This window comes from Bifidobacterium sp. ESL0775, from assembly GCF_029395475.1.
Classification (GTDB): Bacteria; Actinomycetota; Actinomycetes; order Actinomycetales; family Bifidobacteriaceae; genus Bifidobacterium.
Window position 1 is genome coordinate 1,440,933 of the sequence record NZ_CP113917.1, and the last position, 55,089, is coordinate 1,496,021.

At 58.7% G+C, this 55,089-nt stretch carries 59 protein-coding genes and 2 tRNA genes (2 of these 61 running past the window's edge); 14 read left to right on the forward strand and 47 right to left on the reverse strand.

Features of this window, described 5'->3' with window-relative positions:
* The 4 genes in view from OZX73_RS05375 to OZX73_RS05390 are tightly spaced (at most 22 nt apart) and all read right to left on the reverse strand, a layout consistent with a single transcriptional unit that may run on beyond the window.
* Positions 1 to 224: the 5' portion of a phage major capsid protein gene (locus tag OZX73_RS05375; protein WP_277148267.1), read on the reverse strand. It extends 1,015 nt beyond the left edge of the window; the window shows 224 of its 1,239 coding nt (coding positions 1–224); the start codon lies at positions 222 to 224; its stop codon lies beyond the left edge, outside the window.
* A 4-nt stretch (positions 225 to 228) separates the two neighbouring features.
* On the reverse strand, positions 229 to 1,032 hold the full coding sequence (locus OZX73_RS05380) for an HK97 family phage prohead protease (RefSeq protein ID WP_277148269.1): 804 nt from the start codon (positions 1,030 to 1,032) through the stop codon (positions 229 to 231).
* Complete coding sequence (locus tag OZX73_RS05385; protein ID WP_277148271.1) at positions 1,007 to 2,521, reverse strand: phage portal protein; 1,515 nt, start codon at positions 2,519 to 2,521, stop codon at positions 1,007 to 1,009. The genes OZX73_RS05380 and OZX73_RS05385 overlap by 26 nt, the downstream gene beginning before the upstream one ends.
* 22 nt (positions 2,522 to 2,543) lie before the next feature.
* On the reverse strand, positions 2,544 to 4,127 hold the full coding sequence (locus OZX73_RS05390; protein ID WP_277148273.1) for a terminase: 1,584 nt from the start codon (positions 4,125 to 4,127) through the stop codon (positions 2,544 to 2,546).
* 22 nt (positions 4,128 to 4,149) lie between these two features.
* On the opposite strand from OZX73_RS05390, the gene OZX73_RS05395 reads away from it, so the two are divergent.
* A complete protein-coding gene (locus OZX73_RS05395) occupies positions 4,150 to 4,437 on the forward strand; it encodes a hypothetical protein (protein WP_277148275.1) in 288 nt (95 codons plus the stop codon).
* 10 nt (positions 4,438 to 4,447) lie between these two features.
* On the opposite strand, the gene OZX73_RS05400 is transcribed toward OZX73_RS05395, so the two are convergent.
* The 19 genes from OZX73_RS05400 to OZX73_RS05490 form a co-directional block, all read right to left on the reverse strand.
* The gene (locus tag OZX73_RS05400; RefSeq protein WP_277148277.1) at positions 4,448 to 4,756 is read right to left on the reverse strand and encodes a hypothetical protein; all 309 of its coding nucleotides are present in this window, start codon (positions 4,754 to 4,756) and stop codon (positions 4,448 to 4,450) included.
* A 172-nt stretch (positions 4,757 to 4,928) separates the two neighbouring features.
* Entirely contained in the window at positions 4,929 to 5,225 is a 297-nt protein-coding gene (locus tag OZX73_RS05405) for an HNH endonuclease (RefSeq protein WP_277148279.1), read from the reverse strand.
* Positions 5,226 to 6,016: 791 nt separating this feature from the next.
* Positions 6,017 to 6,349: a hypothetical protein gene (locus OZX73_RS05410; RefSeq protein WP_277148281.1), complete on the reverse strand. Its 333-nt coding sequence runs from the start codon at positions 6,347 to 6,349 to the stop codon at positions 6,017 to 6,019.
* Positions 6,346 to 7,110, reverse strand: coding sequence for a hypothetical protein (locus OZX73_RS05415; RefSeq protein ID WP_277148283.1), 765 nt, complete (start codon positions 7,108 to 7,110; stop codon positions 6,346 to 6,348). The genes OZX73_RS05410 and OZX73_RS05415 overlap by 4 nt, the downstream gene beginning before the upstream one ends.
* A complete protein-coding gene (locus OZX73_RS05420) occupies positions 7,107 to 7,241 on the reverse strand; it encodes a hypothetical protein (RefSeq protein WP_277148285.1) in 135 nt (44 codons plus the stop codon). Before OZX73_RS05420 ends, OZX73_RS05415 begins: the two co-directional genes overlap by 4 nt.
* Entirely contained in the window at positions 7,238 to 7,711 is a 474-nt protein-coding gene (locus OZX73_RS05425) for a hypothetical protein (RefSeq protein WP_277148287.1), read from the reverse strand. The genes OZX73_RS05420 and OZX73_RS05425 overlap by 4 nt, the downstream gene beginning before the upstream one ends.
* Positions 7,701 to 8,084, reverse strand: coding sequence for a hypothetical protein (locus OZX73_RS05430; protein ID WP_277148289.1), 384 nt, complete (start codon positions 8,082 to 8,084; stop codon positions 7,701 to 7,703). Before OZX73_RS05430 ends, OZX73_RS05425 begins: the two co-directional genes overlap by 11 nt.
* Positions 8,085 to 8,093: 9 nt before the next feature.
* On the reverse strand, positions 8,094 to 10,409 hold the full coding sequence (locus OZX73_RS05435) for a bifunctional DNA primase/polymerase (RefSeq protein WP_277148291.1): 2,316 nt from the start codon (positions 10,407 to 10,409) through the stop codon (positions 8,094 to 8,096).
* 284 nt (positions 10,410 to 10,693) lie between these two features.
* Complete coding sequence (locus OZX73_RS05440; protein WP_277148293.1) at positions 10,694 to 11,620, reverse strand: hypothetical protein; 927 nt, start codon at positions 11,618 to 11,620, stop codon at positions 10,694 to 10,696.
* A 20-nt stretch (positions 11,621 to 11,640) separates the two neighbouring features.
* The gene (locus OZX73_RS05445; protein ID WP_277148295.1) at positions 11,641 to 12,624 is read right to left on the reverse strand and encodes a hypothetical protein; all 984 of its coding nucleotides are present in this window, start codon (positions 12,622 to 12,624) and stop codon (positions 11,641 to 11,643) included.
* Positions 12,605 to 12,805: a hypothetical protein gene (locus OZX73_RS05450; protein ID WP_277148297.1), complete on the reverse strand. Its 201-nt coding sequence runs from the start codon at positions 12,803 to 12,805 to the stop codon at positions 12,605 to 12,607. The genes OZX73_RS05445 and OZX73_RS05450 overlap by 20 nt, the downstream gene beginning before the upstream one ends.
* The gene (locus tag OZX73_RS05455; RefSeq protein WP_277148300.1) at positions 12,802 to 12,972 is read right to left on the reverse strand and encodes a hypothetical protein; all 171 of its coding nucleotides are present in this window, start codon (positions 12,970 to 12,972) and stop codon (positions 12,802 to 12,804) included. The genes OZX73_RS05450 and OZX73_RS05455 overlap by 4 nt, the downstream gene beginning before the upstream one ends.
* Positions 12,969 to 13,385, reverse strand: a complete 417-nt coding sequence (locus OZX73_RS05460; RefSeq protein ID WP_277148302.1) for a hypothetical protein — start codon at positions 13,383 to 13,385, stop codon at positions 12,969 to 12,971. Before OZX73_RS05460 ends, OZX73_RS05455 begins: the two co-directional genes overlap by 4 nt.
* A 172-nt stretch (positions 13,386 to 13,557) precedes the next feature.
* Entirely contained in the window at positions 13,558 to 14,151 is a 594-nt protein-coding gene (locus OZX73_RS05465; RefSeq protein WP_277148304.1) for a hypothetical protein, read from the reverse strand.
* Positions 14,142 to 14,615, reverse strand: a complete 474-nt coding sequence (locus tag OZX73_RS05470; protein WP_277148306.1) for a RusA family crossover junction endodeoxyribonuclease — start codon at positions 14,613 to 14,615, stop codon at positions 14,142 to 14,144. Before OZX73_RS05470 ends, OZX73_RS05465 begins: the two co-directional genes overlap by 10 nt.
* On the reverse strand, positions 14,605 to 15,141 hold the full coding sequence (locus OZX73_RS05475; RefSeq protein WP_277148308.1) for a hypothetical protein: 537 nt from the start codon (positions 15,139 to 15,141) through the stop codon (positions 14,605 to 14,607). The genes OZX73_RS05470 and OZX73_RS05475 overlap by 11 nt, the downstream gene beginning before the upstream one ends.
* Positions 15,138 to 15,446 (reverse strand): hypothetical protein, encoded by a 309-nt coding sequence (locus tag OZX73_RS05480; protein WP_277148310.1) that lies wholly within the window; start codon positions 15,444 to 15,446, stop codon positions 15,138 to 15,140. The genes OZX73_RS05475 and OZX73_RS05480 overlap by 4 nt, the downstream gene beginning before the upstream one ends.
* A 345-nt stretch (positions 15,447 to 15,791) precedes the next feature.
* Positions 15,792 to 16,616: a BRO family protein gene (locus OZX73_RS05485; RefSeq protein WP_277148312.1), complete on the reverse strand. Its 825-nt coding sequence runs from the start codon at positions 16,614 to 16,616 to the stop codon at positions 15,792 to 15,794.
* A 14-nt stretch (positions 16,617 to 16,630) separates the two neighbouring features.
* Complete coding sequence (locus tag OZX73_RS05490; RefSeq protein WP_277148313.1) at positions 16,631 to 16,864, reverse strand: helix-turn-helix domain-containing protein; 234 nt, start codon at positions 16,862 to 16,864, stop codon at positions 16,631 to 16,633.
* 117 nt (positions 16,865 to 16,981) lie between these two features.
* Here OZX73_RS05490 and OZX73_RS05495 point away from each other — a divergent pair, with 117 nt between their 5' ends.
* Positions 16,982 to 17,950 (forward strand): hypothetical protein, encoded by a 969-nt coding sequence (locus OZX73_RS05495; RefSeq protein WP_277148315.1) that lies wholly within the window; start codon positions 16,982 to 16,984, stop codon positions 17,948 to 17,950.
* Entirely contained in the window at positions 17,940 to 18,368 is a 429-nt protein-coding gene (locus tag OZX73_RS05500) for a DUF6782 family putative metallopeptidase (protein WP_277148317.1), read from the forward strand. Before OZX73_RS05495 ends, OZX73_RS05500 begins: the two co-directional genes overlap by 11 nt.
* 72 nt (positions 18,369 to 18,440) lie before the next feature.
* Here OZX73_RS05500 and OZX73_RS05505 read toward each other — a convergent pair whose 3' ends face one another.
* Positions 18,441 to 19,364, reverse strand: coding sequence for a hypothetical protein (locus OZX73_RS05505; protein WP_277148319.1), 924 nt, complete (start codon positions 19,362 to 19,364; stop codon positions 18,441 to 18,443).
* Between the two features lie 75 nt (positions 19,365 to 19,439).
* On the opposite strand from OZX73_RS05505, the gene OZX73_RS05510 reads away from it, so the two are divergent.
* Both OZX73_RS05510 and OZX73_RS05515 read left to right on the forward strand, forming a co-directional pair.
* Positions 19,440 to 19,640, forward strand: coding sequence for a hypothetical protein (locus tag OZX73_RS05510; protein ID WP_277148321.1), 201 nt, complete (start codon positions 19,440 to 19,442; stop codon positions 19,638 to 19,640).
* Positions 19,641 to 19,750: 110 nt separating this feature from the next.
* Positions 19,751 to 21,028, forward strand: a complete 1,278-nt coding sequence (locus OZX73_RS05515; RefSeq protein WP_277148323.1) for a site-specific integrase — start codon at positions 19,751 to 19,753, stop codon at positions 21,026 to 21,028.
* Between the two features lie 126 nt (positions 21,029 to 21,154).
* Here OZX73_RS05515 and OZX73_RS05520 read toward each other — a convergent pair.
* Positions 21,155 to 21,228, reverse strand: a tRNA-Pro gene (locus OZX73_RS05520).
* A gap of 314 nt (positions 21,229 to 21,542) precedes the next feature.
* Between OZX73_RS05520 and OZX73_RS05525 the strand changes: the two genes are divergently transcribed.
* Entirely contained in the window at positions 21,543 to 22,736 is a 1,194-nt protein-coding gene (locus OZX73_RS05525) for an ABC transporter permease (protein WP_277148325.1), read from the forward strand.
* Positions 22,737 to 23,003: 267 nt separating this feature from the next.
* Here OZX73_RS05525 and OZX73_RS05530 read toward each other — a convergent pair whose 3' ends face one another.
* From OZX73_RS05530 to OZX73_RS05610, 17 genes are all read right to left on the reverse strand, one after another.
* The gene (locus OZX73_RS05530; RefSeq protein ID WP_277148327.1) at positions 23,004 to 23,660 is read right to left on the reverse strand and encodes an NUDIX hydrolase; all 657 of its coding nucleotides are present in this window, start codon (positions 23,658 to 23,660) and stop codon (positions 23,004 to 23,006) included.
* A gap of 175 nt (positions 23,661 to 23,835) precedes the next feature.
* Complete coding sequence (locus OZX73_RS05535; protein WP_277148329.1) at positions 23,836 to 24,714, reverse strand: Nif3-like dinuclear metal center hexameric protein; 879 nt, start codon at positions 24,712 to 24,714, stop codon at positions 23,836 to 23,838.
* 267 nt (positions 24,715 to 24,981) lie between these two features.
* Complete coding sequence (polA, locus tag OZX73_RS05540; RefSeq protein ID WP_277148331.1) at positions 24,982 to 27,984, reverse strand: DNA polymerase I; 3,003 nt, start codon at positions 27,982 to 27,984, stop codon at positions 24,982 to 24,984.
* Positions 27,985 to 28,089: 105 nt separating this feature from the next.
* The gene (locus OZX73_RS05545) at positions 28,090 to 28,869 is read right to left on the reverse strand and encodes a response regulator (protein ID WP_277148339.1); all 780 of its coding nucleotides are present in this window, start codon (positions 28,867 to 28,869) and stop codon (positions 28,090 to 28,092) included.
* 124 nt (positions 28,870 to 28,993) lie between these two features.
* Positions 28,994 to 29,067 (reverse strand) — tRNA-Leu (locus OZX73_RS05550).
* Between the two features lie 248 nt (positions 29,068 to 29,315).
* Positions 29,316 to 30,764: a pyruvate kinase gene (pyk, locus tag OZX73_RS05555; RefSeq protein ID WP_277148341.1), complete on the reverse strand. Its 1,449-nt coding sequence runs from the start codon at positions 30,762 to 30,764 to the stop codon at positions 29,316 to 29,318.
* A 125-nt stretch (positions 30,765 to 30,889) separates the two neighbouring features.
* Positions 30,890 to 31,888, reverse strand: coding sequence for a TerC family protein (locus OZX73_RS05560; RefSeq protein WP_277148343.1), 999 nt, complete (start codon positions 31,886 to 31,888; stop codon positions 30,890 to 30,892).
* A gap of 181 nt (positions 31,889 to 32,069) precedes the next feature.
* Complete coding sequence (uvrB, locus tag OZX73_RS05565; RefSeq protein WP_277148345.1) at positions 32,070 to 34,184, reverse strand: excinuclease ABC subunit UvrB; 2,115 nt, start codon at positions 34,182 to 34,184, stop codon at positions 32,070 to 32,072.
* 146 nt (positions 34,185 to 34,330) lie between these two features.
* Positions 34,331 to 35,041, reverse strand: a complete 711-nt coding sequence (gene coaE, locus OZX73_RS05570; protein WP_277148347.1) for a dephospho-CoA kinase — start codon at positions 35,039 to 35,041, stop codon at positions 34,331 to 34,333.
* 229 nt (positions 35,042 to 35,270) lie between these two features.
* Positions 35,271 to 36,170: a phosphogluconate dehydrogenase (NAD(+)-dependent, decarboxylating) gene (gene gnd, locus OZX73_RS05575; protein ID WP_277150936.1), complete on the reverse strand. Its 900-nt coding sequence runs from the start codon at positions 36,168 to 36,170 to the stop codon at positions 35,271 to 35,273.
* A gap of 52 nt (positions 36,171 to 36,222) precedes the next feature.
* Complete coding sequence (ulaG, locus tag OZX73_RS05580; RefSeq protein ID WP_277148349.1) at positions 36,223 to 37,299, reverse strand: L-ascorbate 6-phosphate lactonase; 1,077 nt, start codon at positions 37,297 to 37,299, stop codon at positions 36,223 to 36,225.
* 45 nt (positions 37,300 to 37,344) lie between these two features.
* Positions 37,345 to 37,629 (reverse strand): PTS sugar transporter subunit IIB, encoded by a 285-nt coding sequence (locus tag OZX73_RS05585; RefSeq protein WP_277148351.1) that lies wholly within the window; start codon positions 37,627 to 37,629, stop codon positions 37,345 to 37,347.
* A 59-nt stretch (positions 37,630 to 37,688) separates the two neighbouring features.
* Complete coding sequence (locus tag OZX73_RS05590) at positions 37,689 to 39,005, reverse strand: PTS transporter subunit IIC (protein ID WP_277148353.1); 1,317 nt, start codon at positions 39,003 to 39,005, stop codon at positions 37,689 to 37,691.
* Between the two features lie 2 nt (positions 39,006 to 39,007).
* Entirely contained in the window at positions 39,008 to 39,469 is a 462-nt protein-coding gene (locus OZX73_RS05595) for a PTS sugar transporter subunit IIA (RefSeq protein WP_277148355.1), read from the reverse strand.
* Positions 39,470 to 39,780: 311 nt separating this feature from the next.
* Positions 39,781 to 40,626, reverse strand: coding sequence for a MurR/RpiR family transcriptional regulator (locus OZX73_RS05600; RefSeq protein ID WP_277148357.1), 846 nt, complete (start codon positions 40,624 to 40,626; stop codon positions 39,781 to 39,783).
* A 325-nt stretch (positions 40,627 to 40,951) separates the two neighbouring features.
* Positions 40,952 to 42,436 (reverse strand): 30S ribosomal protein S1, encoded by a 1,485-nt coding sequence (rpsA, locus tag OZX73_RS05605; RefSeq protein WP_277148359.1) that lies wholly within the window; start codon positions 42,434 to 42,436, stop codon positions 40,952 to 40,954.
* Positions 42,437 to 42,577: 141 nt separating this feature from the next.
* Positions 42,578 to 43,474, reverse strand: coding sequence for a bifunctional methylenetetrahydrofolate dehydrogenase/methenyltetrahydrofolate cyclohydrolase (locus tag OZX73_RS05610; protein ID WP_277148361.1), 897 nt, complete (start codon positions 43,472 to 43,474; stop codon positions 42,578 to 42,580).
* Positions 43,475 to 43,824: 350 nt separating this feature from the next.
* Here OZX73_RS05610 and OZX73_RS05615 point away from each other — a divergent pair, with 350 nt between their 5' ends.
* The 3 genes from OZX73_RS05615 (at position 43,825) to OZX73_RS05625 (ending at position 47,017) form a co-directional block, all read left to right on the forward strand.
* The gene (locus OZX73_RS05615) at positions 43,825 to 44,922 is read left to right on the forward strand and encodes a zinc ABC transporter substrate-binding protein (RefSeq protein WP_277148363.1); all 1,098 of its coding nucleotides are present in this window, start codon (positions 43,825 to 43,827) and stop codon (positions 44,920 to 44,922) included.
* 185 nt (positions 44,923 to 45,107) lie between these two features.
* Positions 45,108 to 46,184 (forward strand): ABC transporter ATP-binding protein, encoded by a 1,077-nt coding sequence (locus OZX73_RS05620; protein ID WP_277148366.1) that lies wholly within the window; start codon positions 45,108 to 45,110, stop codon positions 46,182 to 46,184.
* On the forward strand, positions 46,181 to 47,017 hold the full coding sequence (locus OZX73_RS05625; RefSeq protein WP_277148368.1) for a metal ABC transporter permease: 837 nt from the start codon (positions 46,181 to 46,183) through the stop codon (positions 47,015 to 47,017). The genes OZX73_RS05620 and OZX73_RS05625 overlap by 4 nt, the downstream gene beginning before the upstream one ends.
* Positions 47,018 to 47,119: 102 nt before the next feature.
* On the opposite strand, the gene OZX73_RS05630 is transcribed toward OZX73_RS05625, so the two are convergent.
* Positions 47,120 to 47,731, reverse strand: coding sequence for a CarD family transcriptional regulator (locus tag OZX73_RS05630; protein WP_277150937.1), 612 nt, complete (start codon positions 47,729 to 47,731; stop codon positions 47,120 to 47,122).
* A gap of 183 nt (positions 47,732 to 47,914) precedes the next feature.
* On the opposite strand from OZX73_RS05630, the gene OZX73_RS05635 reads away from it, so the two are divergent.
* From OZX73_RS05635 to OZX73_RS05650, 4 genes are all read left to right on the forward strand, one after another.
* Positions 47,915 to 48,661: a response regulator transcription factor gene (locus OZX73_RS05635; protein WP_277148370.1), complete on the forward strand. Its 747-nt coding sequence runs from the start codon at positions 47,915 to 47,917 to the stop codon at positions 48,659 to 48,661.
* Positions 48,662 to 48,751: 90 nt separating this feature from the next.
* Entirely contained in the window at positions 48,752 to 49,843 is a 1,092-nt protein-coding gene (locus OZX73_RS05640) for a HAMP domain-containing sensor histidine kinase (RefSeq protein ID WP_277148372.1), read from the forward strand.
* A gap of 125 nt (positions 49,844 to 49,968) precedes the next feature.
* Positions 49,969 to 50,619: a translesion error-prone DNA polymerase V autoproteolytic subunit gene (gene umuD / locus OZX73_RS05645; RefSeq protein WP_277148374.1), complete on the forward strand. Its 651-nt coding sequence runs from the start codon at positions 49,969 to 49,971 to the stop codon at positions 50,617 to 50,619.
* A 5-nt stretch (positions 50,620 to 50,624) separates the two neighbouring features.
* Positions 50,625 to 51,941 carry a Y-family DNA polymerase gene (locus OZX73_RS05650; RefSeq protein WP_277148376.1) on the forward strand — a complete coding sequence of 439 codons (1,317 nt, stop codon included), beginning with the start codon at positions 50,625 to 50,627 and terminating at the stop codon, positions 51,939 to 51,941.
* Between the two features lie 76 nt (positions 51,942 to 52,017).
* Here OZX73_RS05650 and OZX73_RS05655 read toward each other — a convergent pair whose 3' ends face one another.
* From OZX73_RS05655 to OZX73_RS05665, 3 genes are all read right to left on the reverse strand, one after another.
* Positions 52,018 to 52,734 (reverse strand): phosphoribosyltransferase family protein, encoded by a 717-nt coding sequence (locus tag OZX73_RS05655; RefSeq protein WP_277148378.1) that lies wholly within the window; start codon positions 52,732 to 52,734, stop codon positions 52,018 to 52,020.
* A gap of 130 nt (positions 52,735 to 52,864) precedes the next feature.
* Positions 52,865 to 53,647, reverse strand: coding sequence for an HAD-IIB family hydrolase (locus OZX73_RS05660; RefSeq protein WP_277150938.1), 783 nt, complete (start codon positions 53,645 to 53,647; stop codon positions 52,865 to 52,867).
* A 41-nt stretch (positions 53,648 to 53,688) separates the two neighbouring features.
* Positions 53,689 to 53,889, reverse strand: coding sequence for a hypothetical protein (locus OZX73_RS05665; RefSeq protein WP_277148381.1), 201 nt, complete (start codon positions 53,887 to 53,889; stop codon positions 53,689 to 53,691).
* Between the two features lie 6 nt (positions 53,890 to 53,895).
* Here OZX73_RS05665 and OZX73_RS05670 point away from each other — a divergent pair, with 6 nt between their 5' ends.
* Positions 53,896 to 54,333: a metallopeptidase family protein gene (locus tag OZX73_RS05670; RefSeq protein ID WP_277148384.1), complete on the forward strand. Its 438-nt coding sequence runs from the start codon at positions 53,896 to 53,898 to the stop codon at positions 54,331 to 54,333.
* 25 nt (positions 54,334 to 54,358) lie between these two features.
* Here OZX73_RS05670 and OZX73_RS05675 read toward each other — a convergent pair whose 3' ends face one another.
* On the reverse strand, positions 54,359 to 55,089 hold the 3' end of the coding sequence (locus OZX73_RS05675) for a DUF5719 family protein (RefSeq protein WP_277148386.1). It continues 967 nt past the right edge of the window; the window shows 731 of its 1,698 coding nt (coding positions 968–1,698); the start codon falls outside the window, past its right edge; its stop codon occupies positions 54,359 to 54,361.

Consider the following 55,089-nt stretch of genomic DNA (forward strand, 5'->3'; position numbering starts at 1 on the left):
GCTGGAGTTGGCCCGTCGTCGCCGAGTGCCGCGATCTTGCCGACCAATCCGGCGGTCTCGTTGGCCTTGCTGATCTTTTCGTCGAGGTCGCCGACCTGTGCGATCAGGTCGTTGATGTTCTTCACATCGTCGTCGGAGAGACTGTCGCCGCCGTCCTTGAGTTTAGCCTGGTATTCCTTGAGCTGGTTGTATGCTGCAGCTCGCTTTTCCTTCAAAGTAGCCATTCCGCTACTCCTTCCCGCCCATAAGGGCGATGTTGATGGCAAGTTCCAGCGCTTTCCGGTTCGCTGCCGGGCTTGGCTCCTCGACCTTGGCCTTTGGCGGCTCCTCGGTCTTGGCTGTGCTCTTTGCGGATGCCTTCGCACTTTCGCTTTGGTTGTTCTTACCGTCTGGATCGGGTGTTACCTGGTCCAGAAAATCATTAATCTTGGTGGCCGAGTCGGTCAGCTCTTTGGCGATGCCGCGGAACATGTCGGTGTTGGCGGCGCTCAATACTCGGCCGGATTTGATGGCCGTGCTGATGGTGTCAGTGGCGCTTTTGATGGCGACGACACTGGTGTCCTGGTTGGCTCCCACGGGCACGAAACTGGCCTCGTAGATGTCGAGTTTTCTCAGCTCGTTGGCTTTCGTGCCGTCATCGAGGGTGACGGTGCCCTCGTCCTCCACGTCGTAGGCAAAGGACAGTTGGGAGAGCCGCTTGGCTTTGAGCAGACGATAGACCTGCGGCGCTTTGGGCGAGTCCATGTCGAAAACGCCTTTGATCCAGAAGCCGTGGTCGTCCTCGCCCATGTCCTCAACGCCGGCCACGTTGTAGTCGGGGTCGTCCATGCGGTGCCCGTACATGACCGGTAGCGTGTTGCCGCTGTCCTTCCAAGCCTTGATGGTGTCGGTGAACGCGCCTTTGGCCACGATGTCGCCGTAACAGTCGGGCGTCTGCGTGAAGGTTGACGGGTAGGCGATGAATTCGCCTTCCTTCAACTGGTTGTCGTCATCGTTGGTCTTGAATTCACAGGCCCGTTGTTTGATTTGCAATAGTGGCCTCCTTCTCGAGTTTTTTGCGCATTTCGGTTGTCTGCTGCAAGGCGGTGATGCCTGCCGCATACTGGTTGACGTTCGCTTTCACCACGAGGTCGGCCTGCAGCTCGTCCTGCCATTTCTTCCAGTCGATGTCATCCGGGCTGATGCCGGCCCCGAGTTTGGATCGCACGGATTTCTCCATGCGCGTCTTCCACGCGGCGATGACCTGTTTGGCCTCGTCGGAGTCAGTGCCTGTGGCAGGCCGCTTGGGTTTCCCACCGTCTTGCGGACTTGCTTGTCCGCCTTGTGTGACGTTGAGCGGGACCACGAGCTGGTCGCCGCCGTCGATTCTTGGCAGATTCTGAGTGGCCCGCGCCTCGTTGGGTGTGATCCACGGCGCCCCGACCGAGGTGGAGAGCACCGATGCCATTTCCTCGAAGTCGCCGGAGAGTTTGCTGTGCACGTCGAATTCGAGATAATCGTCGACATCCGTGCCAAGCATGGGGGCGAGGAAGGTGTTGAGACGGTCCTCGATCATGCGCAGCGTGGGGCCGAGGGTTTCGCTGTAGAGCATCTTGCGGAATTCGCGGGTGTTGCTGAAGTTCGCATTGTCAAGGTCGCCAACCATGGTGGGCGGCACATGGTAGACCTGCGCCACGGTCTGGAGGCTAAGCTTGGTGACCTCCATGAACTCTTCCTCGCGAGCCGTGAAGCCGACACGTTTGAGCTCCATGCCGTCTTCGAGTACTGGGCTTTCACCAGCTCTTGCGCCTTTGTCTTGGAAGTCCTTCCAACCCCGTTTGAATCTTTCTCGTGCGGTTTCGTCCCAATTCGGGGCGTCCTTGGGGCGGCTGACGTACATGCCAATTCGTCCGCCACGTTTCCACATCTGGGTGCGGAAGCTCCATGCCTGAATCTGTTCGTTGAGAACGTCCTTGAGCGCTTTGATCGGAGAGGTGCCGGCGACTGGGTCGGTCGGGTTCCAACCGTGGAACACGAGCATCGAACTAGCGGGCACATCCTGAGTCTGCCCGCCCATTGGAGCATGAATTCTATAGGTTTTGGGTGCGAAGGCGCTGCCGTCGCTTTTGGCGACCACCCATGTGGGTGGTATCGGCCTGATCTCCCAACTTGCGAAGCGCTCCACGTCACGCCCCGGGTTCTGGTAGACGAGCCAGTATGCGTTGTCATAAAGGGCGAGGTCGGCGGCAAGCTGGCGGATGAGCTCATAGCCGGTCATGGTCGCATTGGGCTGTCTAAGCAGGTTGATGAGCGGCGCATCGGTGACGCGTTGGCGGTCGGTGTCGCTGACCCGCTGGAATTCCTTGAGCTTTATCTGTGCGACGTTGTCGGCAAGGAAGCCGATGACGGTGCGCAGGTGAGGCTGGGTCTTGTAGAGTTCGGCCGCGCTCTGTCCCTGAATCATCTCCAGTGCGTCGTCGACGGTGAATTCGATATGGTATTGGGGCTGGAAGAGGCTCTTGATTGTGCTCCAGATGGACATGCCGCCTCCCGGTCGTAGGTTTTCAGAGGATCATGAGGTCGTGTTCCGTATAGGCGGACGCTGTGGCCTGCTGTTGTTTGGGTTCGAACATTTCAAGCCCATAGAGCGCGTACGTTTCGGCGATGAGTCCGGAGATGTCCATCATGGAGCCTTTGCGGTCCCAGATATCCACGTCGCCGAGCTTTCGGGCTACCGCCCCGCTCACCGCTTCATCTATCGCGGGTTGTGGCAGGTGCTTGAGGTGTTCCTCTCGTACACGGTCGCGGAACTGGCCGGTGGAGGCTCCGAGCTTGGGACCTTCGATGGCGTCGATTTGGAATCCGAGTTCGGAGAGCGGGTCGATGAGGTCGAGGGCTCTGCAGCCGCGTCCTTGGATGGCGATTTCGTTGGCGCCGGTGGTGTCGCGTATCTGTTGGGCGAGTTTCGGCACCCACATCATGCCGTCACGTCTGGTGACGATCTCCACATGCGGATAGCCGTCTTCGCGCAGCCCTGCGGCCGCGATCCAGGTGACCGAACCGTCCATGGTGGTGTCGATGCCCAGCACGATGCGCTGCCCGTCGGCGATCTTGGAGGTCGGGTCGTTCCCCTTGGCCCATTTCTTCGGGTCAAGGTAGGTGTCTACGTCGGCGGTGACCCATTGGCAGAGCACTTCGGTCCGGTATCCTGCTTCGGTCATTCCTGCCGCCTGACTGGCGATGCTGCGTACGGTCGCCCCGTTGTATCCGATGCTGGGGTTGGCCTGCAGTATGCCATCCTCATCGTCGAGCGCACACCCGTCTGATGCCGACCATTCGAAAATCGCAGTGTCTATATCATGGTTTTTCGCATACCGAGTTGGCGTTTGCAATCCGGATTCGACGTTTTTCTCCCAGTCGGACACTTGTTTGAGGGCGACCTCGCGCTGTTGCTTGAGTACGACGCTTGAACCGTCTCCGGCGTTGCTGATACCCCAGAGCTGACCACTCCAAAAGCTCGTAGTAGTCGGTTTGATGGCATTCCATGCGACCCACGTATGCTGTTCGCGCAGCTCATCCATGAGCACACGTGCGGCCGGCTTGCCACGGGCGTTCGCCGCCGACCTGATCTCATAATGCGCAAGATTTCTTGCCCGTATCGATTCCTTGCCGTTGGTTTTGGAAACCTTCAAAGTTGCTGCTTGCAATGAAGGTATGGCCAACTCGGCCTCAGCATCATTATCCGGCTCGGGATTGCACCATAGCTTGACCTGCTCGTACGGCTCACGAGCGATGTCCAGGTTCTGGGCAGTGCCGAGAATCTTGAACTTCAATGGCGGCACCATATCGGGGTGACGGGCGGAATCGACGTGCAGCCACCAGTCGGCCAGCACGCTTGCAAGCAGCGTCTTGCCGTTCTGACGAGCCACCAGCACAATGACGATCCGGTAGCGGTATGATCCGTCGGGATTGAGTTCGAGAGCGTGGACAAGGAGCCATTTCTGCCATGGACGCAGTTCGATGCCCAGGATCTCCGTGGCATAGTCGATAACCTCGAAGCCGAGGCTGGTCTTGCGGGTAAGCTTTCTAAGTGGTTTCGTCCAAATTCGAGGCTCGGTCGTGCCGAACACCACGGCCTTGCCAGACATGAGACCTCCAAGGGAGCAAAAAATGAAGAATAATCAGAAGCCGGCAACGAAAGCCGGAATGTCAAGCGCCATTTTGGGCATAATCGCTATTGTGCTGTTTCTTATCGCCTATCTGACCAGTTCCGCATTCAGGGCGTTGTTAGCTTTGGGAATCGTCGTCGCTGTGGCCGGGATTGTAACTGGAATCATCGGGACAATAGCTGCACGAACAAAAGGCAGCAGATCAGGCCAGCAAATAGCCGTTATCGGATTGATTCTTTCCTGCATTCCGTTCATCGTGATGTTTGTTTTCACAATCACGCAGGCCTGACTTCGAAAAATCAGGTTGCGTGGCGTTGTTTGAACGCCGAGAGCGGGTCAGCGGTCTTGGCTTTGGATTTACCCGAGGGCTTTTCAACAATTGCAGATGTCAAACCGAGCGCCTGAAGATATTTCAGGAAAGTCGGAACGGTCACGTTGTCCAATTTGCCGTTTTCATCGGTGAAACCATTCTTGGCAATCGAATCGATACGCGCTGCAAGCACCCGAGCAGTGGCTACCGTGGCCGAATCCTTCGCAGAAAGATGCTTTGCGTTGCGAATCGACCGGTTCAGAGCATCGAAAACGCTTGTATATTCGAATTTCGCCAATTTTCAGCCTCCAGCCTCGCGCGCGCGACCCCCCTATCAAAATTCCGGAGGGAGGGGAGCCGGCCCGCGCGGATAGTAAGCCACAAAAGCGGGTTTCCAGCGATTCGAACGCCCCTACCCCATCAACAATTCGCAAATTCCGAAGAAAAATAGATGAAGACACGGCCGAAGATCAGTACCAGCGTCTCGAATGCATGCCGACACTGAGCTTCGGAGGCTGATTGCCTCGCAGGACGTTGCAGATCTTATGCGAGTGCCTGAAGTTGCCCGGATCATACTGCAGGCTGGGATCTTGCGAAACGGGAACATAGTGGTCAAGCTCGTGGCTCTCATCGGTCGTGCCAGGTTTCACGCTGTAATCTATCGGCTGCCCGCACAACCAGCACGGGGCGTTCTCCCGCTGCCCTTCTTCGAAGAACTCTTTGCGCTGCTTGTTGAACGCCCGCGTGCTGACACGTTTCGTAGCCATGCGCCAATCCTTCCGTTGAACCGTTTGAACGCTTCGACCAGGAAACCGTCTTCGACGGCGGCAAGGTCTTCGAAATACTGATGCTCTTGTCTCATGACTTCGCGTATGTGTTCCTGATCTGCGAATATTTCTTTAATCATGCGTTTCTGATCCTCGGTCGCGTCTTTGGGTATCTGATCAGAATCAATGGCTTGAGGTGAGCTCATGGCATCTCCTATCATGCCGCAAGGGGATTGGTTTGAAAGTAGATGCCCTGCGCTCGCGGGAATACAGGAAAGTCGTTGGCAATGTGCGCGAGTGTAGGGCAAAAATAAAAAATAAAGGGTTTACTGAAAGCGGAAAAAGAGTGCCACATTCCGATTCGATAGGAATAAAGCCGAAAACTCGGATTTTCGGAAATATACAAAATAAGCAAATCGTGAATTATTCGTGATTTGTATGACGGATTTACTTGAGTATGTTAACTAGATGATAACAAACGCATTTTTTCATAAAAAATCCCTTTCCGATTCCGAGTATCATGCCCAGAAACACAACAGTTAGGAGGTGAACCATGAAAATGAAATGCCCAAAATGCGGAAACCTGATCTCGGTTTTGTTACATCAGAAGCCATCTTTGGTAAGAAGCATGGCAGGTCCTTGCCCGCCAAGACGGTACGGTCTTTATGACTGCGAATATTGCGGGCTGTCAGGTGACCGCGATATGGAAGGTGTGGAGTTGTTCGATTAACCGAAAGGGCCGAGGCTTCTTGCCCCGACCCAATAAAATCAATAATACAAAAATAACGCAATCACGAGAAGATGTCAAGCATCTGTTCTGCTGTGAGGTTGCTGCATTTCTCTTCATCGAGCCCGATTTGCAGAGTCAGTCTTACCCGATTGTCAGATTGTTCGATTTTCTCGCTCTTGATCTTCGTAGGCAATCCATGGAATGTCCTGTCGATTGAATCCGACGCGGACTGCACCATCCGATCAATCACCATCTGAAGTATCGGCTTGTTCTCTGGTTCAAGGATCTGCGGATCGCGTTCGATGCGAACAATCGGGAAACGTTTCTGCATAAAAGCGTTCAACTTTTCGTAGGATACGTTGACTTCCCTGAGTATCTTCGCCTTGTCACTCATCGTTCCAGCTCCGTCCTTTGTGCGCATTGAAGCAATTCTATCGAGTCGAATATCCAAGTTCCCTTGATGTTTCCTTGTTTAGCCGACGGCAATTGTCCTCTGGCTATCCAGTTGCTGACGTTCGACCTCTTGACAGGCAGGTTGGTCTGCTTGTGCAGCCATTTGGCCGCCTCTGCAGGAGTTTTGGTTATCTGCCTTCTTGGGTCGTTTTCGAGTCTGGCAAGGCGTTGCAACGCGAGAATACGCACGTTCCATGTGTTCCCACAGACTTTGCACGTCACTTCCTTCGAACGCGCCGGCCCATCGACCAATGACGAACATTCGGGGCAATCTCCGTAGATGACCCGCTCCGACGCCGGCACAATCATGTCATGCACTTTGCTTTCAATCTTTGCAATCGACCTATACGCCTCGCCACATTCGGAGCACGTCGCGATACGCCCTACATGGTTGATGAGCGCACGGATAAGACGCGGCGTCCTCGGCTCCCAAACCCCCACATCGGCACCGATCGGACGCAGCACCCCGCTGACCTCATCCATCAAATCACCCCACGCAAGCGCATACGCCGCCTGCGGGTACGGGCTGCGAGCACCGCCCCCAGTGTTCGGCTTGGCCTGCCTGAGCGCGTATTGCTGGATCTGGTAGTAGTCGATTCTGAGAGCATGCAGGTTGTCGGCAAGCGCCTTGCGGTGCTTCCTACAGAGCGTTCCTCCATGCGGCATCTGCTCACAGATTGGGCAGAGTTTCTGATCGGTCATTTATCCCCTTCCGAATGGTTGTTGCGTTTATGGTCATAATGATGCTCGCGAATAATCAACCAAGAAAATCCAGCGATGTCAATGGCGAACATGGCTGCGAATGCGGTCGCGAATCCTATCCAGAACATCATGTCCGTTCTCCTACGTTCAGGTGTTTCAATTCGTCAAGTGGCATGTTCCAGATCCTTTCGAACTCCTTGGTCTCCTGTTTTGTGGGTTTGATGTTGATGGGGAATGGTTTGCCGGGTCTGCGTGGTTGCCGCGGCGGCTTGTATGGCGTGTGGCTGATGGGTGCGAACTTACAATCGTGGAGGCTGAGGTATTGGCCGTCCGGTGTGATGCCGTATCGTCCGCACACGTCCTCCAACTGGGCTTGTCGTAGTCCTGGTATCCATTGGATGCGGGTGAGCGGGCGTTCGAGGATGATGGCGACGGTGAGGTTCTGGCCGGTAATGATGCCGGGGTCCCATGATTCCCATACGCCTTGCCTGCAGCTGACTACCCATCGGCCGCATCCTTCGCATCGTTGTGCCTCGAGCTTGGCGAGGTTGCCTGGCGGGCAGAGGAGGCGCAGCCATGGCGGCTTCGGTTCACGAGTCATGATGGGCTTTCCGGAATGGCGTACGGCTCATGCGCAGGCAGAGCTGATGGTATTCATCCTCGAGTTTTCTTGCGGTTTCCGTCGGGATGAAGAACACGGGGTTGGTGAATATCCAGCCGATGACGTGCATCCAGTAGACAGCGGTGACTGTATCGAACTCTTCGTGCTGTTTGCAGAGATCATCGATCGCGTCGTGAAGGCGTTCGTTGAGGTCGGGGTCTCCGGTCATCTCGAAGAGGGTCAGAATTCTGTCAGCGCTGGCGCAGAGGATGCCGAACGACGTGGCTTCTTTTGGAGGTTCGGGTAGGATTCCCCTCGCCCATTCGGGAAGGCGTTCGCTGTTGCTTGGCTGTTTGAATTCAATGCCGTCCATAACTACTCCTTAGTTGCGATGTTGGCTGATGGTGTTCTGCACCGAATTCCAGATTGTATTCAGCTCACTGTCCGGCAATCCGGACGCGCGTCCACGCTCGTAGAATTCGATTCTGATATTGGCCTCGTTCTCGGGATGGTTCAACAGCCGCCCCAACAGCCACTTGAACATCGTGTCGTTGCGCTGGCCCACAGGAATCAGCGACATGTCAGGCGTGCCAGTCTTGCTGTTGCCGACAGGTTCGGCCAACAGCTCGTCAAGCGACGACAACGAAGTGTCCGCGCGTTTTGCTGATACGAACGTTCGCGGCTTTTCATCGCATCCTTCGACGTAGCCGTTGTCTTCGAGCCATTGGGCCATTTTTGGGGGCATGACTGGCACTTGGTTGTCGGGCATGTCGAGGAGCCGGTAATCGCCGTTATGGGTGTGGCTGCCGGGGCCGATGACGTAGCCTTTGCGCTCGCAACGGATGTCCACGGGGATGCCGTTGGAATGCACAGAGTTTTTCAGCGTGCCCATGAGTTCGGCGGGTAGGGCGTAGTAGGCGTGGACTCCGCCGGATGGCGTGCCGACGAGATACGTTGTAGGGAAATCCTCGGAACCGTATTTGCCGATTTCCTGGTTGAGGACGTTCCATCCATCTGCGGTCTTGCCGTCCTTGCTTTTGTCCAAGTCGATGATGGCCATGCCCTTGTTGGGCACAACGGCATAGGATTCGGTATTCGGCCGGAGGCTGGTGTCGAGATTCTTGTCTTCGGTGAGTCGCTTCCAGTTTTTGGCGACTTTCTGTTCGGCGGGGACGAAATCGCAGTTGAATCCCATCGTGTTCGGCAACGGAACCGGGTCGGCCTCGATAGGCTGGGGAATATCAGGGGTGTCGTCGATTTGTTTGGCGAGCTGTTCACGGTCATGCTCGTAGGCTTTGCGGTAGGGGGCGAACCTTACTTCATCCTTCACGGCAAGAATACGAATGGATGTTCCTTGTTCGGGGATCCATTTCACTCCGCCTCGGGTGAGTCCGAATCGTGCAAGTAGGTCTCGTTGTTCGTAGCGTTTCAGACTTTCCAGCATGCTGCTGGGTGCGTATCCGTTGGCGCATATCGCGTTGATGATGGATTGTTCGAGGTCGGTGACATCGTTGGCGCTGCCGACGCTGACGTCGTCGAACGGGTTTTCGCCGTGGTTTTCCCAGAGTTTGCAGCTGGCCATGATGAACGGCGCGGCCCCGTATTGTTGACGGAAGTCCAGTAGTGGTTGGAATTCCTGTGGTTTCCTGCCGTCTTTCATGCGGATATAGGCGAAGCGGCGTGCAACGGCGGCGCTCATGGTGGTGATGACAGGGTTGTTGGTAGCGACGATGAAGGTGCATTTGGGCGTGAAGCTGACGGCGTTCTCTCCGATCCTTCGGGCGGTGACGCTGTCGCCAGTCGAGATTTTCTTCAGGTAGGTGAGCTGGTCTATGCCGATGGTGTCGGCGTCCTCGTCGTAGGCCCAGAGGGCTCCGATGAGTTTGCCGGTCTCCTGCTGGGTATCGAACCCGCCCGAGCCTCGCCGTCCTCCAAGGATTTTCTGGGAGTCCACGGCCACTGCAAGTCCGGGGAACGAACTGGCGAGTGTGCCGAGGAGGATGCCTTTGCCGTTGCCCCCGTCCCCATAAAGCACGTAGGTGAGGTGCTTGTAGGGTTCGAGCAGTGGAGTGGCGAACATCCTGGCAAGATTCATGGCCGAGTGTTCGTCTTCGGTGATGTCGCGCATGAAGGCGACGGCCTGTGTGGCGAGTCCGGCATCAAAAGGCTGGTCGATGGTCAGCTCGTATGATTCGTCGAACATCTGGTCGCCGGTATGGTAGCGGACGATACCGTTGGTTTCGCGTTTGAAGGCGGTGTCCTGAAATTTGATGCCGTGGCGGACGCGTTTGTCGAGTTTGCGGCATTCGACGACGAGCTGCTGGTTCCAGGGCAGGTAGGCTTTGTTACTTTTGACGTGATATTCGGCTTCGAGGCTGGTGATCGCATGCCAGGTGTCGAGTAACTGGTTGTTGCCGGTCTGGTCGACATCGCGAACATAGAGCGTGTGATCGTCGTCGCCAAGCAGCAGGGAGTCGTTGCGATAATCCCATAACGCCTTGGCGTATCCGTCATCGGCGTATGGCGTGGGGTTTTTGCCCCACGTGTTCCTCGGAATCTCCACGGTCTGGCCGACTCTGTCGATGAACGTGTTCGACGTGTTCTCAAATCTGGCCACTTTCATATTCAGCAGCAGATCGGGAACATGCTGAGGACCATTGGGGATCTTCGAGCAGGAATGATGGTAGAAAGCGTCCATTTTATACAGTCCTTACGCTCCTTACGCTTTCCTTACGCTGTAGCGTAAGGCATGTCAGCCCAATAATTTCAATGCTTTTCACTATGTTCCTTACGCTCTTACGGTTCTTATAGGGGTGATACGCAATAAATAAAAGGTATATATGCTCAGCAGCGTAAGGAATCAGCGCCGGAATGTTCCGGAATCGTTGATATTTCAATGGTTTCATTTCCTTACGCTTCTTCCTTACGCTGCTGGGGTTTATTCTCTGAATTTGTTGAATTCAAAGGGGTTAGATTTTTGGTTTAGAAGTCTCCGACTCCGAATTCGTCCTCGCTGCCCTGGTTGGGTTGGAGCACGTTGACGACAGTGGTTTCAGGCAATCCGGTGAGCGCGGCGATCTCCTGCGGGCTCTTGCCGGCCGCCTGGAGCTGCTGCAGTTGCTGCAGGTTGATCTGGGGGCCGGATTGCATCGGCGGGTTCGCTGCTGGCTGGGGCTGCGGCTGGTATTGCTGGCCTTGCGTCTGCGGGGCCGTGTTGGCATGCTGGAACTGCTGGTTCTGGGCTGGCGCGGGCTGTTGCATTGTGGGCTGTTGGAATTGGCCTTGCTGTTGCGGCGTGTAGCCGGTCTGCTGGTTTTGCATTGGTTGGGTTGGCTGGGGGTTGAGGAGGCTGTCGGGGCTGTTGGCGGGTTGGATGACGAAGCTGTAGAGTTTGGCCGGCATGGCGGGGTTCTTGCTTTGCGGGTCGGCTCCGACGTAGGTCTCGGTGATGGTGTCGCCGGGCTTGGGGGCCTTCTTGATTCCCGCGTTGCGCATGGCTTCGCGGAACGCCTTCAATTGGACTCCCCAACCTTTCACGTAGAGGCTGCGTCGGCCGTCATCCTCGTCCACACTGGGGTCGCGAAGATTGGTCTGGATGACCATATGGATTTCCTGCATTGGTCTTCCATCATTCCAGAAAGAAGGCTGCTGAGTGTTGAAGTCGCGCATCTGCTGGGTCTCGATGAGCTCGAGCGTTCCGGTGACCGAACTGCCGGGCTGGCTGTCGCGGCCGAAGAAGGATTTGGCGCCGCTGCCGGAGAGCAGATCGTCCAATCCGCTCAGCTGGCCTCCCTGTGGCTGCGCAGGCTGTTGGCGTTGCTGGCCTTGCTGCGGCCACGTGTTGCCGCCGCCGTATTGGGGCTGCTGGCCGTACTGGTTGTTGTACTGCTGGTTGTTGTTTGCGAACATGATTGTTCTCCTTTTGGTTGTTATTTGGTTGGTTGTGGCTGGTAGGTAGGTTCGAGAAGCGGAATCAGTTGCCGCCATTTCTCGGGGACTTCGGGCCGGGGTTTCTCGTCGATGCCGAGGCCGAGCTGGTCGTTGTCGGGCCATGTGCCGTCGTTGAAATCGTGGGTGGGGCTTTCGGGCAGCAGACTGATCCATGCGTCGCGCATCTCGGGCCCGTCGGTCTGTTCGATGACGTCCATCAAGTTGACTAGAAGCTGCGCTCTGGCGAGTGCCCATTGGCCGGGCTTGGGGTCGAACGGCCAGCGTCTGGGAACCGTGTCGTTGAGACTGAGCCCGGTACGGGGCAGGAAGATGTCGCTGACCCATTCGATGGGCAGGTTGGCGTTCTGGATGCCGAGCCCGTAGAGCGAGACTTGGACACGGTATTGCTGGCTGACGCCGTTGGCCTTGACGGTCTTGGCGGTGGTGGCGCCGACGTTTTTCCAGTCGATGATGGTGGCGGCTCCGGGGATGTAGAGGTCGATGCTGCCCGTTACGTCGTAGCCGCCGTAGATGCCTTCCAGGTGGCCGACGGTGACGCGTTTCTCAGTCTCGAAGCGCGGGTGGCCGCGGATTCTCTGGCCGAACATGCGGTCGAACATGCTGACGGTCTCGGGGTCCTTGGCCTGGCTGGCGTTGTCGAATTCGCGTTGGAGCTGGGCGTGGACGGCGGTGCCGACGAATGCGCCCCAGTTGGGCTGTTCGGGGTGGGGCCATCCGGCGAGTTTGGCGGCCAAGGTGTGGAGGCTGTCGGTGCCGAGCTCGCTGGGGCCTATGGTCTTCTGCAGGCTGCGCGGGTTGTTGACGATGGCGTTCTCGATGACCGCGCGGATCCTCGGCCACAACACCGTGTCGTCGCCGGAAGTTGTTGCTTCCTGTTTGACGGGCTGTTGTGGTTTTTGTTGTTGTTGGGCTTTGGCGACGGCGAGCACCGCATTGTCGGCGCTATCGGTTGTCTTGCTCATGCTTCAGCTCCTTTAACGCGCGTCCGGCTTCACGGCGGATATATTCCACGTCCGTTTTGCTGAGCCGCATCTCGAATCCGCCGCCGTTCCAGATTCGCATTTTGAATCCGATGCCGTTGCCTGGGGAGTCGCTGGTCTTGTCGCGGGTGATGGTGAACCCGCCGTCGGTGATGTTGCTCATTTCCCCAGCCTCGCTTCCTGCTTCTGAATCTGCAGCGCGGCGTCACGGCATACCTGGTCGAACTTGTCGCTCTTGATGATGTACAGGTCATCGGTGAGATCCAGGTCATGCTTCTGGATCGCATGGCCGACGGCCTTCTCGATGTCGCTTCCCGGTTGTCGGATCATTTGACCACCACCGTGCTCTTGCCCTGGTCGAACAGGCCGGCCAAAGCGTCCTCGCCAAGTTTTTTCCGTGCGCCGGTTGAATCCGGGGCTATCTTGTACAGTTCCGGATAGTCCGCGGCCGGGAACTTCTTCTGGAACCGGCCGGCATTCAGACGCTTCGACCCTTCGCGCACCTGCACCTTCAGGCCGCCGGCCACATAGGTGCCGGGCTCATGGGTGTCGAGGATATCCTGCTTCAGCTGATCCACCTTCTGCTGGCGTTCCTCAATCTCGGCCTGCAGGCTCACGATCTTCCGCGCCTGCGCCATAAGCAGATTTTCCTTTGCCTGTGCGTCCTCCTTGGCGCGTTCGATCTGTTCCGGTGTGGCTTGTGTCTGCAGGATGGGTTGCTGGTTGATGATTGCTGTTGTCATTTTGTTTGCTCCTTGTTTTGTCTCTTGTATTTGATGGGTACCCACACGGTCTTGTGGGTCTTATGGGCGAAACGGTGCATGTTGCACGCCTCTATCGCCTTTTCGAGGGTCGTAGGCGGTTCCAGGGCCCCGCAGGTCTTGCATCGTGGCAGGTAATAGTTTGAATGGGCCATCAGTCCACCGTCGCCAGTTTCGGCTGCGTCGCCTTCAGTTCGCGTTTGATGCGCCTGATCTGCTTCTCCGAATCGGCAATAGCGGTATAGGCGAGCTGTCCATCAACGTATTTGAACCGTTGCCCGCACTTCAGGCAGTACACCGGATCGGGATTGCCCTTGTACAGGTCGATCAGCCACTTGTTGTCGTTACTGCTCGGCTGCCCCCACAAGCTTGTGCCGCATCGCGGGCAGATGGAATACGGAGGCTCATCGATAACTGCCTTAGGGCCGGAAGTACAGTAGCCCATGACTTTCCACGGGTCTCCGTCCTTGTCCAGCTGGTCGGCGAACTCAGTGATAAGCCGATCGATATATTCGCAGGTTACAAACTGGTATTTGAAGTTTTCGAATGTCTTGTAACTGTTGAACATCGAATTCTTCTCCGCCAAGTAACTGATGGCAACGCGCATCGAATCCGGCCACGCCTTTGTCGGATCGACCTCGATTGTCACCGTAGTCGGCTTCGGCATCTCGTTCTTCGGAACATCCTGGAACACTTCCAGGTTCACCGTTACCTTCTTCTGTGGAATAGTTAAAAAACTCATTGCCATTGCTCCTTTCCGATTTGGCTGATCTCTGCGATGTAGATGTGCGTGTGCGCCTGGTAGGGCACGCCGTTGTGGGTGAGGGGGTCGCCGGCCTTGCGGTTGCGCATGCCACGCTTGCCCTGGACCCTTTTGTCGGGGAGGATTTTGCGTACGGTGGCCTGCATGATCTGCTTGTCGTCCACGTAGGCGACGCCGTTCAACGCGTCCGTGGCCAGTTTCGCAATATTGTCCCAATCCTTGCCACTGCGGTCGGGCATCCAGAAATCCAAAGCGACCTGAATATCGCCGGTGAGCGGCCGAGCATCAGGGTATTTCGTGATGAACGTGCTGTAAACACGATTCTCAGCCGTCTTCGTCTTTTCCGGCGTGACACCATGCACGCCCCTGCCGCCAGGGTTCCGATAGACCCGCGGACGGCCCTTCGACTGCGGTGGCCCCGGAACGACGAACCTGAATTCACTTGACATCCTTCTCGTCCTCCTTTGTGGCGCTACTGAGTCTGTTTTGGAGTTTCTTGTTGGCGTCGGCCAGCGCGATGCAGGTGGTCTCCAGCGAGCTGATGCGGCTGTCGCGCCAGTCCTCGCCAGTGGAGAGCTCGTTCCACTTGTCGAGCAGGAACACGGTCAGGGGGATGGTGACGAGTACGGCTGCGAACTGCTGCAGGCCGAGCGTGCCCTCGCCGATGCCTGCGACCAGCCAGATGATGCTCACACACATGACCACGGCGCTCACGGAGCCCCCGACAAGGCAGACAAGCGCGACCCTTCTGGACTTAGCCGGATCCGTTTTCGCTGCCTTGGTGTCCTGCAGCCATTTACGGTATTCGGGTGTGAGCGACCCGTTTTCGAATGCTTTGAGGGTCGGGACGATTCTGTGGTCGAGGACGTTGTCCACGTCCCCGCAGTCGTAGAAATCATGACCGCTGATCTGTTTGGTTCCGAAGGTGAGACGACTCGCCTCCTGCGAGGTGATTGCTGTGTTCTTCCTGCTCATGCTTCACCTGCGTATTCGTTGGTGGCCATGTGCATGTGCTCGCGCAGGCATTTCAGCACGGCTTCCCTGCTGTACATGACGCGTCGGCCGACTTTCAAAAACGCCGGACCGTCACCACTCCCCCGCCATTCCGACAATGTGCTCAGCGGTATGCCGGACAGTTCGCTCAGCTTCACCGGCGTGACCACAGGTGGCAGTATGGCTTCGAGTGCTGCAAAATCAAGATGTCGATTGAACTTTTCCAAACTTGTCGAAGTGATGTTTTTGTTTGAAGATTCGAGCACCTTCATTTTTTGTTGTTTCATCGTTGCCCGTTTTCTTCAAGTTTTCTTGTATTGCTAATCCATTCATTTCCCTCACCGGTGATCTCGTCGTGGATGAACTCGCAGATAGGACATATGGTGATGGGCCCTGATTGCCGGCTTTTATTTTTGATAATGTCGCAATGCTTGCGCTCCATGATCCTGTCGCATAATGTATGCATGCATTCATCGTTGCTGTTGACGATTATGTGATAGACCAATGGTGCGTTATCGGCCGATTGGGATGGTTGGGGTTTGGTTGCGGTCTTGTTTGGCCGTTTCTCTAATATTGATGTTGGCATTGTTTTTCTCTTTCAGTGTCTTGCCGCAGTTCCAGCTGCGGCATTTTCATGCGGCTTGTATGGTATTGAACGGGAGTTGCCCTTGCTGTTGGGGAATGACGAATCGGTCGATGAACCAGTTCAGCCCTTTCGGCGTGAACACGGCATAGGGGTGTCCAAGACTGCCGTCATTCTTCCGTCCGCATTTCTGTTTGAGATAACCGGGTTTCACGGCCTTCATGGTGGGCGCGTTCGAACGTTGTTCCAAATACCCGGCCCCGCGCAGCAGGCCGAATACCATGTCCCGCGTCATCGTCCTGTCGAGCGTGCGTAGGTGGCGTGCGGCCTGCGTGACGGTGAGTGTCCCGTCGGTGCCGAGGAACAGTTCGCCTAGACGGGCCATCGGCTTCTGCGCCTCGATCGTCTCCCGCTGCGTCTCGTTGTTGTGACGGAGAGTCATGATCTCCTCGTCTTTCAGTCCCAGTTGTCGTTGTGCGGCCAACAGACCGCGAGAGATAAGTGACAAGTCGTCGTCGGGTACCGGACTGGGAGCAGTGTAACCACCAGTTTTCCGGATTTGTGGGAGCACCTCGTGCGTCACCCAACGCTGGAACGCTTTTGCTTGAGGCTTGCGGGATTTGAGAATCAGCTTGTAAAGACCAGGCTCGGAAATAATAAGCGGTGATTTTCCGCCGTTCTGATCAATGTGGATAGTATCCACATTGATCAGAACGGCCATTTCGTCGATGTCGAGAATCTTGCGAAGATCTCTAGTAGCTGTTCCTAAAATGTCTGTGACATCTTTGGCGAGCCACCATGTTTCGCCGTTTTGACCAACGAACGTTCGTACTTGATTCCCTTCAAAGTTGAAGGTTTGGATGTCGTTGTTCATTGTGGTTTTCCTTTCTATGCGGCTTCCGTAACTGCGGAAGCCTTTTTGGTTTTGTCTGTTGTGATGCGTCTGCTGGCGGCGAGCCATTTGTCCACGTCGCTTTTCAGGTACAGAATCGTTCGAGGCGCGGGCTTCATGTAAACGGGCCCTTGACCGGAATAGCGAAGCTGGGAAAGATGGTTCCGCTTGATGTGGTAGATTTCTTCGACCTGCTTCGGCGTCAGCACCGCATCGTCTTGTTCCTGCATGTTTACAACCTCCTTTCACAAGCCGCCATCATGGCGACATGAAGAATGATATAACAAGTCGCCGTTATGGCGACTACATTATGCTTACAGAATAACTCATGTCGTTAAAATGATGACATGAGAATTAATCAGGCAATTAATGATTGGTTAGACCAAGTTAGGGAGGCTAATAACCTAACTTTGGATCAGATTGCGACTGAATCTAAGAGATATGGAACTTCTTGGACTACTGGTTTCGTATCTAAAATTAATAATTCAAATACGATTTCTGAGGTTCCTAATCTCATAATTCTCGTTCAGACAGTCAACTCCCTTACCGGGCAGAAACTGACCTTGGCCGACGTCTTCCCCGGCGACGGGGAAATCGAACTCAACGATGAAGGCGGACACGTAGACCGTGCAGATCTGAGAAAAATCCTAACCGGGAATGAAGTAGAGATCGACCCCGCATTGACCGCTGACGACATTTTCTCTTTCATCGATAGACTCACCGAAAAGCTTTATGAAGGCATCCCCGAAACAATGAGGAAAGTATCGATTTATATTGTTGAAATCGGCCAAAAGGTCGACGTAACGACCGATGGCCGCAAACCCAGTCTGGCCGAACAGCGAGCGGCAAAGAAGATCGGCATTATTCCGCAGGCTCTGATGGTTCTTTGCCAGCTGGTTTTTCACCGGTCTTTGGATGAGGAATCGGCGTATCGTGCCGGCAAGAACGCCTCACCACAGAAAAAAGGCCGCGAGACGCGCAAGATTATCGAATACCTCGATCTCTATATAGACAATCTTGTAAACAATGGGCCTGCTCGTTTGCTTTCCGATGCATCCAAATACGATATTTCGGATGCACAAAATGGTTCCTCAATACAGCTTTCTGGAGAAGAATTGAGACGCTTAATAAACGAAAAGGATAGCGCACAAGAAAACACTGGGAAAAAATCCGATTCGACTTTTAACGATTCTTCCGTTGAGTTTCGTGCTGATCGGACTATGGAGCAGTTGAAGAAGAATCCGCAGGTGCTGGCTGCATATCATGATTCCAATAAGGAAAGGGAGATGGATCCATTTGCCGACGATGACGACTAGCCTCGCACCGTTGCGAGGTAAGGATTATGCGGGCATGCGCTATTGGGTTGACAACAACCTTGAAGTGCATGTGGCCAGCCGGACACTGCCGTCCGGCCTTATGGGAATTTATAACAATCTGGAGAACACCGTGCTCATCGACCCGAGACTGACTTACGCGCAGAAGCGGTGCACCCTGGTTCATGAACTTGTCCACTGGAGTCATGGGGATCAAGGCTTTTGCCTGAATTTCGCCAAGGATCCGGAGCGGCGCACACGTCTTGAATCCGCTGGGATTCTGATTGATACCCCTGAATATGCGCTGCTTGAATTGGAGTACGGCCCCGATGTCTGGCGGATAGCCGAGGAACTTGAACTCACACCGGCTATCGTGCGTGACTACCAGAATCTGGTGTTACCGTATCGTCGGCTGCGTTAGATTCCTATGGTTTTCGGCATGCGAAGAAGGGAGGAGGAGATGGTGAAACAGCTAGTTGCTAGGGTCAGTGGTTCAGAAGAGTCTTGGCTGTTCGCCGACGGATTCGTGGTTGATGACCTTTTCGATCGCGATGTAGCGTGCGGTGAGCCTGTTGTGTTCGTCGAACGCCTTTTCGACCCGCATGACGACCCGGTAGATGTCGTTGGCGCGCAGGGCCTCCTCGCCGTCGAGGACCTTCTTCTTGAACGCCTCGTCCTCGAGCGCGACGAACTGTGTCTTGATGCCGTCGGTGACGCGCCATTTACCGTTGGGGCGGAAGGACGGGTCGAGCGCCTGCACGACCATCTCGGTGGAGGATTCGGTGATGTCCTCCTCCTTGGGATTGTAGTGGGCGAAGGCGTCGGCCTCCTCGGAGTCCACGGTTTCGGTTTCGTGTTCGTTGCTCAGTGCGACGGAGTCGATGCCGTCCGTGAGCGCGGGGGCGGTTGCGTCCTTGACGGCTTGGGCGAACCGTTCGTCGGAGACCAGTGCGAGGGATGTCTTGGTGGCTTTGATCTTGGTGCCGTCGGCGAGTTCCATGTCGACCTCGACGAATGCGTCGTCGTCCGGTTTCGCCTCGACTTTTTTGGGTTTCCCGTGCTTGACGATCTTCTTGAGAAGACTTATGGCCTTCATGGCGATGTTCGAAAGACCGTCGAGGGCGAGGATAGCGGTCACCGTGGTGCCGGTCAGGACGGCTGGCCCTTCCTGGAAGAGGTGGACGATGAGATCGACGATGAAGGACCCTTCCTCCGTCGCCTTGGCGTTGAGCTTTACCCGCGCGTCCGGCGCCACCTGTTCCTGGACCGCGTCGAACATGGCGGAGAACGCGAGGAGTGCGGGCGCGAGCTGTTTGACGTCTATCTCGTGGTTGTCCAACGCCGCCCCGTCGTATTTGACGTAGAGTTTCTCGATGGATTGGACATCATCCTTGGTATCCTGCAGTTCCTGTTCCATACTGACGATTGTAACGTCAAGAGCGAACACAAACGGGAATATCAGTTCATCGCATAACCGGGAAAGAGGTTCATTATGAGATTCGGTATGAGGAAGCCCAGTCCGAAGAGCTCGCTGAGGGCGATGACGACGGGACGTGCGAAACGGGCGGTGAAACGTGCCGTAATTCCCGGCTACGGTCGGAAGGGCATGGGTTGGATCCGCAACCCGCGCAAGGCGATGTACAACAAGGTCTATCGCAAGACGAGCTTCGGCTGGCGGGACCTGTTCAAATAAATAATAGTCCCGCATGGGGTGCGACCCAAGCGGGACAAGCGGTAGTAGACGTTCGAAAGTACAGCTAGCCGCATGGCCTATTCTAGCCATGCGCGTGGAGGGAAACAAACATGGCTAAGGTGTTCATTCAGGATCTGTGGCTCCGCACGGCCGACGACGGCACGGACCCGTCCGGCCAGGCAAAGCGTTCGCTGACGCATACCAGGGATCCGATGAAGGCCAATGTGCCGGAAAAGTGGCGGTCGAGTCGGTACGGTAAGGGCGGCAGGTGGCGTTGCTGCTGGTATCAGGCCGGCGTTCAGGGGCGTGGGCAGCGGACGAAGACGTTCGACAAGCTCGCCGACGCCGAGGAGTTCCAGGCCGCGATGGAGGATGACGTCAGGCGAGGCAGATACCACGATCCAAGGCAGGAGAACCGTCTGTTCGCCGACGTGGCTGAAGAGTGGGTCAACAGCAAGCTCGATATCCGTCCTGGCACTTTGGGCCGTTACCGGCGGGAGCTTCGTCTGTATGTCAATCCGATGTGGGGTGACAAGCCGTTGCGCTCGATTACGGAACGTGGGCTGCAGGAATGGGTGAAGCGGCTTTCCGAAGGCGGCTACCCTACCGACGATGACTCCAACGCCCGTGGTACCAAGCCGTTGGCGCCGCGTAGCATCCGTAACATCGTGAGGGTGGTGACGGGCGGGGTGCTTGACTATGCGGAACGCCGTCATTGGATCACCGGCAACCCGATGGACAACGTGTCGACGCCGAAAATCACGACCGAAGACGACGACATGGTCCTGCTCTCCATCGGCGAGGTGGAGGAACTGGCCGAAGCCGCACAGACCGTGAAGGGCAACCCGCAGGACGCCCTTATCGTCAGGTTCCAGGCCTACGTGGGTACGAGGATCGGCGAGACGTTCGCGTTGAGGGTGCGTGACATGGATTTCGGCACACGTAGGGCGAGGATACGGCAGACCTGGACCGACGACGGCAAGGGAAGGCAGATGCTTGGCCTTCCGAAAAACGGGCACCAGCGCTCGGTGGCCTTCCCCGATTTCCTCGAAGAGAGCCTCAGGTTCCAGTGCGAGGGGCATTCCGCTGACGATTTCGTGTTCCGCGCGAACCGTGGCGGAAATCTGTGGGTCAACACGTGGCGCACCCGAATCTGGTATCCGGCCCTGCGGCTGGCGGGCATGGAGCATGTGAGGATTCACGACCTGCGTCACACCTATGCGTCGATAGCCATCGCGAACGGCACCGATGTGAAGACACTGCAGGAGCAGCTCGGGCATGCGAGCGCCACGATCACGCTGAACACGTATGCGAGGTTGTGGCCGGAGCGTCTGGATGAGGTGGCGGACGCCGTCGCCAGGGCGCGGGCTTCGGAGCTGGGAAGCTGACCTGCGATGTTGACTGGATGTTGACTGTGGCGGGGTATGTGCGGCAATGTTGACTAATGTTGACCGGATGGCTTTTCCGAGGTTTTGATGATACCTTGAAACTCCAGTGTTTCCAAGGGTTCCAAGTCGGGATGACAGGATTTGAACCTGCGACATCCTGCTCCCAAAGCAGGCGCGCTACCAAACTGCGCTACATCCCGATGTGCCAACAAAACAAAGCACAAGTAATAAGTATAGCGCAACCCCGGTCAGGCGACTCGCTAGAATGAGCAATAGCAAAACAATAAACGAATACAGAGTCAACAGAAGCGGCAGACTCGGCAAGTCAATCACCAAATATGATTAACGGCATCATTTGGGGTAACAGATAACCATTGCGTGGCATAACGCAACTGGCATCGGCACGACATCAACCGGTAGCAAGCCGAAAGTCTGCACACGTCTGAACCATACGCATACCAGCGAAATAAACTACGGAAACATCAACCGCGAATACGAAGGGTAACAACCAACAATGGGACTGCATCAGCGCACGGAGACCTCGGGGCTCGTCTCCTTCATCCTCTGCGCGATCGCCGGGGCGAGCGTGATGGAGCTGTGCGTCTCGCTGTTGCCGGCCGCGTGGATGATCAGCCGCCGCCAGTTCGTCATCGCCTCCATCATCATCGCCGCGTGCGGCACCGTATCCTTCATTTTCGGCTACGCACGGCGCTCAAGCTCGTTCAACACGCACAACCGTTGGATCACAATCCTTCGCCGCCTGGTCGAAATCCTGGCGCTGGCGACAGTCTACGCCTCGACGCTGTTCCTCACCTCGTTCGCCATTTTGAGCATGGCCAGCAACCTCATGGGCACGATGTTCCTCGAATACATCGTCCCGGTCTGCGCCGGCTTCTCAGGCATCGCCGGCTACGTCACCTTCGTGCAGGCCGAGCTGATGGACGCCAAAACGCTGGCGGGCCTGTTGCCGCTATTTGTGGTCGCCGGCGTGAGCGTCGCAGGCCTGACCACCGACGACCCGAACTGGTACACCAATAATTTCTCCCAGCTCGGCGACCGCACCACTTTCGCCGCGCACATGTTCAACTCGACGCTCATCCTCGCCGGCATCTGCATCATCATCGTCAGCTACTTCGCCATCTCCGAGCTCGTCACCTCGTATCGCCAGCGCCGCGAATGGCATCAGGAGCAAGGCCCGTTGCGTTCCAGCCACATCAAGCACTACAAAGCCCGCCTGACCTGCCTTTCGGTCATGCTCGCCTTCTCAGGCATCGCTTTCATCGGCATAGGTATGTTCCGCTATACACCGCATCCCATCCTGCACAACGTTTTCGCCCGCGGCATCGTCGTGGTCATGGGTCTGCTTCTACTGACCCTCCCCTGGCTCGCCCCGCAGCTTTCCATCGCCATCTACGCGGCCGGCTACCTCGCCATCGCGGTCTGCGGCGTGGTGCTCATCCAATGGCTCAACGGCACCAACACGATGACCAACGTCGAGGCGCTGGCCGGCCTCGTCTTCCTCGGCTGGTTCATCATGTTCTCGCGTCAGATCGCCGCCATCGAGGCCGACCGTATCGCCGAGCAGGTTCTTCGTGCCGACGAAGAAGAGGAGAAAGCCGACCTGGATACGGCCAATATCGCCGACACGATTCCGTCTTCGGTCAAGAAAAACCAGCGCATGCATTCGCGTCTTGCAGCCACGCAATAATAAACTCTGGGCTCAGTGCATTCAAATCACAAAAGCCTATCCACCTACCGTCTCCCACGGCGTTTGTTCTATGTAATACTTTGATAATAGCGCTATCGAAAGCGACCAAAAGATCCCGAATATTTCGTCACAAATATATGTCAACACGGCAGAGAACATCGGCGATATATCGTCCAATGGAATCTAAAACAAGATTTCAGATTTAAACGTAATACAATTAGGACGCACGCAATTAAATACATGGGATCGATGAAAAAGCCGACGCGACTATTCGCGTGCAGCCAATTGCTGGCGTAACCGGCGAATCTCCTCGTACTGGATGGCGATGGTGGAATCCGCGGCTTGAATCCCGAGGCCGGTAAGCTCCTCCCACGTCACCCATGTGGACTGCACGTGCTCGTCCTTGTCGAAATGACGCGGCTCCTGCCTCCAAGAAGACAAATGAATGACGAAGATATGCGTCAACTCATTGGTCATACCACCTGAGGAATAGAAGTCGCCGACACGCTCGATACGAACGGATCGCTCGTCTTTCGGTGTCACTCCCGTTTCCTCCCGCAACTCTCGCAGGGCCGAAGTTTCGGGCTTTTCGCCGTCTTCCATAAGTCCCGCAGGAAATCCATAAGTGAACTTGTTGGGGCCGACACGGTATTCACGTTCCAGCAAATACTTGTCCTGAATCTCGTCGTGGACGAGCATCACCACGGCCTGCGGATGAACCAGAATCTGCCGCCGCACCGGTACTTCCCCGCCGTCGGTTTTCGCGAGCGCCAGCTTGCGGTCGTCGATATGGAAAATAGCCCCGCGATAGACGGTCTCGCTGGAAACCAAACGCACCGGCGCCTCCATGTCAACGCCGTCGGTTGAATCCTGCAGACGCTTGTTGACTTCCTTGCGGATACGTTCTGTCGCTTCTGTGATCATTTCAGACTTCCTCTACGTGACTTTCTTGCGAATAAGCTCTGCCATTTCTGCTCTCATTACCAACTGCCTTTGTCATGACTTCCAAGGCCACGGATAATGGCGTGCCGATATATCGATATCGCGTATTCGTTTTATGGGAAACGAACCGAAGCATACCCTCAATCATTTCAACTGACTAATCCCGTCCCAGCACCAGTTGCCACGGATCGGTGACGATGCCAACGCGTTGCGTTTCTGGACGGAAACCGGTGGCCTGTTCCACCCCATCAACAATGTCGTCAAGCGCATACCTGAACCACATCGATTCGATGGCCGAATGTGGCGTGTTGATCAGCGCTGGCTTCATGGTCGCATGGTTGAGCGTGGCCTCATACCAAGCCTGCTGCAATGCGTCCGTGGCCGGGTGATGGCGCAGATCGCTGGTCACATAAACGTCAGCACCACTCGCGCGCACCTCATCGAAATCAGAATCCCCCGACCCTGGCAACACCGCGATTTTCCGGACTTCGGCATCAAGATCACCGGCGACTTGTATGCCATAGTTCGTCTTCGGCACCTCCGCTGCGACGCGCTGCGCAAACGCACGCAAGGTCATCGGTTCCGCCAGCGTACCGACACGCCCGAGCCCCACGGCATGGCCGTTTTCCTCGCCAACAGGCACTAGCGGCGTCTGGTCCTGCAACCCGAACGCGTCGGCCGCGGCCTGTGCGACCCCACGATAGGCGACATCGGCGTTGGTGTGCCCGACCCATAGCCCGCAGTGCGCCCGATACAGCTTTCCGGCGATGGCGCCGTGGACGCCAAGCCCCGAGACCTCATGCACCGCGCGGAAGAACAACGGATGATGGCAGATGAGCAGGTCGGCGCCCATCGCAATCGCCTTGTCGACCACGGCCATGGTCGGGTCGGCGGCGAAGACGATTTTGCCGACGGTATCGTTCAGATCTCCGACGATCAACCCAGGAAAATCCCAGTCCTCGGCATAGTTAAGCGGATACAGCCGCTCCAGCACGTTGACGACTTGCGCAAGCCTTGGCTTTTCCTGATCTGACATATTCCCTCCAACTATTCGCCACTATTCCAAATGATATCGGCTATCGACCACACCGCCGCACACACATCACTCATGCAACGGCTTTGCCGCGTTTCCAGCCTTCATACGCAAAATGGCTCCATTGCCTACCAACAATAGAGCCATCATCGAACACCGGCATGAAGTTCCACCCATGAGTCGGCAAACTGGCCAACGCCAACCTATCCACGGGAACAGCAATCAACACACCGATGGAAGCGGAATCGTATCAGCGATTTCCGTCAGCCGTCAGTGCGCGGCGGATTGCCAGTCGGAACCGATGCCGATGGACACATCCAGCGGCACGGCCAGGTCGACGGCGTGCTCCATGGCGTCGCGCACCAAAACGCTTACCTGCTCGCTCTCGCCAGGCGCGACCTCCAGCACGAGTTCGTCGTGAATCTGCAGGATGACGCGGCTTTTGATACCAGCCTCACGCAGCGCGTAGTCGGCGCGAATCATGGCGATCTTCATGATGTCGGCAGCGGAACCTTGGATCGGCGCGTTGAGCGCCGCGCGTTCGGCGGCGTCCCGCACTTGCCGACGAGTGGAGTTGAGGCCCGGGAAATAGCGTCGACGCCCGAACATCGTCTCCGTATAGCCCTTCTCACGTGCGGTGGCGACCAGCGATTCCAGATAATCATGCACCTTGCCAAACGTGGCGAAGTACTTAGATTTCAAGATATCGGCCTCGGCCGGGCTGATCTTGAGCTGTTGCGAAAGCCCGTAAGTGCTCAAGCCGTATGCCAGCCCGTAGCTCATCGCCTTGACGTGGCTGCGCTGGTCCGGGGTGATTTGATCGACCGGAATGTCATAGACCAGGCTGGCCACATACTTATGGAAGTCCGCTCCGGACTTGAAGGCCTCGATCAGCGATTCGTCGCCGGAAAGGTCGGCCATGATGCGCAGCTCAACCTGCGAGTAATCGCAGCTCAGCAATGACTCGAACCCTTCGCCTGGCACGAACGCGGAACGAATCTCGCGTCCGGTGGCGTTGCGGTTGGGGATGTTCTGCAGGTTCGGGTCGACCGAACTCAGGCGCCCGGTGGCCGCGACGGTCTGCTCGAAGGTGGTGTGGATCCTGCCGTCCTTGGGGTTGACGGATTCCAGCAGGGTTTGAATGATCTGCTTGAGCTTGTTGGTCTCGCGGTGCCTCAGCAGCGCTCCGAGGAAATTGCTCGCCTTCTCGTCCTGCGCGTATTTGATGTACAGGTTTTGCAACGTGGCGGCATTGGTGGTGTAGGAGCCGGACCGCGTGCGTTGCGAGGGTTTGAGCCCCATCTCATTGAACAGCACGTTGCGCAGCTGCTTGGGGCTTTGCAGGTTGAGCTCATGGCCCACGGCATCGAAGGCGATCTGCTGGGCCTGGTTGGCCTCGGCCGCGAACCCGTCGAGCAATTCGTGCATCCGATCCAGATCGACCTTCGCGCCAGCGTCCTCGATGCCATGGAGCACCTGCGAGACCGGCAGCTCGATCGAACGCAACAAGCCATACTGCTTGCGCTCGTCGATGGGCGTCTTGAGGAAGTCGGCGAGCGCCCGCACGATGGCGGCTTGCCTGGCGACCTTCCGACGGGCTTCCTCGAGGGTGTCCTCGTTGTCGTCCGCAGAGCTTTCATCATCGCCGAAGTCCAGCTCGCCTTGCACATGACTGGGCTCGTCGTTCATCTCAAGCTTCAGGAAATGCGCGGCCGCCTTTTCCAGCGAGTCGGCGTGGAAATCTGGTTGGGCGAGATAGCCGGCTAGTTTGGTGTCGAACAGCGGGCGACGCATGATCACGCCGATTGAGTCCAGCATGTGCAGATGCTCTTTGTAGCCATGCACCACCATCGAGGTGTGGAACCGGTCGAACAGCCGCTGCAACTCGTCGCGCATGGCGTCGTCCACGTTTTCCGCGCCGAACACCGCGGCCTCATCGCCGGCAAGCAGGGCCACGGCCCCAAGCCTGGCATCCCCCGGCTTGCTGCGTCCCGAGGCGTAGAACACCCAGGAATGGCTGACCTGCCCGGAGCAGCGCATATCCCGGTCAATCAGCTCCGGGCCTTTGGCCCCGTCGATAATGGCCTGCTCGTCCGCCTTCTCCTCGGCGAGGATGAACGTGGCCTCGTGCCGGCCCGCGTCCGCATCCGAACCGTCGCCGCCATGGCCGTCCTCGCCCGCCGTCGTCTCGTGCGCGGTCTCGGGATATTCGCCGACGATATGCTTGTCGATCCAATCCTTGAGCCCTTCCGCATCGTTGACCTCGGTGACCTTCGGTTTCACGATGCTGATCTCGTCGTCATCGGCCTTGGCCCGCGCCGTGCCCGTGTCGTCGGGCATGACCCCGCCATTGAACGACTTGACCAGGCGGTTCTTGGAACGGTTGCTGAACTCGAGTTTGGAGAAGACCTCGTTGACCTTGTCCATGTCCATGCCGCCAAGGGTGAAGTCGTCGATGGAGGCTCCGAGATCGAGGTCACGCAGCACGGCGTTGACGCGGCGGTTGAGCTTGACCTGGTCGATGTTGTCGCGCAACGACTGGCCTTTCTTGCCTTTCAGCTCGTCGGCGTGCTCGATGATGCCCTCAAGGCCGCCATACTCGTTGATCCATTTGGCCGCGTACCCATCGCCGACGCCCGGCACACCGGGGATGTTGTCGGCCGTCTCGCCGCGCATGGCCGCGAGATCCGGGTATTGCTGCGGGGTGACGTGGTATTTCTCGACGATCGCCTCCGGCGTCATGTGCTTCAGGTCCTTGAAGTGGTGGCCTGGGTAAAGCACGGTGATGTCGTCGTCGATCAGCTGGAAGGCGTCGCGGTCGCCGGAAAGCACGAGCGTCTTGTAACCGGCGTCCTCGCCCATCGAGGCCATGGTGCCGATGATGTCGTCGCCCTCATAGCCTTTCTTCTCGATGTATTTGACGCCCAAGGCCTTCAAAAGCTCCTGGATGATCGGCAGCTGGCTTAAAAGCTCCTCCGGCGCGGCGTCCCTGGTCCCCTTGTATTGCGGAAGCATCTTGTTGCGGAAGGTGCCGCCGGCCATGTCGAAGGCGACGGCGAGATGGTCGGGTTTTTCGGAGTCGAGGACCTGCGCGAGCATCGTCGAGAAGCCCCAGACGGCGTTGGTCGGCTGGCCGGTCGAGGTGGCGAAGCTTTCGACGGGAAGCGCGAAGTAGGCCCGGAAAGCCAAGGAATGGCCATCCACCACCAGCAAAGGCCCCTTCGCCTTCGCCTCGTCGTTTTCATTGCCGCTCGCGCTTGTGTTATCGCTCATAAGTTCCCGTCCCTCGGTCTGTTGTGACCTTTACCTTTTACTACTATACAAATATCGCCTGCCGATTCATAGTCGAATCGACAGGCGACGAATCACAACACCCGTTCAGCGCTGGGTTGGCTCCGGCTTCGGATCGCCGTACTTGGCGATGATGGCCATGGCCAGGCGCTTCTTGGGGATGCGCTGATCCATGGAGGTCTTCTGGATCCAGCGGAAGGCGCCCTGTTCGGAGAAGTCCGCCTTGTCCATCAAGAGGCCCTTGGCGCGGTCGACGAGCTTGCGCTCCTCGAGCGAATCCTCGGCCTTCTTAAGCTTCTCCTCGGTCTCCTTGAGCTGGGACTGGGTCTCCTGGAGCTTGCCTTCGTTCGCCTCGACGGTGTCGAGCAGATCGTTGATCTCGGCGAAGCGGCCCATGGCGACTTCCAGCGCCGGCAGCAGCTTGGATTCCTCGTAGGGCTTGGTGACATACGCCATCGCACCCGCGCCGGTGGCCTGCTTGACCAGGTCGGGCTGGGAATAGGCGGTCAGCATCACCACGGGGGCGATGTTCTCGTCGCAGATCGTGCCGGCCGCGGTGATGCCGTCCATACGCGGCATCTTGACGTCCATGCACACCACATCGGGGCGCTCCTTGCGGGTCAGCTCGACGGCCTCCTCCCCGTTGGCCGCCTCACCGACGACCTTGTAGCCGTTGTCCTCGAGCATCGCCACGAGGTCCATGCGGTTGACCGATTCGTCCTCGGCCACCACCACGGTGCGCTGACGGGGCTTGCCGTCCTCGGGGGTCTTCTCGGCCTTGGTCTCGTCGGCCACGGCCTGGATATCGTCGTCAGCCGCCGCCTTCAATTCATCATCGGTTAGAATCTGGTCCATTGCATCATCCATTCTGTGTTCACTTCCGTACTGGTTTGTCTTCGCGCCTTCTCAGTCTCTTACGACAACATGTCAAGTACAGAGCACTTTGATACCATGATATATCAATCATTCAAAAGTGATAACCCACTTAGCGTGCCCTTGGTGGGACTCGAACCCACACTGCACAGATTTTGAGGCTGTTTCCTCTACCAATTGGGATACAAGGGCTTGTATCTGGCCGCGACCCGCGAGGTCGCAACCCTATAAAAATATCATAATGAAGCGACGTAAACCGTCTGGTTTCGTAATCTGCGTGTCTTTGCGCACCATCTGAAACATCGGACATGCGAACGCCGCCTAACGGAAAGTCGGCCCCGGCATTCATTCGCCGGAGCCGACCTCGTACTTCCTAAAAGCATCACACCTTCAGTGAGCGGTCAAGCCGACCGTCCAAAGAGCGTGTGCGTCAGCCGATCTCAGTCGGCGTCGCAGGCGCCCACGGTGTGGACGTAAATCGAGTCGGTGCGGCCGGACTGCTGCGAGCCCTGGGCGGAGCTCAGCACGACGATCTTGTCGCCGTTGACGACCTTGCCGGCGTCGCGAAGGAGCTTGTCGGTGAAGATCATCAGCTCATGACGGTTCATGTCATGGTAGTCGGCATCGGTGCAGAACGCCTCGGTGCCCCAGCTCAGAGCCAGCCAGTGATAGGTGTGCTCGTTGTTGGTGATGCCGTAGATCGGGGCGGCCGGACGCTCGCGGGAGACGCGGTGCACGGTGGAGCCGGTCTGCGTGTAGGCCACGATGGCCTTGGCGTTGACCTTGTCGGCCAAATCGACGGCTGCGGAGGAGACCGCGCCGGTGCTCGACATGTCGAGGTTGTTCAACGCGGGGATGCGGTCGAAGCCGTGCTCGGTGGCATAGCCGGAGATGCGGGCCATCGTGTTGACGGTCTGCGCCGGGTACTTGCCGACGGCGGTCTCGTTGGAGGTCATGGTCGCATCGGCGCCGTCGAGGACGGCGTTGGCGCAATCGGAGGCCTCGGCGCGGGTCGGGATCGGGGAATTGACCATGGAGCCAAGGACCTCGGTGGCGACGATAACGGGCTTGGCGTATTCGCGGGCCAGCTCGATGCAGCGCTTGGTGACCAGCGGCACCTCTTCGAACGGCATCTCGACGGCCATGTCGCCGCGGGCGACCATGATGCCATCGAACGCCTTGACGATGTCCTCGAGGTTGTCGACTGCCTGCGGCTTCTCAATCTTGGCGACGATCGGGATGCGGCGGCCCTCCTCGTCCATGATCTCGTGGGCGCGGTCGATGTCGGTGGCGAAACGCACGAAGGACATGGCGATGATGTCGGCACCGGTCTGGATGGCCCAACGCAGGTCGGCCTCATCCTTCTCGGTCAATGCGGGGAGGCTGACGGCCACGCCCGGCAGGTTGATGCCCTTGTGGCTGGAGACCGGGCCGCCCACGACGACCTTGGTGTGCACGTTGTTGCCTTCGACCTTGGTGACCTCGAGGCGAACCTTGCCGTCATCGATCAGGATCGGGTCGCCGGGATGGCAATCGCCGGGAAGCCCCTTGAAGGTGGTGGAGGTGATGTGCTCGTCGCCCTCGATGTCATCGGTGGTGATGATGAATTCGTCTCCAGCCTTGAGCTGGACCTTGTCCTCGCCCTGCGCGTTCTTCTTAAACCAGCCGCAGCGGATCTTCGGGCCCTGCAGATCGACCAAAGCGGCGACGTTGCGGCCTGTGGTCTTGGAAGCCTGACGGACGTTGTTGTAGACCTTCAGATGGTCATCGGTGGTGCCGTGCGAACGGTTGAGACGCGCGACGTCCATGCCGTTCTTGACCAGCTCGGTCAGATTCTCGAGCGATTCGCTCGCGGGTCCGATGGTATCTACGATTTTTGCTTTCCTCATGAATACCTGCCTATTCTTGACTGACATGTTGTATGGCGGGAGTCACCCGCAACATATATCCAGTCTACTAGCATTCACAAGCGTTCGAGGCAGTTATGCGCGTTTTTATGTGAGCGTTCACATATTTATCGGCCTTGATGGTCCCCGGATTTGCTGCCATCGAGCCTCATCTTGACGACGCTGGCGATGGCCGCGGTGCCGATTGCAATGACGATAACGATCAGGGAGACCCACGTCGGAATCTCAGGTACTTGCGGAATCGGCCTGCCGCCATTGATGAAGGGCAAGGCGTTGCCATGCAGCGCCTCCATCACCAGTTTGACGCCGATGAACCCGAGCACCACCGCCAGGCCGTACGGCAGGTATTCCAGCTTGTCGAGCAGGGCGCCGAGCAGGAAATAGAGCTGCTGGAGGCCGAGCAGCGCGAAGATGTTGGAGGTGAAGACGATGAACGGGTCTTTGGTCAGCCCGAAGATGGCCGGGATCGAATCGAAGGCGAACATGACGTCGGTGGTGCCGATCGTCAGGAAGACGATGAGCATCGGGGTGAAGAACTTCTTGCCGTCGCGCACCGTGCGGATCTTCTCGCCGTCGTACTCGTCGGTGATCTTCACCACCTTGCGCAACACGCGGATGATGGCGTTCTCGTGGTATTCCTCGTCGTCATCGTCACCCGCCACCAGTTTCACGGCGGTGTAAATGAGGAAGGCGCCGAAGATGAAGAAGACCCAGGTGAAGCGTTGGACGACGGCCGCTCCGACGAGGATGAAGAGGCCGCGCAGCAACAACGCGATGGTGATGCCGACGCTCAGCACGTAGCGCTGCAGTTTCTTGGGCACGGCGAAATTCGTCATGATGATGACAAAGACGAAGAGGTTGTCGATGCTCAGCGAATACTCGGTGAGCCAGCCGGAATAGAACTCGAGCGCGGGCTGGGAGCCGGAGACCCACCAGATCAATCCCCCGAAAACCAGCGCCGCGGCGACGAAGAACGCGATGTGCTCCACGCACTCCTTAGTGGAGGGGACATGGGGCCTGCGGCCGATGACGAACAAATCGACGACGAAGAAAATTGCAAGCACCACATAGGTGGCGATCATAAACGCAAGAGGGGTTTCGGCCATGCCCTCAAGGTTACGAGGGGCGGGTGACCTCAGATAACTTTACTTACCATCATACTTTTCGTAGTTGGTCGTTGGGGATTGGGATAAACTTTCACGGGACACTCAAGGCCGTTCGGCCAAGCCTACGCCCGAGAAAGTTTATCCCAACCCCCAACTTATGTCGCGTAAATATTAAGAGCTTTTACTTCTGGGCCTCGGTGATCTGGCGGAGTTCCTTCTTCAAGTCGCGGATCTCGTCGCGCAGGCGGGCGGCGAGCTCGAACTGGAGCTGTTCGGCAGCAGAATGCATCTGGTCGCTCATCTGGCGGATGAGGTCGGCCAGATCCTGCGCGGGCAGGCCCGCCTTGACGATGGCGTCGTGGTTCTTTCGCAAGTCCGCGTCGTCCAGGCTGGTCAGCGCGATGCGCTTGTCGCTGCCGGCGCGCTTCTCGTCGCGGTATCCGCCGGCCAGAAGCGTTTCGGTGTCCACATCCTCCTTGGCAAGCATGTCGGTGACGTCGCTGATCTTCTTGACCAATGGCTTCGGGTCGATGCCGTGCTCCTTGTTGTAGGCGATCTGCTTCTCGCGACGACGATTGGTCTCGCTGATGGCCGTCTCCATCGCGTCGGTGACCTCGTCGGCGTACATGATGACGGTGCCGGATACGTTGCGGGCGGCACGGCCGATGGTCTGGATCAACGAACGGTGCGAGCGCAGGAAGCCTTCCTTGTCTGCATCGAGAATCGCCACCAACGAGACCTCGGGCAGATCGAGGCCCTCACGCAAGAGGTTGATGCCGACGATGACGTCGATCTTGCCCTCACGCAGCTCGCGCAGCAGCTCGACACGGCGCAGCGTGTCGACATCGGAATGCAGGTACTCCACCTTGATGTCTCGTTCCAGCAGGTAATCGGTCAGGTCCTCGGCCATCTTCTTGGTCAGGGTGGTCACCAGCACACGCTCGTGCTTGGCGACGCGGTCCTTGATCTCGCCGAGCAGGTCGTCGATCTGCCCCTTGACCGGGCGCACCTCGACCTTCGGGTCCAGGAGACCGGTGGGCCTGATGACTTGTTCGACCACGCCGTCGGAAAGTCCGAGCTCATAGTCGCCGGGGGTGGCGGAAAGATAGACGGTCTGGCCGATGCGGTCAAGGAACTCCGGCCATTTGAGTGGCCTGTTGTCGAGCGCGGAGGGCAGGCGGAACCCGTTGTCGACCAAGGTGCGCTTGCGGCTGGCGTCGCCTTCGTACATGCCGCCGATCTGCGGGACGGTGACGTGGGATTCGTCGATGACCAAGAGGAAATCGTCGGGGAAGAAATCGAGCAGGGTGTGCGGCGGGCTGCCCGGCTCGCGTTCGTCGAAGTGGCGGGAGTAGTTCTCGATGCCGGAGCAGAAACCGACCTGCTGGATCATCTCCAGGTCGTAGTTGGTGCGCATCTCCAGGCGCTGGGCCTCCAGCTCCTTGCCCTGTTTGCGCAGCTCGGCGGTGCGGTCGACCAGTTCCTCCTTGATGGTCTTCAGCGCGTGTTCGGTGCGCTCGAGGCCGGCGATGTAATGCGAAGCCGGGAAGATGTGGACCTGCGGCTCGTGGGCGATGACGTCGCCGGTCAACGGATGTAGCGTGGAGATGCGGTCGATCTCGTCGCCGAAGAACTCGATACGGATGGCCAATTCCTCGTAGACGGGGATGATCTCGACGGTGTCGCCGCGCACGCGGAAGGTGCCGCGGGTGAAGGCGATGTCGTTGCGTTTGTATTGCATGGCAACGAACTTGCGCAAGAGCGCGTCCCGGTTGATCTCCTCCCCCTCGTGCAGGAAGAGCATGCGTCCGGCGTATTCCTCCGGCGTGCCCAAGCCGTAGATGCAGGAGACGGTGGCCACCACCACGCAGTCGTCGCGGGTCAGAAGGTTCGCCGTGGCGGCGTGCCGCAGGCGCTCCACGTCGTCGTTGACGTTCGAGTCCTTTTCGATGTAGGTGTCGGTCTGGGGAATGTAGGCCTCGGGCTGGTAATAATCGTAATACGAAACGAAGTAGCTCACCGCGTTGTCCGGCATAAGCTCGCGGAACTCGGCGCACAGCTGCGCGGCCAGGGTCTTGTTGGGCTCCAGGATAAGCGTGGGCCTTTGCAGCCTTTCAATGAGCCAGGCGGTGGTCGCGGTCTTGCCGGTGCCGGTCGCGCCCATGAGCACCACGTCGTTCTCGCCGTTCTCGATGCGCCGCGCGATCTCCTCGATGGCCTCCGGCTGGTCGCCGGACGGCTTGTACGGCGCCTTCACCACAAACGGATGATGCGTGCGCTCGATGTTGAACCCCATGCCTGTTCAGTTCCTTTCGCCGACCCGATGTCTCTCCTGCGATCGCCTTCAAACGTGAAAGCCTTCGTCCGCTTCCGTCTCATGACGTATTCACGGCCATCCGGCCGTGCTCACACTGCCTTACTTTATGGCGAACCCGACCCCGCTCACCGCCATTGTGCGAACAGCATATCAAGACGCTCGAACATTTGTTCGATTGGAAGTGTCGAGTCGATGATCACGTCGGCGATGGCCTCGCGCTCTGCGCTGCTGGACTGGTGGCGTATCCTGCCCTCGGCCTGCTCACGGCTCATCCCCCGCGTCTCCATCATCCGTTGAACGCGGATCTCCTCCGGCGCCTCGACAGTAAGGATGTGGTCGAACGTAAATGGAATGGCGTCGATGACCTCGGCCAGCAACGGCACGTCGTGAACAATGACAGGGCCGGAAAAAGAATCCTCGGCAGACGACGAGTGGGCATCCGATGAACGAGCTTCATTCGCGGTATCGGTATCGCCTCCATCTTGGGAGCCCCGCCCACCTTCCTTACGTTCACAGTCATCGGCAATCTGCCGTTCGAGTTCTTGGGCGCGCCGGTAAATCAACGGATGCTCGATGTCGTCAAGCCGCCCTTTGGCGTCAGGAGCGGCCTGCGGGGAGAACACATGCGCCGCCATCCATTGGCGATCCAGCGAGCCATCAGCTTGCACCGCATCGTGGCCGAATTCCTCGGCAATCCGGCGGATTCCCTCGCTCCCAGGCTCGACCACCTGACGGGCCAGCTGGTCGTAATCGATGAGATGGGCGCCACGCTGCCTCAGATGGGCGGCGACGGTGCTTTTGCCGGCCGCGATGCCTCCGGTGAGTCCAATGCGCATTGTGCACCCCCGCTGTCCACGATGATTCCGATTATCCGCTGACCACCATGGTACACACCACGCCTCATCCGCCATCGCCCGAAAAGTATCAGGCCCTGGTCACCCGAAAACATCCAAAAGACGGAACGCCTCTGGCGAAGCCTCCGGAATCATAAAAAGTTGGCCTGCCTCTTCTTAGCAAAGAGACAGGCCAACCCCAACAGCAGTCAATCAAAGAATAGACAATTACTTACTTCTTGGTGACGTGACCTCCAAACTCGGCGCGCATGTACGAAACAGCGCGCAGGACGTCATCCGCGCCCCCACGCGACATCTGACGAACCTGCAGCGAGGCACCGGTCACCGGCGTGGGCACACCGAGCTCCATCGCGGATTCCACCATCCACTTGGCCTCTCCGGACTCATTGGCCACCGGAGGCATTTCGGAAAGCGTGGGATCCTTGCTGAACGCGTCGGCGAGCAGGTCGAGCAGCCACGAGGCGACCACGGAACCGGAGCGCCATGAGGTCATGACCTTGCCCGGATCTTCGATGTACGGGCTGCGCATCATGGTGGCGAAGCCCTCGCCAAGCGCCTGCATCATGCCATACTCGATGCCGTTGTGAATCATCTTCGCGTAATGTCCGGCGCCGACCGGGCCTGCATAGACCAAGCCGTTCTCATCGTCGGGCTTCAGCGTCTCAAGCAGGGGCTTGACCATGTCGAAGTCCTCGCGCGAGCCACCGGCCATCAGCGCGTAGCCGCGGGAGGAGCCCCACACGCCGCCGGAGACGCCGCAGTCCATGAAGTGGATGCCTTTGTCGACAAGCGTCTTCGCGTGGCCCTCGTCATCGCGATAGCAGGTGTTACCGCCGTCGATGACCAGATCCCCGGCCTCAAGCTGCCCGGCCAACTGCTCGACCATCGAGTCGGTCGGCTCCCCTGCGGGCACCATGATCCATACGATCCTTGGCGTGGGCAGGGCCTCGATCAACGCGGACAGGCTGTCGACGTCGCGCGGCGTGTCGGCGGAACGGTCGTAGGAGACGACCTTATGCCCTCCCTTGCGCAGACGCTCGGCCATCTTGCTGCCCATCCGGCCCATACCGATTATGCCAGTTTCCATTGTTTCCTTCTCTTTTTGTCTTATATATCTTTATCTGCCCGAGGCGGCCTGGGACGGGCCCAGGCCACCGGCCCGATCACAGGAAAGCCGTGAACGGAACGTTGACGGGGTGCGTGTACCTGTCTTCGAAGCCACGCTCGTGATAGTATTCCAGCTTGCCTTTGTCGTCGGGATAGACGAATTTCCCGCCCGGCATCCAGCACATGGGATGGAACTTGTAGTCGAAACGCTCGCGGCGCATGCGCCAGAGCGTCTCGACCTCATGGGGATTGGCGAGCATGTTGCTCCACACATCCCAATGAAGCGGGATGAGCACCTTGGCCCCCAACGCCTCGGTGGCCCTCAGCACGTCGACCGAGGTCATCTTGTCCTGCACCGAAATCGGGTTCTCGCCGTAGGCGAGCAGCGCCACGTCGATGTCGAAGCGCTTGCCGTGCTCCGCGTAATACGTGGAGTAGTGCGAATCGCCGCCGTGGTAGATCGTGCCGGCGGAGGTCTCGATGACGTAGTTGACGGCGCGCTTGTCCATGTCCGGGACCTTGTCGTCGTCCGGCCTGTCCTCGGGCTTGACCGGATCGGTGATGAGCACGGTTCTGTCGAAGGACTCGACAACGTTGATAGTGATGTCCTTGATATGCAGCACATCGCCCGGGCGCACGACGCGGCAACGCTCCTGCGGAACGCCCCAAGCCACCCATTGGTCGACCGCGTATTGCGGACCGATGAACGGGATCGGCTCCTTGACGTTCTGCAGGATGGCAGCCACAACGTTCATATCGATATGGTCATGGTGGTAATGAGTCACCAACAGCGCGTCGAGCGCCGTCACGGAGAACGGATCCATCACCATGGGGATTGTGCGCAGGTTGGGCTGAATCGTCCGACCCCCGGTCAACCTCGACCATTGATGTCGATCGGACATCTCCGGTTTGTCATGGGTCTTCTTGCCGGTGCCGCACCAGAAATCAACCACGAGGTTGGTCTGCTGGTCCGTCTTGAGCCAAATGCCCATGTTGCCGAGCCACCACATGGCGAATTTGCCCTGTGGCACCTTGGTCCTATCGATTTCCTCGTTCAGCCACGTTCCCCATTCCGGGAAGACCTCTTGCATCCAAGTCTCTCTGGTGACTTCGCTGACGTTGCGTGCTGCCATGTTGCCCTTTCTTGAAAATCTTCGGTTTCTTATCGACCGAATCCGTTATTTGCCCATCGATGCCAGACGTTCGTCGAGATGCGTCTTGATGTCATCCTTGTCGACGAAATTGGTGAGCACGATGGTCTTGTCCCTGCAATCGTCGGGGAACTGGTCGAACAGCTCCCTGGTGGTCACATAGATGTCGGCAGGTGCCCCCTGTATGCTGCCCAGATCGACGGTCTCCACCGAGATATCGTCCTTGCCTTCCTCAGAGAGGATGCTTTCGATGTTCATCTTGGCGATGACGCTCGATCCGACTCCGAATCCACAAACGCATACAATTTTCATAATGACTCTCCTTTATTGTCATTTATTTGAAACCGGGTGCAGAAGGCACCTGGCCTAAATCATACAAACAGGCCGGTGATGAACTTGAGCACGTACATGATCGGGGTCCACACCAACGCGAAGTCGATGTTCGACCAGGTCAGGCCGGAACCGTAAACAGCGCCGGTGAGCGGGTAGAACAGGATGACCGCGAGGGAGGAAATCGCGCCGGTGACGAATCCAGCCGCCAGAGCGCCCCTCCAGCCACCGGCCTTGTTGCCGAACACGCCCATGACGTTGCCGTCGAAGTACATGATGATCGGGCTGGGGAAGACGATGACCGGCGAATGGAAGATGACGGTACCCAGGCACACCAGGATGCAGGCCACGGTGGAGCCGAGGAAGCCGAACATGCCGCCCATCGGCGAATACGGGAAGTACGTCGGGGCGTCAAGCGCGGGCACGGCGCCAGGCAGGAACTTGTCGGAGATGCCCTTGAACGCCGGGACGATCGAGCCGATGAACATACGCACGCCCTGAAGCAGGATGACGATGCCGGCGGTGAACGAGAAGCCCTGCAGGATGAGCCACAGGATCCAGTTGGTGGAGCCGGCGCCCGTGCCGGAAAGCGCCTGGATGCCCTGCTGGCCGACGGCCAGACCGATGCCGATGAAGATGATGGGCATCAGGAAGAACATGACCACGGTGTTGTCGCGGAACATCGAAGCCCACTTCGGCAGCTTCATCTTGTCCGCGTCCTGGTTGGGATCCTGGCTGCCGCACCACTTGCCGATGAAGTGCGCGAGGATGGAGCCGACCTGGTCCATGAAGCCCAACGTTGAGACGTCATGGGTCCAGTCACGAGAAAGCTTACGGGTGATAGCCGGCGAATAAGTGTAATACACAGCGTTGAGCACCGTGCCAACGGCGATGATGGCGATGGAGTTCTTGGTGTGCAGGACACCGGGCAACGTCACGGCCATGAAGGCGGCAAGGAAGAGCTCGAGGTGCGCGGTGAGGTACACGTTCTTGAAATCCTTGCCCGGAGTGATACGCACGAGCAGCAGGTGCAGGAAGAACGCCAGCAGGAAGATGATGACCGCGTTCTGCGCCGGCTCGGCGTACTTGAGCACGACACCGAACACAGCGTCGTTGGTCGGCAGCACGCCCTTGACGTTAAGGGTCTTGTTGAGTTGCTGGACGACCGGCGAGAGGGTGCTCATCAGGATGCCCGCGCCGGAAGTCAGCACGGTCAGGCCGATGATGGTCTTGACGACGCCGTCAATGACCTGAGGGAATTTCTTCTTCTGCAGCAGCAGACCAATCAGAGCGATCAGGCCAAGGAATATGGTCTGGTTGCTCAGCAACTGGTAAACAATAAAATTGAATACAGCCACTTCTATTCTCCTTCGTTGATTTTGTTAACTATTGCCTGGATGTCGTCTTCCGTTTCAGCGCCACGGAGCATGGCGAAGCCATTCCCGGCGTTGAGGAAGGTGACAATCTTTTGCAACATCTGAATATGGGCGTCATCGCCCGTGGCGGCCAGAATGGCGACAATGTCGACGGGGTCGTTCTCTTTATTGCCGAACTCGACCGGTTCCGCCAGCGTGGCCAGCGAGAAGCAGGTGCGGTGCACGGCCGCGCTGGGACGCGCGTGGCCAAGGGCAAACCCGGGCGCCAGGACGATGTAGGGGCCAAGCTTGTTGACCGCGTCGACCATGCCCTGCACATACGACGGGTCGATGCTTCCGTCATCGACCAACGGCTGGGCCGCGGACGAAAGGGCTTCCTGCCATCCATTGACATGAAGATTCAGTTGAACGTGCCGCGCCTGCGCGACCTTCTCTTCTACAGACATTTCCTTCTCCTGGTGAAAAAAATCATCACTGATATTTAATTTTTATGATTTTATTTTACATAATGCCGTCGATGAAGTCAAACAGAAACGCCCGTGTTTCATTTTTTTAGACAAATAAAATTTTATCCTCTAATTATCGTATCATCGATTGTTTCCGCATCACGAACGATGAGGGCAAACACCATTGTTTCCCTGTGTTCGTGCCGAAAACGACAATCCCCCAGGACACGCCCGGGGAATCCGAAAATCGCGTCACCTACCTTGGCGACACACGAGACGACGAACGAATCTTCATTGAAAAACGGAAGCCGTCAGACCTGGTGCTTCATCGAAATGACCTTGCGGATCCTGTCGCGGTTCTCATCGCCGAGCTTGCCGAAGTACTGCGCGGCCATGGCATAGAGGCAATCGTTGATCGCCAACTGCGAGGTGAGCGATTCCAGGGCCTCGAAATGCGTCTTCGAGTCCTTCGAAATCGAGTAGAAAACCACGTCCCCATATTCGGTGAGCGGGGAGTTGGCGAAACTGGTGACCACGATGATGGGCACCTTGTTGTTCTGCAGGGACTTGGCAAGGTCCAGCGTGTCCGTGTCGTTGCCGGTATGCGAGATCACGATGGCGCAGTCCTTGGGCCCCATGGAGGTCGTCTGCATCAGCGCCATGTGGTATTCGATGTTGTAGATCACGTTCAGCGGCATGCGCATCAGCTTGTGGTAGGCGTCCAGCGCCACGATGTTGGAGCCGCCGAGCCCGTAGAAAGCGATCTTGCGCGAATGGACGATGTATTCCTTGGCCTGCTCCAGGTCATGCTCGTTGATAAGCGCGAAGGTCTCCGTCAACGTCGCGATATTGGCCGTCAGGGTCTTTTTCGCCACCGTCTTCGGCGAGTCCTCGGCGCTGATGTCCTCCACCGATTTCGCCTGGGAATTGATCTCGCTGGAAAGCGCCCAACGCAGCTGGGAGAACGTCTCGTAGCCAAGGGTGCGGGCGAAGCGGGAAAGCGTGGCGGTGGAGACGCCGCTTTCGCGGGAGACCTCGGTGATCGTCTTGGAGGCGGCGTTGGTGCTGTTGTTGATGATGTAGTCGGCCAGTTGGCGGCTGCTCGCCCCAAGTCTCGGATAACACGCCTTGATTCGTTCGATGATGCTCAAATCCATGATCAACCCTGCCTGATATGACCCATGGCCATCGCGTATCGAACAGCGCGGGCGCAAACGCTTGCGCAAGAGCCCGTCGGCCGAAAAACCGGTACCATCAATGGCCAATCAGTATCGTGTGCAGCCTTTCTTTCTCTTCAAACCGTATAAACCGCCATCATAGCCGGACTTTCGACAACTTCCAACGCATTGCCCATCTTGGGACAAGTCATGGCGTGGCTGCGCCATCGCGACTTGGCGTTGCGCGGCCTTCATGCCGGCAAAAGAAAAGGACCGGCACGCCCCGAAAGGCATGCCAGTCCCTTAAGCAAAGCTAACGCTCAGCTCACTTCTTTTCCTTGAGGAGCTCCTCACGAAGCGCCGCGAGCTTGTCGGAACCGGCAAGCGTGCCTTCGGATTCGTTGTCCGAAGAGTACTTGGTGGATTCCTGCTGAGGGGCCTTCTCGGCGCGCGAGCCCTGGCCGTCCTCGGCGGCGGATTCCTCCGCGCCTTCGAGTTCCTTGGCGACGAACGCCTTATGCTGCTCCCACAAATCGTGGGCGGCCGCATACTGGTTCTCCCACTCCTCGCGCTGCTTCTCGTAACCGGCGATCCATTCGTTGGTCTGCGGGTCGAAGCCTTCGGGGTACTTGTAGTTGCCATCCTCGTCGTAATCGGCGGGCATGCCGTAGAGCGCCGGATCGAAGTCCTCGCTGGACGGATCGACGGAGTCGTTGGCCTGCTTCAGCGACAGGGAGATGCGGCGACGGTCGAGATCGACGTCGATGACCTTGACGAAGATCTCCTCGCCCTGCTTGACGACGGTCTCCGGGTTGTCGACGTGACGGTTGGCGAGCTCGGAAATGTGGACCAGGCCCTCGATGCCGTCTTCGACGGAAACGAACACGCCGAACTGCACGATCTTGGTGACCTTGCCCTTGACGATCTGCCCGGGAACGTGGGTGCGCGCGAAACGCTGCCACGGATCTTCCTGCGTCGCCTTGAGCGAGAGCGAAATACGCTCGCGATCCATGTCGACGTCGAGCACCTCGACGGTGACCTTGTCGCCGACCTTGACGACCTCGGACGGATGGTCGATGTGCTTCCAGGAAAGCTCGGAAACGTGGATGAGTCCGTCCACCCCGCCGAGATCGACGAACGCGCCGAAGTTGACGATGGAGGAAACGGTGCCTTCACGGATTTGGCCCTTCTTGAGCTGCGCCAGGAAGGTCTCGCGGACCTCGGACTGGGTCTCCTCAAGATACTGGCGACGGGAGAGCACCACGTTGTTGCGGTTCTTGTCGAGCTCAAGGATCTTGGCCTTGATCTTCTGGCCGATGTAAGGCGAAAGGTCGCGGACGCGACGCATTTCGACCAGCGATGCAGGCAGGAAGCCACGCAGGCCGATGTCGACGATCAGGCCGCCCTTGACAGCCTCGATGACGGTGCCTTCGACAACGCCGTCGTCGTTCTTGATCTTCTCGATATCGCCCCAGGCGCGCTCATACTGGGCACGCTTCTTGGACAGGATAAGACGTCCTTCCTTGTCTTCCTTGGTGACGACAAGGGCTTCGACGGTGTCGCCGACTTCAACGACTTCGTCGGGATTGACATCCTTCTTGATGGAAAGTTCGCGGGAGGGAATGACACCCTCGGTCTTGTAGCCGATGTCGAGCAGCACTTCGTCGTGATCTACCTTGACGACCGTGCCCGTGACCAGATCACCATCATCGAAATTCTTGATAGTGGAATCGACTGCCTTGATGAAGTCTTCTTCGGTGCCGATATCGTTGATCGCGACCTTGGTGACTTCGTTATTGTTTTCTGCCATTAAACGTGGTTTCTTTGTTATTAGTTGGATGGATATTATCGTTATTAAGTTATGTTGGCGGCCTTTCGGCCACGCAAGTCATAAGATTACTAGTCGCCCTAGTCAAAGAGCTTTGAACAATCCGGGCGTGTCGCGAGCGCCTCAGCCAAGTTTTCGCTCGGCCATCTCCACGACGTTCGCCAGGAGCATCGCGCGGGTCATCGGCCCCACTCCCCCGGGGTTCGGCGTATACGCGGAACTCAAGGCGTGGCAGGCCTTGTCGATGTCGCCGCGCACGCGGTAACGTCCGGCCTCCTCGTCGTAGACGCGGGAGACGCCGACATCGACCAGCACCGCCCCCGGCTTGACGTCCTCGGGCTTCACAAATCCGGCACGGCCGACGGCGGCGACAATCACATCGGACGCACGCAGATGCTTCTGGATGTCCTTGGTGCCGGTATGGCACAACGTCACGGTGGCGTTCACGTCTTTCGCCGTAAGCATGAGGCCGATGGTGCGGCCCACGGTGATGCCGCGGCCGACGACGCAGACGTCCTTGCCCTTGAGATCGATGCCGTAATGCCTCAAAAGCGTGATGATGCCACGCGGCGTGCAGGGTTGCGGCGCGGGGTTCCTGCCGTCGATATGCGTGACGAGCTCGCCCAGATTGGCCGGATGCATGCCGTCGGCGTCCTTGGCGGGGTCGACGTGGGCGATGACCTTGTTGGCGTCGACGCCCTTGGGCAGCGGCAGCTGGACGATGTAGCCCGTGCATTTGGGGTCGGCGTTGAGCCGCTCCACCTCGTCGATGATCTCCTGCTGGCTGGCGGTCTCCGGCAGCTCGACGGCGATCGAGGCGATGCCGACCTCGGCGCAGTCCTTGTGCTTGCCGGCCACGTATTTGCGCGATCCGACGTCATCACCCACGAGGATGGTTCCAAGCCCCGGTTCGACGCCTTGGGCCTCGAGCCTCTCCACACGCTCACTCAGGTCCTGCTTGATCGCCGCCGCAGCGGCCTTTCCGTCGAGTTTGAGAGGAGTCTGTTCCCCGTCAGCCATAATCGTTCCTTAATACGTATGTCTCTTTTATCGCTATCCGCGCCAAAATTCCATAGCGGACGCCATATCTATGAATGGTACGCGAACGCCTGCCGCGGGATGCGGCGTGTCCTTTATACGTCATATCCCTTGTTTATAGCCAATTATCACCATCGTGCAGATTCGTCATTGCCATTGATATATGGTTTCGTGGATAAAGCCTACAAAATGCCATTCACCGCAAGCTCTAGACACGTCACGAATCGTCAATGGTCTACTCTATCTTTAGTTGAAAATGATTTTCATTTTCGCACTGTTTTCATGCCGCTATACTGGAATGAAAAATGCGTGACGCACAACAAGGGGTCAACATGAAACGAATTGGATGGGCCACAAAAGCCGCGGCATTGCTGGGCGCGATATGCATGACGCTCGGCTTCGCGGCCTGCGGCGCCGGCAACGACTCCCAGCCCCAATCCTCGGGCAATGGCGGCAATGCCAAGCAGTCAGCGAAAGGCCCGATCAACGTGGTCGCATCCATCAACCAATGGGGCACGCTGGCCAAAGAGATCGGCGGGCCGGACGTCAAGGTGACCTCGATCGTCAACACCGTTTCCGTGGACGCACACGACTTCGAACCGCAAACGGCCGACATGGCCAAGCTGCAAACCGCGGAAATCGTCGTGGTCAACGGAGCGGGATACGACAGCTGGGCGAGCAAGTCCATCGTCAAAGGCGCCACAAGCGTTTCGGCGGCCTCGGCGGTCGGCGCCAGCACCGGAGACAACCCGCACCTGTGGTTCTCCAAGGACGCGCGCCGAGCCACGGCGACAGAACTCGAGGACGTCTTCGCCAAGGCGAGGCCGGCCAAGGCCAAGCAATTCGAGGCAAGGCTCAAGATCTGGAAGGCCAGCGAGACCAAACTCGAGGACTCCATGAAGACGTTCGCGCAAAAACACAAGGACGCGACCTACGGCGCCACAGAACCTGTCGCCTATTACCTCATGGACGATCTGGGCTTCGACGACAAGACGCCCAAGGGTTATACGCAGGCGGTCAGCTCCGAAGGCGAGCCCGCGCCAAGCGACCTGCAGAAATTCCAGCATCTGATTTCCGGACGCGACGTCAACCTCCTGATCAACAACACGCAGGAGGCCAACAACACCACCAACCTCTTGACCGGGACGGCCGGACGTACGGAGGTGCCGGTCGTCGACGTCAGCGAGCAGATGCCGCAAAACCAGACCACGCTCACCGGGTGGATCACGGCGCTCATGAAAAGCATCGACAAGGCCATGGCCGACTTCAAAGCCAGCGAGGCCGACCACCAGAAGGTGGGCGCCCCAGGCAATTCGGGGCAATCCTCACAGCCTGCCGAATCCGGCAATGGCGCGAGCTCGAACCAACAGCCTTCCACTTCGAATGGCTCGGTACCTTCCAATGAGGGGCAGACCGACCCTGGTAAGTGATTACACGAAGCCTGCAGATTCATTCATTGAATCGACATCTATAGATGGATGGATCTGTTCACTTTTGGAACAATCATATCTACTAGTTGAAAATGATTCTCAGTTTCAGTTATGATGAAGTAAGCATCATTACTTTCGGGAAACCCATATCTCCGGTGATTGCACCGGACGGAAAGACGCGGACCATGGCACACCACACCACCGAAGTGCAACCGAACGGGAAACCAGGGGGAACCAACGAGGTACCCGCACTGGTCTTCGAGGATGCAGGTATCAAACGCGGCGAGCGGATCATCTGGCAGCACGGCAACTTCTCAATACCCTCCGGCTCCATCACAGCCATCGTCGGCACGAACGGAGCGGGCAAGACCACCATGATGAAAGCGGAGCTGGGCCTTCTACCGCTGGCGAGCGGCCGGCTGACCGTGCTTGGCGGGCCGGCGGGGACCACCAATCATCTCATCGGCTACGTCCCCCAGAACTACGCGGGTGACATCGAATCGAACCTCACCGCGGAGCAATCCGTGCTGCTGGGGCTCACCGGAACAAGATTCGGCATCCACCCCACCACGCGGGCGCAACGGACGCGGGCGCGCGAGGCCATGGCTTTCACCGGTGTCGATGGCATACGGCATTACCGGCTTTCCGAGCTTTCCGGAGGGCTGCGCCAGCGCGTCGCCATCGCGCAGGCTCTGGTGAGCGGGCCGAAACTGCTGATGCTCGACGAGCCGCTGGCCAACCTCGACCTGGCCGCACAACGCGAGACGGTGCATGTGTTGGCCAAGCTCAACCACGAGATGGGCATGACCATCCAGGTGGTCGCCCACGACCTCAACATGCTGCTGCCCATCCTCGACGGCGCGGTGTATCTGCTCGATGGACACCCGCACTACGCGAGGATGAACGAGGTCTTGGACGCCGACCTGCTTACCCACCTCTACGGCACGAAGGTGCAGGTGGTCACCACCCCTCAGGGCGACATGTTCGTCACGCCCGGCCCGGACGAACCCGACGACGTCACCCCGGACATCCACAAGCCGGTTGAGGTGGCCCGCTTCCATCGCCATGGCGGCGCCAGCCCACGGACCAGTGGCGCCAATCCGCCAGGCGCCGGCGAATATCCCAACTCGGCCGTTAGCGGCGAAACACCACGGCTTTTCGAAGGCGCACTTTCACGCGCACGTGACCATTCCTCGCAACGAGGAAACGGCCACGACGATAACGATAATGGCAACGACAATCGGCGGGAGGATGGACGATGAGCGACGTGCATTTCGGGTTCAATGGGGAATGGCAATCCATACTGCTGGCGCCGTTCATGCACAACGCCTTCATCGCCGGCCTGTGTATCGCTTTGGCCGCCGGGGTGATGGGCTACTTCACCATCGCCCGCCACTCCACCTTCGCAGCGCACGCGCTGGCGCACATCGGGCTGCCGGGGGCCACGGGGGCCGTCCTGCTCGGGCTGCCGGTCTCGCTGGGGCTCGGCGTCTTCGCGCTGGGCGGGGCGATCACCATCGGCGCGCTGGGCAAGAAGGCCTCGCAACGGGAGATCGCCACGGGCACCGTGCTCGCCTTCGCCACCGGCCTTGGGCTGTTTTTCTCGCGCATGTCGAGTTCGGCCTCGCAGCAGATGCAGGCCATTCTGTTCGGCTCGATTCTGACCATCACGGACGACCAGGTATTGGGCTTCGCGATTTTCGACGTGCTGCTGCTGGCGGTGATGGCCATCGTCTACCGACCGCTGCTCTTCAGCTCCTTGGACGAGCAAGTGGCGCAGGCCAAGGGCGTGCCGATCGGGGTGATGAACGTGCTGTTCATGGCCATCATGGCCGGCGTCATCACCATCGCCGTGCCAGCCGTCGGCACGTTGCTCATCTTCGCGCTGGTGGTGACCCCAGCGGCCACGGCGAACATCCTCACCAGCACGCCGCTGCGTTCGATGGTGCTTTCCAGCGTGCTGTGCCTGGTTTCGATCTGGGGCGGGCTCGTGTTCTCCGCGATGTTCCCCACTCCCCCGAGCTTCATCATCGTCACGATCTCAACGCTCTTCTGGCTCATCGCCAAAGGCGTGGAAGCGTTGCGTCGCCACTAAAAAGCATGACTTACGCGTTGGGGCCATCCTGTTGATTTCACAGGATGGCCCCAACGCATTTGAAAGACCAGAAAGCACTCTCACCAGCCGCCGCTGGTTTCGCTACTTCTTTTTCGAATTGCCCTTGGCGTCCTTGTTCTCGGCCTCGACCCTCGCCAAAGTCTGGCTCGCCGGTTCCTCGGGAGCCTGCGAATGGTGTTTGGCGTCTTGCGCGGTCGGTTCGGCATAGCCGAGATTGACATCGAGCAGGTGCTGGGCCTCGTCCTCGTCGATCTTCTCCGAAAGCGCGATTTCCGAGGTCAGGATGTTGCGGGCGCGGGTCAGCATGCGCTTCTCGCCGGCGGAGAGACCGTGCTCGTCGACGTCACGCTGCGCCAGGTCACGTACGACCTCGGCGATTTTGTTGACCTCGCCGGTGGCGATCTTCTCGACGTTCAGCTTGTAGCGCCGCGACCAGTTCATCTTCTCGTTGTCGACGATCGGCGTGCGCAAAATCTCGAAGACCTTGGCGACTTCCTTGCCGTCGACGATGTTGCGGATACCGACTTTCTTCGCGTTCTCGACGGGGACCTCGATGACCAAACCGTCGCTGGAAAGCACTGAAAGCTGCAGATAGTCGCGCGTGACACCCTTCACCGTACGTTTTTCGAAAGCTGTGACCTTAGCCGCACCGTGACGCGGATAAACGACGACATCGCCAACTTTGTAATCCATGGAACCTCCGGGAACGCTCATACGCAACATTGCTAAGTTTTTCACGCGCCGCGGACGTTTGCCCTCGCCGCGAACCTACGAAACCTTAAGAAAAACGGCTGAAAACCTCAAACGGCCGCGAATTGGGTGCGCCGGAACCTATACTGGATTGTTTGTAGCAATGTTTTTGAAAGGCGGAGACACATGCTCAACACTTCGGCACATCAGAAGACACCGCGCACCATCTTGGTGGTCGAGGACGAGCCCGATCTCGCCACGGCCATCGCCCAGCGCATCACGGCCAATGGGTGGACCGCGCGCGTGGCGGGAGATGGAGCGAGCGCGGTGCGCGCCGCCAGCCAAATCAAGCCCGATCTGGTGATCATGGACATCATGTTGCCCGTCATGGACGGCATCGAGGCCACCAAGCGCATCATCGCCGAGCGCCCGGTGCCGGTGCTGATGCTGACCGCCCGCGATTCCGAGGCCGACAAGGTCATGGGCCTTTCCGCCGGTGCCGATGACTACATGACCAAGCCTTTCTCCCCACGCGAGCTCATCGCCCGCTGCGAGGCCCTGCTGCGCCGCGTCGAACGCGCCACCTTGATCGCCAAGAACAACGAGAACGAGAAGGTGCTGGACTTCGGTTCCTTGGTCATCGATCCGCGCCAACGCATCGTCACCCAGGACGGCAAGCAGGTGCATCTGACCCCCACGGAATTCGATCTGCTCGCCACGCTTGCCCGCAAGCCGAAGTCGGTGTTCAAGCGCGAGAAGCTTTTGGAAGAGGTCTGGGACTGGCCCGACGCCTCGGGCACCCGCACCGTCGATTCGCATGTCAAGGCGCTGCGCCACAAGCTCGGCAGCGACATGATCCGCACCGCGCATGGCGTCGGTTACGCCTTCGAGCCGCCCGAGGATGGCGACGCCGCCTCGCAGCCCGCGCAATGACAGAAACCACAGCCCTGCGGGGCTGCTTTTCATATAACCCGTTTTTCGTATAATCCCCAGTCGTAAATAAAAGAACGCAGTGATCGCAGCATGACCAACCACACACACCAATCCGGCAAGAGGATTCTGGACAACGAACGTCCGATAGGGTTCTTCTCATCGCTCAAGGTCGAGCTGAGCGTCATCATCGTCATCGCCACGGCCATCGCCTTCGTCATGGCCTGGTTCCTTTTGAAAGTGGGCCTGAGCGGCTGGATCGCCATGCCGCTGACGCTGGTGGTGGCGCTGGGGATCACCTATTTCTTCTCGCGCGGGCTCACCTCCCCTTTGCGCCAGATGCGCGACGCCGCCAAGGCGATGAGCGAGGGCGACTACACGGTGCGCGTCAAGGTCAACGACCAAAGCCACGACGAGGTGGGCCAGCTCGCCCGCTCGTTCAACGAGATGGCCGAGGAACTGCAGCACGCCGACCAGATGCGCCGCGACATGATCGCCAACGTCTCCCACGAGCTGCGCACGCCCGTCTCCGCCCTGCAGGCCATGCTCGAGAACCTGGCCGACGGCGTGGTGGAGCCCACCCCCGCCAATCTCGAGAGCATCTTGAACCAAACCCACCGCCTTTCCGACCTCATCGCCTTTCTGCTTGATCTTTCGCGCATGGAGGCGGGCGCGGCGAGCCTAAACATCGAGCAGTTCAATTTCGCCGACTTCATCGACGAAACGCTGGAACCATTGGAGATCGCCGATGCCGGCCACGCCCACGATGTCGACGTCCATGTGCCCGACTCCATCGAAATCGAGGGCGACCAGGACAGGCTGCGCCAGCTGTTCACCAACATCATCTCGAACGCCTTCAAGCATTCGCCCGACAACACCACGGTGCTGGTCGAGGCGCATGAGGACAAGACGCATGGCACCATCGTCACCAACGTCGTCAATTTCGGCTCACAAATCCCGCAGGAGGCCCGCGCGGACATCTTCCGCCGCTTCGTCAAGGGCAAGTCCGGCCCCGGCACGGAATCCGGCGGCACTGGCCTCGGGCTGTCAATCGCCCGTTGGGCGGCCCAGCTGCACGGCGGCAACGTCAAAGTCGTCGATGACAACCGCGGCACCGATTTCGAGATCACCCTGCCGAAATACCACATCGCCGCCGACGAGCCCGCCGGAGAAATCAACCTCTGACGTTTCCCGCTTCCTTCGGCAGCATCACCACTTTCTGAAATACTCGAACATCTGTTCTAGTTATCATGTCTCAGCCATCTGTCAGAATGATATTCGAACAAACGTTCGACTATCGGGAGGTGTGCATGGCATCAGCGACATCACGTAGATTGGTCTGCGACGATTCAGGGCGGGATTGCAGGGTCACCCAAGTTTTCCGCTCGACGCTTGCGCCGACGCCCATTCCCATGGCGCTTGAGGCGGTGCATGCGGGGTTCCCTTCCGTGGCGCAGGACTATTTCGCGGGCGATTTCAGCTTCGACGAACACATCATCCGCAATCCGGACACGACCTTCATCATCACCGTCGCCGGCGATTCGATGGAAGGCGCGGGCATCTGGGACGGCGACCTTCTGGTGGTCGACCGCTCGCTGGAACCGCAGGCCGATGATGTGGTGGTGGCCGTCCTCGACGACGAACTGACCGTCAAACGCCTTCTGCTGCGCGGGTCGACGCCGATCCTGCATCCAGAGAACCCCCGCTATCCTGATTTCTCGCCCGAAAACGCCGAGGAACTGGTGATTTGGGGCGTGGTCATCGGCAATTTCCATACGCAAAGCCGTTCGAACCGGTTCGGCTCGGCGTTGCCGGGCATCACCCGCCCCGGCATGTCAGCCAACTCCGCATACGACCCCGGCGCGAACGAGAAAGCCAACGGGACCACCGGCCTGGCCGAACACAGCCGCGGATGGTCGGGCGGCGCCACCATCTATCCTTTCCCGCAACGACGCAGCTAGAACACATGGCGCAAAAGCTCACGGTATTGGCCGACGCGAACAGCTTCTTCGCCTCCTGCGAACGCGTCTTCGACCCGAGACTGGCCGACAAGCCGGTCGTCGTGCTTTCCAACAACGACGGCTGCGTAGTGGCACGCAGCACCGAGGCCAAGCGAATGGGCATCAAAGAGGGCACGCCGTGGTTCACCATCCGCGACGAGACGCAACAGGCCGGTGTGGTGGCCCGCAGCTCGAACTATGAGCTCTATGCCAGTCTGTCGGCGCGGATGATGTCGGTGATGAGCCGGTTCATGCCAGGTCAGGAGATCTATTCCATCGACGAATGCTTTCTCTCCCCCTCCACGGACGCCCGGCAGACCGCGCGCGTCTCGGCGGCCATGCGCAAAGCCGTGTTGGAAGGCGTCGGCATACCGGTAAGTGTGGGCATCGCGCCAACCAAGACGCTGGCCAAAGTGGCGAACCATTGGGCCAAACGGCACCCTTCCAGCGGCGGGGTGAGCCTCTGGAGCGATATCGAGGAGCGGCACGGCGACGACGCCTTGGCCGAGATTCCGGTCGGCGACATTTGGGGCGTGGGCAGACGACTGACCAAAAGACTGCAGGCGTTGGGCATCGTCACCGCCCTCGACCTGCGCCGCCAGGATCCGGTGTCCATCAGGCACCGGTTCTCCATCACCGTGGAACGCACCGTTTTGGAGCTCAACGGCGTCCCCTGCATCGACGGCGATGCCAGCGCCAATGACGGCAAACGCAAATCCGAGATCCTCTGTTCACGAATGTTCTCGACGCCGATCACCGACATGTCCCATCTGGACCAGGCTTTGAGCGTCTACGCGCAGAAGGCCTGCCGCAGGCTACGCCGCCAGTCGAGCCTGTGCTCGCATGTCGCCTCGTTCTGCGCCACCAGCCCCTTCGGCCCGGAGAACAGCTACCAGTCGTTCCATGCCACCACCACGCTGCGCGACCCCAGCGACGATCCACTCGTCATCGCCAAGGCCGCATGCCAGGCCATGCGCGGCAGGGCCGACCCCCACGCCCGCTACATCCGGGCGGGCGTGCTCTTGCTCGGGCTCCAGGACGCCAAGGATTTCACCACATTGCATGGTTTCGAGGCCAAGCGCGACACCCACGACTTGGGAGCGGTGATCGACAAGGCCAACAAGAAGTTCGGCACCTCCCGCGTCGGCATCGGCTATGGCGGCATACGCGGGAAAGGCCGCGCCGACGAGGACACGGGCGCCGCGTGGACGATGCGGCGCGAGATGCTCTCCCCCCGCTGCACCACACGCTGGGACGAGATGGCCGTGGCCCACGCCGATTGAGCGCATTTGGCATCCATGCGACACGTCACGACAGACCCTGTAAGTATTTTGAGCGCCACGAGTATCCGACCCCCCATCATCCCGGTTTGTTTGGCGTGCAGGCCAAGGCGAATCCCATGACATCACGCGCGCCGGCGAGACGCAAAGCCGATATGCACTGCCCCATCGTGGCGCCGGTGGTCACGATATCGTCAATGACCAGGAACAACACATCCTCCCCCGCCAATCGCTTCGTGGCGCGCACATGGCCGGCGATCCTTTGGGAACGGCCGGAAGCCCCTGAGGTCTGCACGGATTTGCCGCTCACCCCTTCAAGGCGCAACGCCGGTTCAATCCTGACCTCAAACCCATACCCATATAAATCGCGCGCCAAGGCTTTCGTAACGGGCAGCATCTGCCAACGCCCCCGATGGCGCATCGAGGCCTTCGAGGAAGGGGCCGGGACCAGAACCAGACGCGGTGAACGGGCGTTGCCACTTGACGTCCCAAGGACCTTGACAATCAGATCGGCGAGCAGGGAGGAGAAAACCGCGTCGCATTCCTCGTCGCCATGGTCCTTCCAGGCCAGAACCGCATGGCGCGCCGCGCCCCTGTACCAAGCGCAGGAATAACACGATCCCATATCACCGGCCAATGGTTTGGAGCACACCTGCCTGAACAGCTTGCTGCAGGAAGGACACAGCACCTCGTCAGGCATGTCGCACCCCGCGCAGCCTCGGGGCAACAACAGGTCGCGAACGGCGGCATACCAAGCGTATGCCATACCGCCAGCCGACGAGACAAAAGCATTCATACAACCATGCTACGAATGTGAGGCTCGAAACAGCGTCAAAACGGACCACTGTGGTCGAACGCTACGGGTTATCCACATCCCGGGCGTGTCAAGGTTGTTTCATCCACAATCGCCGTAAGAGACGCAACACTTACGAGAGGGCGGCGATGAGGCGGTCGCAGACCTCAAGCGTGTCATGCGGGCCGGAGACGCGGATCGGCCGGGTGCCGATGACCGCGGCGGGGTAATCGTTGCCATCCGGATCCATGCGGTCGCCCACGAAGATGACCTGGCTGACCTGGCAACCCACTATGCCGCACAGCTTGCGCACGGCATAGGCCTTGTCGACGCCACGCGCGGAGATGTCGATGCTGGTCGAGCCTCCCGAACGCACCACCAGATCGGGCAGGTCGGCACCCACCGCCTCGGCGAGCCTGTTCTTCTTCTCGTTGGTGGGGTCCCACTGCTCCTTGGCGTCGACCGGAGCCTGCTGGCCCAACGCGGAAAAGGTGATCTGGCTGCCGCGGTCCTCGATGCGCGGCCCCCAGGTATGTTCCAGCCAGAGGCCCTGCTCGCGCGCGTGGCGTTCGAGGGAGGCGATGGCCTTTTTGCGTGAGTCCAAGTCGAGCTCGTTGGAGTAGACGCATTGCCACTGCCCGTCACGCCAGCGGAAATAGCGTGTGCCGCTGGTTGGCATGACGTGGATGTCGGCGCGTCGCGCCTGACCCGTCAAGACGTCCAGCACCTGGCTTTTGGCCAGCTCGAAACGTCCTCCGGTGATGACGGCGACATCGATCAGGGACGACAACCTCGAAAAGCGGGCCGCCATATCGGCGTGCATGGGCTTCTTGGAACGGGCCAAGGTGTTGTCCAGGTCGAAGGCGACCACCTTGGCGCCACGCACGAGGTCGGAGCAATCGTGGTCCCGCCACATCGGCACCGCCTCATTCGTGTGCGCGCTCATGGCCCCTCCGTTCACATCGTGCAGGTGACGTCGTCCGTCCGATACCATTTCATGGTACGACGACCATTACCGAAACTTCCGGCGTCGCGGCGCTTGGCCCGTTTGACAAAGCCGTCACGCACCAACACATGATGTAATACAATTTTCTGATGTCCAATCGCACGCCCGACCGCAAGCCCGACCACACCGATGCCCACGCCGGGCCGTAGCATGGAACCATGTTGCGACCACCTTGGCAGACCCACGTCTATCGGAACCGTCATGGGCGCGGCCCGAGAACGCCGATGTTCGGCACGCGCCTGCCACGCTACCGCACCAGAAGCGGCATGTTCGACGACATGGTGGCCTCGCAGATCCGCCGTCTTCTGGCGGCATGGCCGCAATATGTGAAACCCGTCCAGTTCGCCGTCGAGGACGTGCCGCCCTCCGCACCGGCGCCATGGGAGCCCGAGCGCAGCGCCACCTCACAATGCTATGCGGCCAACCACGGCGTGCCCGCCCGCATCGTGCTCTACCGCATGCCGATGCAGATGCACCACCCCACCAAGGAAGAGCTCGAATGGGCCATCCGCGACGCGTTGGTGGCCAGGCTGGCCGAGCTCTATGGCCGTCGTCCCGAGGAGTTCGACCCCGACTGGACCGGCACCGAGCTATAAGCCGGCATGCCATCTTTCCAGCGTGTCATCGCACAATGCCGGCGTTGGGCCTGACCCATACCTTCATGTTCTGCGGCTCAAGCCCCGAAGAGTTCAAATGGGCGAGGGAGGCCGACTGGGATTGGTCCTCCCCTGACTCGACCAGCCGCGCGCCCATGGCGATGTTCCTGCCGCCCTTCAACGTGAACATCACCGCGCCCTGGCCGATGTCCTTGGCAGCCACGTTCACCCCGGCATTGGCCAGGATATCGATGTCCTTGTCGCCCGCCGGCTTGCCCGAGGCGTCATATCCCCGCAACGTCGCCTTGACAGGCGAACCGGAGGTATTCACCAGAGCGAGCGTCCCGTCGGTGTGGTCCGGCAGCACCAAGGCCGACTGCGCGAAGACGCTGGCCGGGCTGACATAGGCGAAATCGGTGTCGGAATCGATGTTTCTGGTCACTTTGGCCACCACATCCACCGGCTCGGCGGCACTGGCCTGCAGCCCGACAACATCCTGCGGGGCCTGACCCATATCCACCACCGCGACCTTGCCGGCGTCAAGATGCTGTGTCTTCGCCTGTGTGGCGCCTTTGCCGTCAACCCATGACAGGGAGAGGTCCGTGGAACGCCTGGCATGGGCCAGCACCTTCACCCCGTCGCCGGCGGAGAAGCCGGGCAGGTATTGCCGTCTCGACGAAGGACGCAGCGGGGTTGCGTAGTCGGAACCCATGGCGGACAGGCCGTTGAGCTCGACGCTGCGCACGACGGCCGCGA

What these genes read in the sequence shown, in the direction of transcription:
- OZX73_RS05615 (WP_277148363.1), top strand. Translation starts at nt 43,825, where the DNA reads ATGAAACGAATTGGATGGGCCACAAAAGCCGCGGCATTGCTGGGCGCG.
- pyk (WP_277148341.1), bottom strand. Translation starts at nt 30,764, where the DNA reads ATGAGGAAAGCAAAAATCGTAGATACCATCGGACCCGCGAGCGAATCG.
- polA (WP_277148331.1), bottom strand. Translation starts at nt 27,984, where the DNA reads ATGAGCGATAACACAAGCGCGAGCGGCAATGAAAACGACGAGGCGAAG.
- OZX73_RS05525 (WP_277148325.1), top strand. Translation starts at nt 21,543, where the DNA reads ATGGGACTGCATCAGCGCACGGAGACCTCGGGGCTCGTCTCCTTCATC.
- OZX73_RS05450 (WP_277148297.1), bottom strand. Translation starts at nt 12,805, where the DNA reads ATGAGCAACATCACCGACGGCGGGTTCACCATCACCCGCGACAAGACC.
- OZX73_RS05390 (WP_277148273.1), bottom strand. Translation starts at nt 4,127, where the DNA reads ATGTCTGGCAAGGCCGTGGTGTTCGGCACGACCGAGCCTCGAATTTGG.
- OZX73_RS05500 (WP_277148317.1), top strand. Translation starts at nt 17,940, where the DNA reads ATGACGACTAGCCTCGCACCGTTGCGAGGTAAGGATTATGCGGGCATG.
- OZX73_RS05435 (WP_277148291.1), bottom strand. Translation starts at nt 10,409, where the DNA reads ATGGACGCTTTCTACCATCATTCCTGCTCGAAGATCCCCAATGGTCCT.
- rpsA (WP_277148359.1), bottom strand. Translation starts at nt 42,436, where the DNA reads ATGGCAGAAAACAATAACGAAGTCACCAAGGTCGCGATCAACGATATC.
- OZX73_RS05635 (WP_277148370.1), top strand. Translation starts at nt 47,915, where the DNA reads ATGCTCAACACTTCGGCACATCAGAAGACACCGCGCACCATCTTGGTG.
- OZX73_RS05385 (WP_277148271.1), bottom strand. Translation starts at nt 2,521, where the DNA reads ATGTCCATCTGGAGCACAATCAAGAGCCTCTTCCAGCCCCAATACCAT.
- OZX73_RS05630 (WP_277150937.1), bottom strand. Translation starts at nt 47,731, where the DNA reads ATGGATTACAAAGTTGGCGATGTCGTCGTTTATCCGCGTCACGGTGCG.
- OZX73_RS05620 (WP_277148366.1), top strand. Translation starts at nt 45,108, where the DNA reads ATGGCACACCACACCACCGAAGTGCAACCGAACGGGAAACCAGGGGGA.
- OZX73_RS05490 (WP_277148313.1), bottom strand. Translation starts at nt 16,864, where the DNA reads ATGCAGGAACAAGACGATGCGGTGCTGACGCCGAAGCAGGTCGAAGAA.
- OZX73_RS05545 (WP_277148339.1), bottom strand. Translation starts at nt 28,869, where the DNA reads ATGGATGATGCAATGGACCAGATTCTAACCGATGATGAATTGAAGGCG.
- OZX73_RS05455 (WP_277148300.1), bottom strand. Translation starts at nt 12,972, where the DNA reads ATGATCCGACAACCGGGAAGCGACATCGAGAAGGCCGTCGGCCATGCG.
- OZX73_RS05465 (WP_277148304.1), bottom strand. Translation starts at nt 14,151, where the DNA reads ATGGCAATGAGTTTTTTAACTATTCCACAGAAGAAGGTAACGGTGAAC.
- OZX73_RS05470 (WP_277148306.1), bottom strand. Translation starts at nt 14,615, where the DNA reads ATGTCAAGTGAATTCAGGTTCGTCGTTCCGGGGCCACCGCAGTCGAAG.
- OZX73_RS05535 (WP_277148329.1), bottom strand. Translation starts at nt 24,714, where the DNA reads ATGTCAGATCAGGAAAAGCCAAGGCTTGCGCAAGTCGTCAACGTGCTG.
- OZX73_RS05485 (WP_277148312.1), bottom strand. Translation starts at nt 16,616, where the DNA reads ATGAACAACGACATCCAAACCTTCAACTTTGAAGGGAATCAAGTACGA.
- OZX73_RS05560 (WP_277148343.1), bottom strand. Translation starts at nt 31,888, where the DNA reads ATGGCCGAAACCCCTCTTGCGTTTATGATCGCCACCTATGTGGTGCTT.
- OZX73_RS05395 (WP_277148275.1), top strand. Translation starts at nt 4,150, where the DNA reads ATGAAGAATAATCAGAAGCCGGCAACGAAAGCCGGAATGTCAAGCGCC.
- OZX73_RS05460 (WP_277148302.1), bottom strand. Translation starts at nt 13,385, where the DNA reads ATGACAACAGCAATCATCAACCAGCAACCCATCCTGCAGACACAAGCC.
- OZX73_RS05530 (WP_277148327.1), bottom strand. Translation starts at nt 23,660, where the DNA reads ATGATCACAGAAGCGACAGAACGTATCCGCAAGGAAGTCAACAAGCGT.
- OZX73_RS05595 (WP_277148355.1), bottom strand. Translation starts at nt 39,469, where the DNA reads ATGTCTGTAGAAGAGAAGGTCGCGCAGGCGCGGCACGTTCAACTGAAT.
- OZX73_RS05440 (WP_277148293.1), bottom strand. Translation starts at nt 11,620, where the DNA reads ATGTTCGCAAACAACAACCAGCAGTACAACAACCAGTACGGCCAGCAG.
- OZX73_RS05445 (WP_277148295.1), bottom strand. Translation starts at nt 12,624, where the DNA reads ATGAGCAAGACAACCGATAGCGCCGACAATGCGGTGCTCGCCGTCGCC.
- OZX73_RS05420 (WP_277148285.1), bottom strand. Translation starts at nt 7,241, where the DNA reads ATGATGTTCTGGATAGGATTCGCGACCGCATTCGCAGCCATGTTCGCC.
- OZX73_RS05510 (WP_277148321.1), top strand. Translation starts at nt 19,440, where the DNA reads ATGAGATTCGGTATGAGGAAGCCCAGTCCGAAGAGCTCGCTGAGGGCG.
- OZX73_RS05660 (WP_277150938.1), bottom strand. Translation starts at nt 53,647, where the DNA reads ATGTGGCGGGACCACGATTGCTCCGACCTCGTGCGTGGCGCCAAGGTG.
- uvrB (WP_277148345.1), bottom strand. Translation starts at nt 34,184, where the DNA reads ATGGGGTTCAACATCGAGCGCACGCATCATCCGTTTGTGGTGAAGGCG.
- OZX73_RS05670 (WP_277148384.1), top strand. Translation starts at nt 53,896, where the DNA reads ATGTTGCGACCACCTTGGCAGACCCACGTCTATCGGAACCGTCATGGG.
- OZX73_RS05415 (WP_277148283.1), bottom strand. Translation starts at nt 7,110, where the DNA reads ATGACCGATCAGAAACTCTGCCCAATCTGTGAGCAGATGCCGCATGGA.
- OZX73_RS05480 (WP_277148310.1), bottom strand. Translation starts at nt 15,446, where the DNA reads ATGAAACAACAAAAAATGAAGGTGCTCGAATCTTCAAACAAAAACATC.
- OZX73_RS05430 (WP_277148289.1), bottom strand. Translation starts at nt 8,084, where the DNA reads ATGGACGGCATTGAATTCAAACAGCCAAGCAACAGCGAACGCCTTCCC.
- OZX73_RS05665 (WP_277148381.1), bottom strand. Translation starts at nt 53,889, where the DNA reads ATGCTACGGCCCGGCGTGGGCATCGGTGTGGTCGGGCTTGCGGTCGGG.
- OZX73_RS05475 (WP_277148308.1), bottom strand. Translation starts at nt 15,141, where the DNA reads ATGAGCAGGAAGAACACAGCAATCACCTCGCAGGAGGCGAGTCGTCTC.
- OZX73_RS05600 (WP_277148357.1), bottom strand. Translation starts at nt 40,626, where the DNA reads ATGGATTTGAGCATCATCGAACGAATCAAGGCGTGTTATCCGAGACTT.
- OZX73_RS05410 (WP_277148281.1), bottom strand. Translation starts at nt 6,349, where the DNA reads ATGAGTGACAAGGCGAAGATACTCAGGGAAGTCAACGTATCCTACGAA.
- OZX73_RS05585 (WP_277148351.1), bottom strand. Translation starts at nt 37,629, where the DNA reads ATGAAAATTGTATGCGTTTGTGGATTCGGAGTCGGATCGAGCGTCATC.
- OZX73_RS05640 (WP_277148372.1), top strand. Translation starts at nt 48,752, where the DNA reads ATGACCAACCACACACACCAATCCGGCAAGAGGATTCTGGACAACGAA.
- OZX73_RS05625 (WP_277148368.1), top strand. Translation starts at nt 46,181, where the DNA reads ATGAGCGACGTGCATTTCGGGTTCAATGGGGAATGGCAATCCATACTG.
- coaE (WP_277148347.1), bottom strand. Translation starts at nt 35,041, where the DNA reads ATGCGCATTGGACTCACCGGAGGCATCGCGGCCGGCAAAAGCACCGTC.
- OZX73_RS05425 (WP_277148287.1), bottom strand. Translation starts at nt 7,711, where the DNA reads ATGACTCGTGAACCGAAGCCGCCATGGCTGCGCCTCCTCTGCCCGCCA.
- OZX73_RS05610 (WP_277148361.1), bottom strand. Translation starts at nt 43,474, where the DNA reads ATGGCTGACGGGGAACAGACTCCTCTCAAACTCGACGGAAAGGCCGCT.
- OZX73_RS05515 (WP_277148323.1), top strand. Translation starts at nt 19,751, where the DNA reads ATGGCTAAGGTGTTCATTCAGGATCTGTGGCTCCGCACGGCCGACGAC.
- OZX73_RS05655 (WP_277148378.1), bottom strand. Translation starts at nt 52,734, where the DNA reads ATGAATGCTTTTGTCTCGTCGGCTGGCGGTATGGCATACGCTTGGTAT.
- umuD (WP_277148374.1), top strand. Translation starts at nt 49,969, where the DNA reads ATGGCATCAGCGACATCACGTAGATTGGTCTGCGACGATTCAGGGCGG.
- OZX73_RS05650 (WP_277148376.1), top strand. Translation starts at nt 50,625, where the DNA reads ATGGCGCAAAAGCTCACGGTATTGGCCGACGCGAACAGCTTCTTCGCC.
- ulaG (WP_277148349.1), bottom strand. Translation starts at nt 37,299, where the DNA reads ATGGCAGCACGCAACGTCAGCGAAGTCACCAGAGAGACTTGGATGCAA.
- OZX73_RS05405 (WP_277148279.1), bottom strand. Translation starts at nt 5,225, where the DNA reads ATGGCTACGAAACGTGTCAGCACGCGGGCGTTCAACAAGCAGCGCAAA.
- OZX73_RS05495 (WP_277148315.1), top strand. Translation starts at nt 16,982, where the DNA reads ATGAGAATTAATCAGGCAATTAATGATTGGTTAGACCAAGTTAGGGAG.
- OZX73_RS05505 (WP_277148319.1), bottom strand. Translation starts at nt 19,364, where the DNA reads ATGGAACAGGAACTGCAGGATACCAAGGATGATGTCCAATCCATCGAG.